Origin of the sequence: Holdemania sp. 1001095H_141210_F2, assembly GCF_015558105.1 — a bacterium.
Classification (GTDB): Bacteria; Bacillota_I; Bacilli_A; order Erysipelotrichales; family Erysipelotrichaceae; genus Holdemania.
In genome coordinates this window covers 57,210-114,408 of record NZ_JADNPO010000006.1, presented here as the reverse complement: position 1 = coordinate 114,408, position 57,199 = coordinate 57,210, and the positions used below count along the sequence as shown (strand labels likewise).

Here is a 57,199-nt window from a genome sequence, read left to right as displayed (position 1 = left end):
GCGCCGTAGAAGGCCGGCTCAGTAACACCGCACAGCGCCGTGACGCCGAAGGAAGCGATCATGCCCTTCTGCGCCTTGTTGTCTTTGATCGTCGTCGCGACTGCCAGGGCCGTGCCGCCGATGCAGATGTTGGAAACGAAGCCCATAATGCCGGTGACGGAGTTGTAGCCGAGGTTGGCGATCAGTTCGATGCCGATCGGAGACAGACCCTTATCCAAACCAAACATAACCATGTACGGATAGATCGCCGACAGGATCGGCTGAGCGATAAAGCCGAGCGTATTGGTCAGCCAGATGCAGAAGGCCGCAATGTAGCCGGACAGCTGGTTGCCGATCGGGCCTAAAACGATTAACGTAACCGGAACGACGACAATCATCGTGATCAGCGGCGTTAAGAAGAACGTCAGCGCTTCCGGAATGATCTTCTTCAGAACCTTCTGGACATAGTACATGAAGAAGACGCCCAGCACGATCGGAATGACGGTCGAGCTGTAAGAAACCTGCGGAATGCCGATGCCGAAGAAGTCGGTGACGGTTCCGGTCGCAAAGCGCGGAGCGATCAGCGTCGCGCCTAAGAAGGCGCCCATGATCGGCTGCATCTTTAATTGGGAAGCTAACGTATAGCCGACGTAAACCGGCAGGAAGGCAAAGCCGGCGTCAAAGATCATCAGCATCAGCTGTGCTGTGCCGCTGTCAACGCCCATGCCGAAGTAGTTGACCAACAGGTTCTTGATCGCCAGGATCATACCGCCGGTGATCATCGCCGGAACGACCGGCATGAAGATCGGAGCGACGAAGTTGCCGAACTTGTTCAGGTAGTACATCGCGTTCTTCGGTCCGGTTTCTTCCTCTTCCTCCGCGGCGACGGCGCCGCCTTCTCTCCATCCGGAGATTTCCAGGAATTCTTCGTAAGCGTCATGAACGCCCGGGCCGATGATGATCTGGATCTGCTTGTCTTTGTTGACGATGCCGGCGGATCCCGGAAGATCTTTCAAGCCTTCCTCATTGACGACGCTCTTGCGGGCGTAGCTGATCCGCAGACGTGTTGCGCAGTGCGTGACGTGCGTGATGTTCTCCACGCCGCCTAAAGCTTCCAGTGCTTTTCTGGATAACTCTTCATATTTCCCCATACTTGGTGATTTCTCCTTTCAAATCTTTTTTGGATTTGCTGGCTGAAACGGAGCTTGGAAGTTCTGACGGTCAGCCTGCCTCAGCACCTTCGCGAAAGACGCCTGGCAAAGCGTGAAACATTGTGGAAACAGGCCGTCTGATGCGCGGCTTCCTGGCCGCCCGGAATCGACTTTCGTCCTTTTTCCCTTCTGTTTCTTTCTGACCGGCACGTCCTCATTTCCAATGGAAAGTCCCGTCTTAAGCCGGTAATCTTCCCAGGCCAGCTGAGCCTGTTTGAAATGAACGTGCGCTGATAAAACTTCCAGTCCTTTTTCAAAACCTTTATTACACAGCCCGCTCGGATGAGGGCTGGCAATAACCTGTTATTCGGTCAGGCGGATCAGATGGATCATGATATACAGCTTTTCATCCGTACTGACCTCATAGCTGTACTGTTCCTTGATCCGCTGCGCGATCCGCTCGATACATGCGGTTTCGCGCGGATGCGTTTGTTCGAACACCTGATAGGTGCTCAGATTGTAGTCGGACTTGGTGCTGAGATATTCGTTATTGACAACGCGCTGGGCAAAGAAGCGGCAATGCGTGATAAAGCGGTCGCACTGGCCGTTTTCCGTATCGACGTGAAAATCCTCGCGCACGATGTTGAGGATATCCTCAATCACCGCTGTGATTTCATACATCTGCTGCATATTGGAATCCAGCTCGGCGTTGATGATATGCAGGGCGATGAAGCTTGCCTCTCCATCGTCGATGTCGATTTTCAATTTCTGCCGCAGCAGCTCCGTGACTTTCAAGCCCAGCCGGTATTCCTCTTTATACAGCGATTTGACGTTGAGCAGCAGCGTTGGATCAAAGACAATTCCCATCTTGACCCGTTCGATCATGTTGGCGATGTGGTCGGTCAGCGTGACGTAGATGGAATCGTTGATGCGTTTAGTTGACTGCGTCTTGATATAATCAATAATTTCTTCTGAAACCAGAATCGTTTTATACGGGACTTCCTGAACGAGCGTCTTGAATTTCTGGCCGACGTCGTCCTGAAGCTCAAATTTCTTTTCAATCCGGCCTTCCACGACTTTACTTCCGCGGGTCATGCCGAAGGCAATTCCCCGGCCGACCAGGATGATTTCGTCCCCCGCTTCATTCTCCGAGAGGATGACATTGTTATTGTAAATCTGTTTGATGATCACAGAGCCACCTCGCTTTCCGCGTTACGTTATGCTTCGATTTCAAATAAAGCTTCGCCCGGTTTTACATTTTCCTCACCTTTCAGCAGCTTTACTTTGCGGTTGATTGCCAGAATCGGAACGATCGTGTCGCAGCCTTTCTTCCGGATGTAATCCCAATCGACAAGCGTCAGAAGATCGCCCGGACGCACATGATCGCCGACCTGCACCTTTGTTTTAAATGGCGTTCCCCCCAACATGACGGTGTCGATGCCGATATGCAGCAGAATTTCAACATCCTTCTCCGTTTTAATGCCGATTGCGTGCTGGGTTTCATAAACCATCGTGATCTCGCCGGCGACCGGACTGTAAATTTCACTGGCTTCCGGTTCGACCGCAATTCCATCCCCCAGCATCCGCTGAGAAAACATTTCGTCCGCAACATGGTCCAGATTGACCGTTTTGCCCGCTAACGGGCTATAACAGATTTCCATCGCTAAACCTCCTTGGAAAAAAGAAAAAACCAATTTGCAGAGAAGACATAAAAGTCCTCTTGCAAATTGGTTTTGCTTGTTTTATTGAACAATAACAATCCAATTACACCGTCATTGTAAGCGATACCACGAGAAGTTGTCAATAAGAATTTTCCATTTTTTTACTTCGAAGAGACCGCGGTCTTTGCGCCGCTGCCGGTTTGAATGTAAGCTTAAACTGCACTTAATTATCACTTTATAAATCGTTAAACAGCCGCGGCCGGCGAGCTGGATTGATACCGGACTTTTCCGATCTGTCCCCAGCCTGTATTAAGGATATTCCTGACGTCAAGAGGGAAAACAGGCAAAGTCCATCTCCCCTCCTTTTTGATCCGGCTCAAAACTTTATGATATTAGCTTGAGATTTTTTATCATAAAGCAACATTTTCCCAGACTTTTTTTGAAGAAAAAAGCGGAAGAAAGAACGGAGGGACAGGATGATTTTCAGCCCTGGCCGTTCGCTTTGGATTCATTGGTGTTTTAGGCGCAGGAACAAAAACGGATCGACTCCTCTGAAAAGAAAAAGCAACACATTTCAGAGTTTTGAGGCTGTACAATTTTCAATCTTCGCTAATGATATAATAAAACAGGATTTCAGCCTCAGCCGTTCAAAGTTCAGATTTGCCTTATAATTCAGGCTTTTTGTTGCTTCACAGATTAGGCATTCCTGTTTTTTTAACAATTTATTATCAAATTAATCATAAAATAAAAATTGTTAAAAAAAATCTGTTATAATAAAGAAAACAAAGGAAATCGAACAATCCATTCCCTTATCCCGATCATGCATCGGCTTGCATGCGGATCGAAAGGAGCAATCGTTATGAAAATTGCGGTTATCGACGACTCAGCAGAAGATCGGAAGCTGCTGGCTGAAAAAATTCAAAATTTCTGCCTACGCGAATCGCTGATCTATGAGATCCGTTCATTTTCTTCAGGAAATGAATTTCTGTTGGCTTCACGTACGGACTGGGATATCATTTTCCTGGATATTTTCATGAACGAAATCGACGGCATGACCGTGGCCCGGACGCTGCGGGGAAACAACGTCAGTTCTTTAATCGTGTTCACCACCTCCAGCCGCGACTATGCGATTGAGAGCTATGATGTGCGGGCTTTTCATTATCTGGTCAAGCCCATCGAGCAGGACAAACTTGACGAAGTTCTGCGCTTGAGCGAAAAGTCGATTCGTTCCCGCAATCATTACATCGAAGTCAAGGAAGGCCGGATCATGTCGCGCATTTTAATCCGCGATATCATGTATACCGACTATTACAATCATTACATTCAAATCCATACGCCCGGCCGGATGATCAAAACCTATATGTCCTTCGCGGAATTTTCACCGCTGCTTTTGAAATACAAACAGTTTCTCAGTCCCTACCGCAACTGCATGATCAACATGGATTATGTGCAGCAGATGGACGATCATGACTTTTTGATGAAGGATCAGGTGCAGATCCCGATCAACCGTGCGCGCAAGAGTGAAATCCGGCAGGCGTATGCCGATTATTCGTTTAAACGCCTGAGCGAGGGGTAAGCCTATGTCGCTTCCGGATTACTTTTTAAGCTTGGGCACCCGGCTGGCGCCCTATTTGTTTTTGATCTTAATTCCGTTTCGGAATCATCTGCGCTGTTCCTTCCGTCAAAGTGTGCTGTATGCATTCCTGCTTTATCTGGGAACGACGCTGAGCGTTTATCTTTTAGGCGAAACGTATGGAATCGATTCGATCTGGATGTTTCCGTTTACCTGTTTCTTCCTTGGGGTCTGTCTCTTTCTGGCCTATCACATCCTGCGCACGTCGATGCGCAAGCTCCTGTTTCTGATCTTGTTGATTGAGAATTATTCCGATATTGTCTTAATGTTCTCGGAAATTCTGGAGATCCATTGCGGGCCGCTTTTTACCGGTTTATCGGCAGTGGGGCTGGTTTCGCTCTGCCGGATTCTCGTCTTTGCCCTCAGTGCTCCGTTAATGGCGCATTTTCTCTGCCATCAGGTCCTGCCGGTCTGGGAACATGAGGACACGCCGGAAATCTGGAGTATGTTATGGCTGATTCCCGCTTCGTTCTATCTTATTTACCGGCTGGGGTTTACCTCGTCGATCACCGTGCTGCACAGCGAGATCACATCCCCGCTGTTGTTGGCGATCGTCTGGACTGCGGGGACGTTTCTCTCCTATTACGCCACCCTCAGTATGATCAATTTCAACGAAGAAAAACGGCAGCTCCAGCAGCAGCTGCAGGTCCAGGAGTATCAGGTGCTGATCCGCAACAAGCAGGCGGAACGGCTGGCCGCCAGCATCGCCACTACACGGCAGACGCGGCATGATCTGCATCATTACCTGCTGACGCTGAAGACGTATATGGATCATGGGGAAACGGAAAAACTGCGGGATTCACTGAATCAGTTCATCAACAATTTTGAATCTTCGGTGAAAACGCCGGTCTGCGAGAATTTGTTGTTCAGCGCCATCGTGCGGTATTACATGGAGATGGCAGAGGAGAGTGGAATTGAATTTACTTCGTCGATCGTATTGCCGCCGGCATTGGCGATCAAGGATACGGATTTAACCGTGATTCTGGGCAACATGCTGGAAAATGCGATTGAGGCTTGTTTACGGCAAAAAGCGGGGGAAACACAGTTCATCGAGATCAAAAGCCGGATGCAGGGAAATAACGGACTGGTTCTGCAATGCCGCAACAGCTATAATGGTCAGATCCAGAAGCAGGATGAGACGTTCCTGTCGTCCAAGCGGGAAGGGGAAGGCATCGGTCTTTCTTCCATCCGCACATTATGCACAAAATATCACGGTGTTTTAAAAATCACGCCGAACGATGATACGTTTACCGTCAACCTGTTGTTGAATTTACCTGCCGCCGCCTGATTTTCTCTCCGGCAGAGGCGAATTCGGCAATTTCAAAAATTCTGTAAAAAAGTCCCGCGCTGTCTGGAAATCGGATGATTCCATTACAGCTCAGGACTTTTTGTTTCCCTTCGGCTACCGCGTCATTCAGGATTCCCGGATCAGCGGATAGCGCGAGGTCATTTCAATGACTTCCTGACGCAGCTTCGCTTTCAAAGCTTCGTCTTCCGGGTGCTTGAGCACCATCGTAATCCAGCGGGCAACCTGACGGAATTCCTCTTCCTGAAAGCCGCGCGTCGTCATCGCCGCACTGCCCAATCGGATACCGCTGGTCACAAACGGTTTTTCCTGATCGAAGGGAATCGTGTTTTTATTGCAGGTGATGTTGATTTCATCCAGCAGGGCTTCGGCTTGCTTGCCCGGGATGCCATAGGAAGATCTCACATCAGCCAGGATCAGATGGTTATCCGTACCACCGGTCACAATCCGCAAGCCTTCCTGCTGGAGCGTCTTGCAGAAAGCCTGACAGTTGGCCATGATCTGGCGGGCATAATCGGTGAATTCTGACTTCAGCGCCTCGCCGAAGCACACCGCTTTTCCAGCGATCACATGCATCAGCGGGCCGCCCTGAATGCCCGGGAAGACGTTGCGGTCGAGATCTCTGGCAAATTCCTGTTTGCACAGAATGATGCCGCCGCGCGGGCCGCGCAGGGTTTTATGGGTTGTGGACGTGACGAAATGGGCATAAGGCACCGGGCTCATGTGCAGCCCTGCCGCGACTAAACCGGCAATATGCGCCATATCGACCATCAGGTACGCGCCAGCTTCATCGGCAATTTCCCGGAATTTCTTAAAGTCAATCTCCCGCGGATAGGCGCTGGCGCCGGCCACAATCAGCTTCGGCTTCACCTCCAGAGCGATCCGGCGCAGTTCCTCATAATTAATTTGTTCGGTTTCTTTATCCACGCCGTAGCTGTGGAACTCGTACAGCCGACCGGAGAAATTCAGCTGATGCCCATGCGTCAGATGGCCGCCGGAGCTTAAATCCATGCCCAGCACTTTATCGCCCGGCTGTAAGATTGTCATATACACCGCCATGTTGGCCTGGGAGCCGGAATGCGGCTGGACGTTGGCATGTTCGGCATGGAATAATTCGCACAGCCGGTCGCGGGCCAGATTTTCAATGATATCGACGTCCACACAGCCGCCGTAATAGCGCCGTCCCGGATAACCTTCGGCGTATTTGTTGGTCAGGATGGAACCGACGGCTTCCAAAACATCCTGGGAGACATAGTTTTCAGAAGCGATTAATTCAATGTTATGGGTCTGGCGCTGAGTTTCCAGCTCAATCGCCTTGCGGACTGCGGCATCATGCATATCAAGATCCTCTCTTTCTCGTTCTTAATGTCTTGATTATACCACGCTTTGCGCTTTAGCGAAGCTAAACGCTTCGACAATGTATTCCGGTTTTAATTCCTGAATTTTTAATTGATCAATAACGTCGGAAAGGCTTGAATTCAACAGAGATTCTGAGTCGATGACACCTTTAAACAACGCTGATTTTCTTCATCGTCGGGCAGGCCGCTGATCAACAGACCAAATTCAGGCGTGCCGCGAAGACCGCCCATCGAAAGAAATAAATCGTTAACTCGCTTGATTTGCATTAAAAGTATGCCGCCGATGGTTAGAAATCCGCCTGTCAGAATATTCTTCATATTCTCCTCATCCCCTCAATGACTTGCCTGTTCATGCAGCAAACACATCTATCAATCTGAAAATCGAATCCTTCAGCTCGGATCGACGCAATTTGTTTTTCTCAATCACATTGAAAGTAATGAAACACAGTTTTTTCAAGTAGTTCCAGCTTTTCACTGTAATCGGAAGGCAGATTGGAAATTGAACTCAGATCCTGAGGATCAAAATGATAGAGAAGATGTTTTAACACTTGCCCATAAACAAAGACGATTTTAGAGGAAACTGCCTGATCACGTGGACGAAGCCGGGATAAAGAGGAAATACAGCTGCATAGTTCCAGAAATGCCGCTTCATGAAAATTATTTTCTTCATGGAAATAATAAAGGAAACTTCCGTCTTCCGCTTTCCAGTTCGCATTCAATATTTCCAGCGCATCCATGATTTTCTCTTCTTTCATAAGTTTTATTTTTCTTCATCTTATCACGCGAGACGACGATGGACAACGATATTTTTTCTCAGTCTGGATCATAAGTTTCCAATCTTCTTCCAGCAGAAAAGGAGTTCATGATATTTAAAATTTGTCGATCATTCCGTCAGATTGACAAGCCACTTCTCTTTCCGGACCAAATGATAAGCCAGTGTTAACTTTGCCAACTCGGTCATTTGTCCGATCAAATACATCTGCATGATATTCAATCCGGTAAAATACGTCAGCATCCCGATCAAGGGAAGATTCACCAGCCACATAAACCCAGAATCCACAAACAGAGTGGAGCGCGTATCCCCGCCGGCCCGTAAGATGAAATAACATTGCGTATTCGCGGTATAGGTCCAGAACATCACTGCCATGACCCGCAGCATTTGAGCTGCAATCTGTTTGACCTGCGCACTGACCTGATACCAGGACGGTACGACAAACGAAGTTCCAAACATCACAAAGGAAAAAAGAACCGCGAGAAAGACTGAAAAAGCCAGAAGCTGATAGGCCCGATCCCGCGCTTCTTCCATCCGATCCGCGCCCAGCGGCTTGGAAACCAGAATCGTGGTTGCCGTAGCCAATCCGCCAAACAAGACGAAGAACAGGTCACTGATCGTATTCGCAATCGAATATCCCGCCATGACCTCAGGTCCGCGTTGGGAATAGAATTTAAACAACGTTGCCATGCCCAGCGACCACATCAGTTCGTTCAAGGCCAGCGGCAGCGCTTTTTTAAAGATCGTCCACGCTAAAGAACGTGGTATCGCAAACAAGTCGCGCAAGCTGGTTTTAAACGCAAACGGCTTGTGCTTCAGGAAATAAAGATAAAGCGCGGCTTCCATCAATCGGGCAATCACTGTTGCCAGCGCCGCTCCCCGCACGCCCAGAGCAGGAAATCCAAAGTGGCCAAAGATCAGCCCATAGTTCAGCAGCGTGTTGATTAAAACCGCGCTGGCGCTGATCACTAACGGCAGGCGAGGTTCTCCGGCAGCCCGCATCGCGCTCGCTGCGGTTAATGAAAGCGCCGTTGGGGGCAAGGTCCACGCCGCCATCGCCATATACCGGCTTCCAGCCGCAACAACCTCCGGGACATTCGGAAAAAATCCCAGGATTAACGCGGGAGCCACGGCTTCCGCCAGCCAGAACGGAATCAGAATAAAACCAGCCGCAAGCAATGAAAACCGGAAGGTCTGCTTCATCCGTTCAGAATCCTCCGCACCCCAGAACTGCGCGATAAAAATTGCCGCAGCGGCTAATAATCCATTCACCGCGAAAATCGCAATCATCGTAAAACGGTTCACGGCCGCGACCCCGCTGAGCGCCTCGTTACCCAACTGCCCTACCATCAGATTATCCACCAGATTGACCGAGCTGGTGATCAGCTGCTGAAACATCAGCGGAATTCCCACCGCCAGCGCCGTCCTGTAAAACTGCCGGTCCCCAATCCACTGGCTCTTGCTTCTCTGCATTGACTTTTCCTCCTGTCCTCCGCCGCTTTGACGTCAAAACAAAGACAGCCAGGACGCTACGCCCCGGCTGCCGATGCCTTCAACCTTGCAAGAAAGCCTTACGCTTCGTTATGCGTGTTGAAATATTTTGTTTCTGAATGATACGACATATCCGCCAGATCAATGCCGTAATCTACCGCCAGCCGGTAAGCCAAAACCTGAACGACCGGGGAAAGCTCCAGGAAGATAAATTCCCCACCCGCCAGCTGAATCGGAAGATCGCTTCCGTCAATTGGATTTTCACCGATCAGATAGCCATAACCCAGCTCATTCTTCGCAAACGTCGCCAGCTGATGCGCGCGCACGTCTTCCCGGCCGCCGTCATGCAGGACAATGACGCAGTTGGATGGCGTATAGCCCATCGTCGGACCATGCATGCCATCGTCAAATTCATAGCCGACGCCAATCCGACGCTTCGAGATTTCCAGAATCTTTAACGCTCCTTCTAATGCGACACCCCACAGCGAATCCATGCCGTAAATAGTGAAGGTTTCCGCCGCCATCAGCTTTTCCTGATTCCGATCAAACCAGGCCATCGCTTCCTTGACAATCGCCGTATGGTGTCCGATACCGGCCTGCGCCTGATCAAGATAGACCGCTGCCTGATCGTCTGTCAGCACGCCGCGGGCTTTCCCGATGGCCATGCCCATCAACATCTGGGTTAAAACGCTGGAACAGTAACCAATCGTGCGCATCAGATATTCCTCAACCCCGTTGCGCTGATTGATAAAGACGTCGACCATCTTGGCGATCGGACTGTCCTCACCATCGGTTACCGCCGCTGTTAAATAGCCCAGCTTTGTAATCTTCTCCGCTGCCATGCAGGTCAGCGTCGAGGTACCAGAATGGGAAGTAAAGACATACAATGCGTTCGGATTATAAGCAAAACAGTTGTAAAGCAGCTCATTCGGCAGCACGCAGATCGTCTGCAGGCCCGAAGTTTTCTCGATAAACCGGCGGGCTGTGACGGCGCTGGTGTTGGACGTGCCGGAGCCGATCAGTAAGATCTGATTGATTTCCGGATGTGCTTTGACGGCTTGCGTCAGCGCTGCGAATGTTTCCTCACGATGGTTTAAAATATCGGTGCAGACCGCCGGGATCCGATTGATGACTTCAAGCATGGTAACCATAGAATAATTCCTCCTTGTTTATTTGTATTTTCGTACTTCCTTCACTTAGACCAGGCCGATAAACCGCCCCAGAATACTGAACGCGATGATGCCGAGAATGATCGTGATCGGCTTGACGTCTTTCTTGAGGAAATAGAAGCAGACGAAGACCAACGCCAGCGGTAAAGCTGAAGGCATGATCGAATCGATTAACGACTGAACGGACATTTCTACCTCATTCATCGTAAAGACATACGCAATGTTCAGACTAACCATCGAGCTGGTCATCGCTCCCACGGTCATCAGGCCGACAATCGTCGCGCACTTCGTCAAAAACTGCATTAAACCGGATTCTGAAACCTGACTTAAGAACTTGGAGCCCAGACCGAAGCCGAGGAACGGGCCATAGTAACGGCAGATATGCGCCGGAATATTGAAGATCACTAACATCAAGATTGGGCCGAGAACATTGCCCTGCAGGGCCAGTGACAAGCCGATGCCGGTTGCGACAATCCGCCAGGATCCCCAGAAGATGGAATCGCCGATGCCGGCGAACGGTCCCATTAACGAAGCCTTGACCGCGTTGATCGACTTCTTGTCCATCGTCGGATCTTCCGACGCCTGCTTTTCCATCGCCGCGGATAACCCGGTGATAAAGCCCGCGACCGTCGGCGTCGTATTGAACAGTTCCCAATGCCGCTTATACCCTTCGATCCGTTCTTCCTGTGTATGATAGTAACGATTGATGACCGGAATCATGACACGGACATACGCTAACGCCTGCATTTTTTCCATTTCCATAATGGAGCACAGCGACAACGTCCGGAATCCGATCTGTTTGCACATCTTGACGTCTTCGTCTGATAAATTCAGTCTTTCTTTAATCATTGAATAATTCCTCCTCCTCTGAAGCTTCCGGGGCTGCTTTATTCATTTTGAAATTGCCCTCAAAGTACAGGATAACGCACAGGATGACGCCGAAGAAGGCGACGGCCAGAATCGGCAGGTTGAGATAAGCGACTAATAAGAAGCCCAGGAAATAGTAAACGCACATTTTCTTGGACCACATCATCTTTAACAACATCGCGAAGCCAACCGCGACCATCATGCCTGCCGCAACGCCCAGGCCGCCGGTGACGAATTCCGGAATGATCGAAATCATTTTCTCGACCACCGTGGATCCCGCCATAATCGCAAATGTAACCAGAAGTGCTTTCGGAATATACAATGTCAGGGCAACGACGTAGAACATCCGTTCCAGACCTTTGTAATCCCCTTTGTTCATCATTTTTTCAATCGTCGGATGCCAGAATGTACGCAATGTCAGCCAGATAGAGCTGGTCATGGACACTAACAGAGCGACTGGAACCGCCAGCGCCAGCGCGACTTCGACATCGGCGTGCATCATGATCGCGAACGCCGTACCGACAGCGGTACCGACTAATGAATCCGGCGGCGTGGACGCGCCGATCTGAACAGCGCCCATGAAGACCAGTTCCAGGGAAGCACCGATCATAACGCCGGTCTTCAAATCCCCCAGAAAGAAGCCAATGACCGAACCGACAACCATCGGCCGGGAGCACATCGGAAATGACAGATATTCTTCAAGGAAACCTAAAACCAGATAGATCACCCCGACGATGACGCTTTGAACAATCAACATAAGTTTTTCCCTCCTCTTATTTCAGTAACTTCTCATAATCGACTTTAGGCTCATTGGGAATCATCCGGAATTCCAGATAATCCACTTTTTCATGCAGTTCCCTGAGATTCACCAGATCCTCCTCCGTTAAGAAGATACCGGAGCTGAATGAACGGCTGTTTTCACGCTTGCGGATTCCGCCGATATTCACACGGTGGATTTCCTCTGTCTGCCGGACTAACCGCACGGCGTCGGCCAGCGTCCTGACGATAACAAAGATCCGGATTTTCTGAGCGTGCGGATGATTCAGCAGCTTCGCTCCGTCGTCAATCGATTTGATCGCCAGCTTCACCCCATCAGGCTTTGCCATTTTGAAGGCCAGTTTGGCCATGTCGTTTTCCGCCGCTTCGTCATTGGCGATCAGAATGGCTTCCGGATGGACCTCGTTGACCCAGGTCAGCGCCACCTGTCCATGAAGCATTCGTTCGTCGATCCGCATCAGAATTACCATAATTCATCCTCCTTCATCTCTCTGATGGATCTGAAATTGAATCCGAGCATGTTTTCCTTCGTCGATTCCACGGCGTGCTTTACCGTTTCCTCAATCCCCGCCTGCGGACTGGCCAGCAGAATTTCCAGGACCATCGACAGGCACATCCCCGTTTGGACGTACACATTGGGACAGAGACAGAGCTGCATCATCTGATGATGAACGCTGCCGTTGTTGATATCGGTCAGAATGATAAATTCATCGTTAGGCTGTTCTTCCACCCTTTTCCGCACCCGTTCCAGAATCATATCCGGTTCGTCATAATGATCCAGGTCATACACTTCAAGATCAGCCTGACATCCCAGAATCATATTGACCGCGCTTTGCATGCCTTCTGCCAAATGACCATGGGAAGTCAGTATCACCTTCCGCATCCGCTTCACCTCGTTTCTTCACCCTCTTATCAGCAAAAAACGCGCCAAGCTCCGCTTTTGCGCGTTTTTTTATGCAACTTTCTTAAAATTCATTATTTTTTCTTCGCTTTTCCTTGTTTTTCTCCGGTTATTCGGTAAATCCGACGCTTTCCATCAGTTCCGATTTGGATTCTTCGACACATTCAACCTGTTTTTCGACAGATTTCCCCTGCACGATATAATTGTAAAGATAACCGATCTCCGCCGTGGGAATGACGACGTTATACGCCCGGCACACGCGGCCGAACACCTCCCGGATCATCGCGATGAAATCGCCGTGCTCGGCTTCAAATTTCTCCAGGTTGAGATAGTAAACGAAGCGCTTGTCGATGATCAGCCGCTCGATCAGACAGCTGATATGCAGATAAAGACCGATCAGGATGTTGTTGGACAACGTGAATTCCAGCCGTTTTTGTATCTGTTCGAGGATTTCCTCGACGTATACGATAATTTTCTCCGGATTGAGAATCGTCAGATAGTCGATCAGGTTATCCAGCGAGAAGTTGCGCACCATGTTCTGCGTAAATACCGTCAGCTCCTCGTCGTTCATCAACATTCCCAGCTTTTCTTTAAGCGCCCAGCTGTCGCTTTGATTGATGATATCTTCGATCGAGATAAACGGAATACCCTGCGGTTTCAGATTCAGCGTACCAAGAATCAGAATAACATTGTACTTATCAAAAATTCCTGACGCCTGACGGTGCTGAAGCGTATCGGCAGCGATCGGAATGACCGTCAGATCCATTTTTTTCGGGAAGCTGTTTTCCACCAGCGCGGCAATCTTGCCCGCGATCCCAATGCCTGAGGAACAAACTGTCAGAATCGCTTTCGGACGGACGCGGTTCTTAATGATCACGTAATTCGGCAGTGAGCGCTGCTTGGCCTGTTCAAGAATATTTTCCAGCGAATCCCCTTCCATGATCATCGCGCCGACGTCCAAAGCCAGCTTGGTCGTAACATTGTTGATGATGCCGATATCCAGATCGGCAGTCTGATCGATATATTTCTGAATGCCTTCCAGCGAGCCCATATCGACCATGACGATGATCTCATGACAATTCCGGATTTCGCTCAAATACTGTTTAAGCTTGTTAGTGATCGTTTCAAAATGACTTTCAACCGGCATGTCGATCGCCGTGAAGATATTCTGGTGCAGCAGCTGATTCGCCAGCTCCGCGATCCCGCTGGCAATGGAATAACCATGCGCCATGATGACGACCGGAATCGGCGCCGGCTGGTAGCCCCGGTTAAAGTAGAGAAAAAACAACGTCGTCGTGATTTCTTCAAACGCGCCCAATGGCAGATTCAGTCCCGTTTGCAGCAATGGCAGGATTTCGTTGGCAATCGAAACCAGCTTGGGATTGACCGTTTTTAACGTTTCCTGGAAATCGCTGATGCTGCGGCCGCGGCGGCGCAGCTCCACGGCGCTGATCGGCTCATTCTGAAGCAGATCGGTGAAGTAGCGGGCCAGGATCTTAATTTCATTGTTGGACAGCTCGGACATTCCGTATTTCTTGTTCAGCAGCCGGTTGATGTTCGCCAACAGGCTCTGGACGATCTCCTCCTGCGGCGAGCTGAAATTCTCATTGTTGAAAAACAGGAAATCGACGTATTGTTCCAGCTGCAGCGTCGTCGTGGCCAGAAACGTGTCAAGCGACAGCTCATGCTTCTGTAAGCGTTCGTAATTCTGCATCGCGGCCTGATAAAACAACAGGTACCGGCTTTCCCCGCCGCCCCGCGGCAGCAGCTCGCCGAGTGGAAGCAGCCGGCTCACGCTGCCCTGATCCATTAGCGGATTCTGCAGCGGATTGCGGACCAGTCCGGAAGGCAGATCGCTGATGTGCAGGTCGAGCGTCGGACTGGCGTTTTTAATCGCCTTCATGTACGCACCGGCCATGCCGACCTGAATATCGTTTTTCAGCTCGCCGATGTTGTGGCGGAATTCATGCTGCTCCAACAGGCGATAGGCTGATTCGCTGATCCGCACCGGCATTTTAAACTTGGTCTGTTCGGTTTCAAGAATATGGCGGATCAGTTCGCGCTTTTCCGTCAGCGGCCGTTCTTTCAGTGAAGGAATCTGAATCACGATCGGAATTCGGCGGAACAGCGTTTTCAACAACGCCTGATCCGGGTTTTCCGTCGTCGCAAACACGAAGCGCACCGTGCTGGCAAGCCATTTCTGGTTATCGCCGACCCGGTGATAAACACCCTTATCCATAAACAAAAACAACTTTTCCTGGCATTCCGGCGTCAGGCTGTGGATTTCATCCAGAAATAACATCCCTTTGTCTGCCAGTGCCAGAAGTCCCTCGCTGTCCTTTTCCGCCCCGGTGTACGCACCTTTAACATAGCCGAACAAGCTGGTCAGGAAAAAATCCGGATTGTCCGAATATTCCGCGCAGTTAACCGTGATCAGCCGTCCTTCGCTGCCGATCAGCCCGCGCTGTACGCAATAGTCGTACAGCTTCGCGGCCAGTAGGCTCTTGCCGCTGCCGGTCGGCCCATGAAGCAAAACTGCCAGTCCGCTGCCGGGATAATTCATCGCCGCCTTGCATTGCTCGATTGCGTAGTGCAGGCTGCCGTTGCCGCCGATCAGATCGGAGAATACCGAGCGTTTCTCCTGCAGCTGATCCACCTGATTCCATAAATCTTCGGCGTTGTCATAGACGCTGGCAAAACCATCGTTCTCCAATGCACTGCGCGCTAAAAAACAGGTGGGGTGCGCCCCGATTTTAATCAGCTTCCCCTCATAAAACAATTCGTTAAGGTATTGGGACGCAAGATTGCGGGAGATGTCCAGCTTCTCCGCTAAGCTTCGGGCACAGAACAGTTCAAGATCGAGTCCGCGGACAGACCGGCCCGTCATCTGCGCTTCGATCCTTTCATAGAGCTGACGCTTTGTTTTATTTTCCATGACTCTGCTCCTCTTCCAGTCCATTGTAAATTCAATCAATAATTTTTACAATTCCTTTATTTTCAAGGGTTTGTCAATTTTCCGCATTGTTAATGAAAGCGGTTGCCAGAATTTGCAGATTAGACTACACTGAAAGCAGGAGAAGCATCGTATGAAAAACAAGCAAAGTCTGCGCCTGCATCAGGCCCAGCGGCAGCGTCAGGCCTTCTCGCCTGCCCGCGGTCGTTTTATCGAAATCCTAACAAAAAACCGACAGGAGCTGGCCGCCGAGCTGCGCTCGCTGATCGCCGTCAATCCGTTTCTGCACACCGTCGCGGATGAAGTGCTGTTTGCTCAGGCCCAGCCGGAGTCTGATCTGCGCGCGGACCTGCTGACTCAGCTGCATACCGGCCGCTGGCGCTGCCGCATCGACGCCGCGGAGTACATCATCGAAGCGCTGGATGATCATGGTTTCTACGATCCCGCCCAGCCGGCGCCCGGTTTTCCGATGGAGGACATCGCGGCGGCACTGGAAGTGATTCAACAGCTGGAACCGTTCGGTGTCGGCTGCCGCGACAGTCTTGATTTTATTCGCTGCCAGTTAAAATCCCGGAATGAAACGACAGCTTTACGCGTGTTGAACGAAGGAGCAGCAGAACTGAGCACACACCGCACAAACGCGCTCTGCCGAAAATTGAATATCACGGAAGCGGAACTGAATCGCCAGCTTGAAATCATCCGCACCTGCCAACTTTATCCCTGCCAGCTGGGTCAGACTGAAAATTCCTGCGTGCAGGCCGACGTCCTGCTTACTCTTGCCGACGATGAGTTCACGATCACCCCGCTGACGCCGCAGGTCAGCCTCGACATTCCCGCCGGACCGCTCAGTCCCCCGCTTAAGCAATACTTAAAAGAAGCCCGGCTGACATTGGATCTGATCGACCAGCGCAATCTCACGATGCAGCTGGTCTTTCATAGTCTTGTCCGCCGCCAGCGAAATCATTTAATGAGCGAGGCGCCGCTGGCGGTCTGCCGGCTGAAAGAGGTGGCGGAAGAAACCGGACTCCATGTGTCTACCGTGTCCCGCGCCTGCGCCCATAAATACTACGAATATCACGGATTGATCCGGCCTTTTTCCGATCTGCTGTGCAAGCCGCTGCACAACGTCAGCCGCAGTGAAATCGCAGCGCAGCTGAAACGATGGATTGAAGAAGAAAACCCGGATTCACCGCTGGATGACGAACAGCTGGCGCAGCGTTTTCAAAATGAAGGTCTGATCCTTTCCCGCAGGCGGATCGCCGATGTCCGCAAACGGCTCAACATTCCCAATTCCTATCGCCGCAAAGCTTTAAAAAAAGCACCCTGAAATTCAGAATGCTTTCTCTTATTCTTGCTTAAATCCGGTACAACCGGTCGATGTACTCCGCTTCCAGCGCTTCGTTGAATTCGCGGCCGCCGTCGATATTCTGCGATTTGTAGATCGGCGGGGTGATCCCCTTTTCGATCAGGATTTCCGCAGCGCGATAGGTTACCGCCTGCACCAGAACCGAGGTAGTGATCATCGACATGCCGCAGATCTTGCCGTCAAAGCCTTCCAGATCAATGCAGGAATCCCCTTCCGGCGTGCAGTTGTCCAGCACAACGTCGGAAATTTCATACAGGTTTTTCCCGCAGGAATGCTTTGGAGTCAGATGAGAAGAAGCCTCCAGCGCGGTGATCGCGATCAGCTTCGCCCCCTTTTTCTTGCAGCCCAGCGCGATATCCATGCACAGCGGGTTGCGGCCTGAATTCGAGATGATAAACACGACGTCGCCCGGCCGCACGTCGACTTTTTTCATAAAGATTTCACCGGCTCTTTCCACCGTCTCATACGCATTGTTGGATGGCTCCACAATTTTCTTGGTCGGAATGAATCCACCGGCGCGATGCGCGACTTCCATTGCACCGGCCATTGAATGGCCGCCGCCCCAGGCCTGAATAATACCGCCGTCCATGATGCACTTTGCAACCATCTGCGCGGCAGCTTCGATGTTTTCCTGCTGCGTTTCTTCGACTTGGTCAACCAGATGACGAACCGTTGGGAATACTTTGTTGGTCATTTTCAATTCCTCCACTTTCTGCTCTCATTGTAAACTTTTTATTCATATTTTACAATATTTTATGTATAATTTATTCCAGTTTTTATTCTGCCCCTTTTTCCTGCGTTTTGAAACGGTCGATCGCCTGAGTAAACGTTCGCGTGATGCAATGGGGACGGGTAATCGCGCTGCCGACGGTGACCGTCCACGCGCCGAGTTTTAAAGCCCGGACAACCTGTTCCGGCTGATAAAAACGACCTTCGGCATTGATGGGCAGCGGCGTCGTTTCGATCAGTTCTTCTATCAGTCGGTAATCCGGCTCCTCCAGATGGCGTGAATAAGGCGTATATCCGGCGATGGTCGTTGATAAAATATCCGCGCCGCCCGCCGCGGCAATTCGGCCTTCCTCCGCAGTGCTGATTTCCGCCATGATCAGCACATCCAGCCCGGCTTTATATTCCTCCAATAACGCCTGGATCGCTTCCGGCGTGCGCCCCTGGCGCAGCGTGCAGTCGACGGCCACAATATCCGCGCCGGCTTCCACGACAGCCCGGGCTGATGCCAGCGTCGGCGTAATGATCACATCGTGCAGCTTATCATAGACCTTGGGCATGATTTTGTTGATCCCGAAAATCGGCAGATCCACTTCCTTTTTGATTGCACGAATGTTTTCCGGCCAGCTTGCCCGGATGGCAGCCGCGCCGCCCAGCTTGGCGGAAACCGCCATTTTCACCATCATTTCTGCGCCGTAAAAGGGTTCGTAATCAAACGCCTGGCAGGAAACGACCAATCCGCCGCGCAGTTGTTCAATCAGTTCCTTTCGCATAATCACTCACGCCAGGATACCGAAGAACCGGCCAATCAGGGCCATCGCAAAGATCAGAACGAAAACCCTTCCCATTTTCCAATGCTTTTTCTCCATCAAAGCCCAGGCCCCCAATGTCAAGAGCAGCGGAAGCAGCCCCGGCAGAATTCCATCCAGCACGCTCTGAATACTCATCGTCATCTCGCCGGAGACATACGTCCAGCCGATTTTCACGCTGACATATTGCGCGCTGATGCAGCCGACGATGATCAGTCCGACAATGTTGGCAAAGCGGACCGCGACGTCCTTCATTCCGCTTTCAAACAGCGTGTGGATGGCGGTGATGCCCGATCGGTAGCCAAACCGGAAGGTCAGCCAGGTAAACGGAAGCATGATCCCCAGCCAGGCGACGATATAAAACAACGGTCCCGCCAGACTGCCCTGCTCTCCCACCAAGCCCAAACCGATACTCAGCAAAATGGGAATCAAAGTCCCGATAAACAAGGAATCGCCGACGCCCGCAAAGGGTCCCATCAAGGCTGTCTTCGTGGATGAAATCAATTCATCCGGCACATTTTCCCCACCGGCCCGCTGTTCCTCCATCCCCAGCGCAATGCCGTTGATCATCACGCCGACCATCGGCTGACTGTTGTAGAACTGCGTATGCCGCAGCATCAGGGCCTTCTGTTCTTCAGGATCGTCATACAGCTTGTCCGCGACCTTGCCCATCATTCCGGCAAACGCCGGTGCTTCCATGCGTTCCATATTCTGTGCGGCCAGCGCGAACATCATCCAGTATGCGTAGGCATGAAATAAATCACGCTTTGTTAGTTTTTTCAAAGGGTTACTCATCGACTTCCACCTCCAGTTCGTTCGTTTTCTTCGCCATGTAACGGATATCCAGATAAGCCAGGAAACAAGCGATCATCGTCGCGGCCACAATCGGCATTTTCAGCACGGCGATCATGATAAAGCCGACGAAGAAATAAGCCAGTTCCACATTCTTGTTCAGCACAAACCGCAGCAGCATCGCGAAGCCGACCGCCGGCAGCATCTTGCCGAAGATCACAAACGTATCGCCCAGCCACGCCGGAATTGCTTCAACCACGGAAATAATGAAATCCTGCCCGAAATAACAGGCCAGAAAAATCGGAACAAAACGGGCGATAAACTGGGATATCGAGGCATAAACCGGGGCATTCGCCGCTTTTTTAATCTTTCCCTGTTCAATCCATTGTTCCTGTTTGCGCACCCAGCAGACGTTGACCGAAGCCACGACATAGACTAAGGAAACACCAAGAAAGCTTAGCGGCACCGACAGGCTCAATGCATATTCCGTCGATGCGCCCGCCGCCATCGCCAGCGGGATTCCCATATATGCCGCAAAATTCAGATCCGCCGGCATCGACAATCCGGGTGTGACCAAACCGATATACAACGTCTGAACAGCCGCACCCATCAGGATTCCTGTCCGTACGTCCCCTAAAATAATGCCGATGATCAAGCCGGAAACCAGCGGACGCCCCATTGTATACCAGCCGCCCAGCTGGCCGAAACACCAGGGTGAATAATTGGAAGAAAGATAGCCGAATAAGGCGATCAACAGAGCTTGAAATAAGGTCATAAAACGCTCCTCCTTGCGATCTTTCGCATCAATTCTTATTCCATCACCTTGCGCAAGAAACAGGAATGAATCTAACCAGATCATAGAAGAAAACGTTGTTTTTTGTCAACAAAATTAAGTCATTAATTTTAAAATAAATTATTTTGTTATGACTTGCCAAGTCATTTGCGAAATTTTGAATTGTTATTTTTTTCCAGGTTATGTATAATAGATTTATACAACCGAGGTGATTTCATGTATCAGGAAAAATTAAAACAAGTTCGGAATGAATTAACGCAGACCGAAAAAATCATTGCGGATTTCTTTCAGAATCATTCGCTGGAAGCCCGCAGTTTTACGTCGTATCAGCTTGCGGACAGGCTGAATATCGGCCAGTCCACGATCATCCGGTTTTCTAAAAAATTAGGCTACCGCAGTTTTCGGGAATTGTTGGAAGACCTGTCGACTTCACTCACGGAAGAAAAAGTGAAAGAGGAAATTGTCGTCAACGAGGGAACTTCGTCGACCAATCAGAAGATCATCCAGCAGTATCAGAAAATGGCGCAGCTGACTCTTGAATTCAACCCGCCGCAAGTCATTGATCAGACGGTTTCCGCATTAAGAAAAGCGCGAAAAATCATTGTTTTCGGGTTTGGCAACTCGAATTTATTCGCCGAGTACATTTCCAATCAGTGGCTGAAAATGGGTCTGGATTCTTTTTGCAGCGCCAATTCGCATATCATTTTTTCGATGCTGAGTCAATTTGGGCCGCAGGATGTTTTGTTTTTGATCTCGGAATCAGGAGAAACGCCGGAGATTTTAAAAGCTGCGCGGATTGCCGGCCATCAGAACGTGACAGTGATTTCAATGACGCGAATCCAGAAGAACCGGCTTCATGGTTACTCGGATATCGTGTTGAAAACGGTGAATTATGAAACGAATACCCGCCTTAACGCAATGACGCTGCGGTGTTCCCAACTTTGTCTTTTAGATATGATCTACTTAAATTTGTATAAGACGGATTTCGAGCATTATGAAAAAATCATCACTCAATCCGAAAAATTATTGGATTATAAATATAACGGCTGAACGTGCTAACCCGGCTCTTCTCGATCAGAGAGAAAGTCCCGGACTTCCCGTCTGCCATCCATAAAGAAATGAATAACAAAAAAATGAAGCTTGCGGCTTGCGGAAAGCTTCATTTTTTTAACAGTTGAACGTAAGATCTATCCGCAGTCTGACTTATGTTTGCAGCGCAGTCAGACTTTATACTTTAATTCTTTCAGTTTTATCTGACTTCCGCTTGTTTCAAACTCATTTTTTCTTTCCGCCCCAGCCAGAGAAAATAAAGGACGCACAGGATGATCTGAACAAAGGTGGAACACGGCGTGGCCAGACCGATCTTGAACAAGGTGACCGGAACCAGTTTACTTGCCAGATAGGAAACGGGAATTCGCACGCAGAACGCGCCGATCAATCCCTGAAACATGACGAAGGTCGTCTTGCCGCAGCCGTTGAAATAACCGACGAAGCAGAACATAAACGACACCAGCAGCGTGTCGATCGCATAGGCTTTTAAATAATCCGCAGCCGCCAGAATAACCTGCGGATCACGGGCAAATAATCCGGAAAGCAGATTGCCGTGGAAAAACGCAAAATAACTCATGAAGACACCGAATAACAATGAAGTAGCGATTCCGTAAACCATTCCCCGTTTTGCCCGCTGCGGCTGGTTCGCGCCGATGTTCTGCGCGACATAAGCGGAAATGGATTGCGCATAAGCCGAAGGCACCAACAGGATAAATGTGCAGACCTTCTCCGCGACGCCGACCCCGGCCGAAGCAATGACGCCCAGCTGATTCACAATCGCCGTGATCGCCAAAAAAGAAATGCTGACTAACAGATCCTGCAGCGCGACCGGTGCGCCCAGCTTGACGATTTCTTTAACAGTTTCTCCATGAAACCGGATCCGCCGCCATGAAAACGGAAACGGCAGACCCTGACGTGCAACCACAGCGAGCGACAAAACCACACTGGCCGCCTGTGCCATCACCGTTGCCAGCGCCGCACCGGCCGCTCCCATTTTAAAGCCCGCGACGAACAACAGATCGAGCACGATATTCGCAGCACAGGCAATCGCCACCGCTAACAACGGCGTGCGTGCATCGCCCAAACCGCGGAAGATACTGCCCAGCGTATTGTAGGCGGCAATAAACAGAATTCCTCCGGAACAGATCAGAACATATTGATTCGTAAACGCGACCGCTTCAGCCGGCGCCTGCATTAACGTAACCAATACCGGCGTCGCGGCCAACATGACAGCGGTCAGGATGATCGCCAGACAGCCGAACAGAAAGACGCCGCTTTCCACTGTCTGCCCTACTTTTTCCGGTTCACCCCGGCCGAACTGCTGACCGATCAGCACGGTGATGCCCATTGCCAGTCCGGTGATGATCACCATCATCGAGTGCATGACCTGACTGCCTGTCGCGACGGCCGAGACCGCCTCCGGCGAAGCGAACTGGCCGACGACTAACAAGTCGACCGCGCCATAGAGCGCCTGCAGGATCAGCGCGATCATGATCGGTACGGTAAATTTCATCAACGGCGCTAAAATTTTGCCGCTCGTAAATTCTGCTCTCATCCTAAAACCTCCCATCAATCAAAAAAGGATAAGACACTGACGTTTCAGTCAGCCATCTTATCCAGCAAACCACATTTGTGATTTCCCCTCCGATGAACAGTGTCATTATAGTCGAACTCCGCGCTTTATGTCAACGTTTCCTGAATAAGAATGTGAAAAAGGATTCCGAAACACGGATGATTTTTTCTTTTCCACCTTTTTTGTCAATAAACTGATCGGTAAGGGGATAAAACGACAAAAACAAGCTTAACGGCAGTGGAGGACGCGGAGAATCGGGTTTTCCCCCGCTGTCACAGGGGCATATCTGACATCCGATGCGAAGACAGCCTGCTCCATAAAATTTGGAGCATAGACTGAACCACTCTGAACCCGCTTCTTTTCCAAACTCAGTCAAGATAAAAAGGCAGGGAGTACAAAGCTTTCTGATATGAACCCTCTTAAGCAGACAAGGTAAATAACCAAATCACTCTGGGAGGTATCATTTCTTTCCATAACACTTTATACCGCCTGCTTCTTTGTATAAAAATGCCAAGCCAGCCCCAGACACTGAATAAGAGTCTTAAAGCTGCGGACAATATTTTTAATTTGCTTTCCTGAGAGTTAAAGGGGAGTCCCCACAATCTTAGCTTCCAAGCGGCAGCCGGGACTGTGGCAAGCACCCGCTGATGCTCAAGCTGAAGATCCGGACAAAACCGGGGATCGGTCTGAAAACAAATACGCATAATGGTTCCCTCCCCGCGTTAAATCCAGCCGCACTGACTGAAACAGAAAATCCACAGAAAGATCGTCGGGATGCAGAACACGGTACTTAACAATAAGCCCTGACTCGCCAGTTCGCTGTCGCTGCCCATTCCTTCGGCCATCGAATAGGAAGACACCGCATTGGGCGAGGCAAAAATCGCCAGCAGACTGACTAACGCCACTCCGCGAATCCCCAGCAGCACCGCGCAGCCCAGCGCCGCCAGCGGCGTCCAGATCAGCCGGGCGGAAACCGAGGCGATCAGTTCTTTCTGATTGTCAGCGACGTGTTCCGGCTGGAAGCCCGCTCCCAGAATAATCAACGCCAGCGGCGTGGATACCTTGCCCATATCACCGATCACCGACGCGATCGGCTTCCACAGATGAACCCCGGAAAACAAGCAAAGTAACCCCAGCGCTGACGCGATGATCAGCGGATTGGTCACAATCCCTCCAACCAGTCTGGATAAGCGCGCTTTCCCCCCACGGAAGGATTCCAATACAATCACTGACAGAATATTAAATAAAGGGACAATCACTGCGATCAACATCGACATGACGCCTAACTGCGAATCCCCATAGATCAGCTGCACGATCGGCATGCCGAACAACACGGCATTACTCCGGTACGTATTCATGATCATGACGCCCTGTTTGCGCGGATCGGCTGTAATCCGCGGCATGACCAGCCAGCCCGCACCGCAGGCGATCAAGACGCAGACCGCCGCATACATCAATAACTGCGGCTGCAGCACCGTTTTCAAATCTGTCGATAAGATATTATTAAACAAGGTACAGGGCAGAAATAATTTAAAAACCAGCTGATTCATTTGTTTTAACGTCCGTTCATCGCACAATTTCAACCGCCGCACACCCTGCCCCACCAAGATCAGAAATAACAACGGCAGCACGACGTTGAGGGACAAAATTAAACTCTCCATGGAAAAACCCCCGCTCTCTACCCCCTCATTGTAAAACAACCGAACCTTTTGTCCAGACAGAAATTTTCAAAGGGAGAAAATATGGCAAATTTGCCGCTGTTTTCCTTGCTTTTAAGCCCGCAACTTAAAGTTGCCCGCAAACGCAAACACAACTTGGTAGATTTCCTGTTCATTTTCGAATACAATGAAGGCAACAATGTAAGGTTGGTGAGCACGCATGAATTTTGCGCAAAAACTTCAAAAAAGAAGAAAAGAAGTTGGTTTTTCTCAGGAACAGCTGGCTTTTGAACTCAACGTTTCCCGTCAGGCGGTGTCCAAATGGGAAAGCGGACAAGGCTATCCGGAAGTCGAGAAGCTGATCCAGCTCAGCGACCTGCTGGGGATTTCTCTGGATGAACTGATGAAGGAAACCCGGCAACAGCCGGCGTCTTTTAAACCGCTGGAAGAAGAAGAACAGGCTTGGATGGAAGAAACCCGTTCCACGGTCACGCTGCCGGACGATATCCATGAAGAGGATTCCCTGATCGGACGCTTCGCCTACACCACAGACCGCGACACGGTAGAACGCTATCTGGATCTCAACCAGCGCTTTTCCCGCTGGATCAGCGTCGGCGTCGGTTTTATCCTGTGCGGAGTCATGCCGGTAATCGCGATTGACAATGATCTGGGCGTGGCGATCATGATGTTCTTTATCGCGATCGGCGTCGGGCTGCTGGTCAAAAACGGAATGGATTATCAGGAGATTGAAAAGATCGAAAAGCAGAACTTCCATTTAAGCGGGGAGCTGATCTGCGATCTTCAGGCGGATTACGAGCGGTATCAGAAAACGTTCACGCGAAAAATTGTGGTAGGCGTTTCGTTGATCATCTTCGGCGTCAGTCTGATGCTCATGCTGAACGGCCTGTATGGCGAATATGACGTCAACTGCGTCGTTTTGTTTCCCTTCATCGCAATCAGCGTCGGCAATTTCATCGACGCCGGCATGACCTCCGGAGCTTATCGCAAACTGTTAAATATCAAAGATTAATTCTCATTCTTCAACAGGAAGCGCGGCTTCCTTTTTTATTTTCAAGCCCTGCCTGACTAAAAGAACGCTGATAAAAAAAGCGGTCGTTTGAGAAAACCGCTCTTTTTCATTCTTTGACTATTCGGATATCCGGCCGGGATCCTGATATTCCTCTGGCCCCTCGCTTAAGCCTCAGCCGATACCCCGGTCAATAAATCCTGCATCGAACTCTCATACAGACAATACTGCCGGCGGCCGCGGCGTTTTGCGGCGTACAGCGCCTGATCGGCATGATGGAACAACGTCAGATAATCCAGTCCGTCCTGCGGAAAACAGGCGACGCCCATACTGACCGTAATATCATAGCCCTGATAGCTCCCATTGAGCGCCTGAAAGATCCGTTCAATCATCTGTTCCAGATGATCCTTGTATTCCATAAAGATCAGAAACTCATCTCCGCCGATCCGGGCAGAAATATCCGATTTGCGCACGTTCGCCTGTATCCGGCGGGCGATGTTGGCCAGCACCTGATCACCGAACAGGTGGCCGTATTCATCATTCGCGCTCTTGAAAAAGTCGATATCGAAGACCAGCAGCGCAAAATTCTGACTCGCATGGCCCCCGGTGTTCAAGATCGTATCCAGTGCCCGCTTCGCGTAAGCCCGGTTGTACAACCCCGTCAGGGAATCAATTTTTGCCATCTGCTTCAGCTGATCCAGTTCTATCTGTTCATCATGCACGTCAATGAATTTACCGATCACCCCGGTGAGCTCTGAAGATTCCTCCATCACCCATAATGGCCGCGCAACAACCTTAAACCACCGTGAAACACCCTTAATGTTTAACGGATAAGTGCCGCTGAGAATGGGATTCTCCGGCTCTGCCGTGCGAATCTTTGTCAGGAAATCATTAAAATCTGCGCTGTCGAACAAATTGAGAATCTGCGAATCCTTCAGCGGATGCATGATCACTTCGTTGATGCCCAACTGGGCTGAACCCCATTCGGAGATGCTTAACAAATCGGAGTGGAAATTATATTCAAATTGAATTTCCTTGGACATCGAAGCAAAGAACTGATATTTCGTCCGTTCCTGTTCCAGCAATGCCAGAGTTCGGTTGGAGGCGTTGCCGCTTTGAATCAGATTCCGCGCCATATCCTGCAGCTCAATCCGGGAGGCGCCGGAAAGCGAGCGAATTTTCAGCTCCTTCTTTAATGTCGGGCCGGCTTCCTTCAGACATTCCAGCAACAAAGGATTAAAGGTGCCGCATTCCCCGTTGAAAATCATCTGCATCGCTTCTTCATGCGTATAAGCCGCTTTGTATACACGGACGCTGACCAGAGCGTCGTAGACATCCGCCAGGGAAACAACCTGAGCAGAAATCGGAATTTCTTCCCCCTTCAGTCCGTCCGGATAACCGCGGCCGTCATACCGTTCATGATGCCACCGGCAAATATCCCGGGCCACCTGCACAAGCTTTTCCGTTTCAAAATAGTGGATTTTTTCCAGCATTTCCGCACCGATCGCACTGTGGGTTTTGATTACAGCGTATTCCTGAGGCGTCAGTTTCCCCGGTTTGTTCAGGATTGACTCGGGAATTGAAATTTTCCCGATGTCGTGCAATGCGGAAGCATTGGAGATCATCGCAATCTGTTCCGTGGTAAGGTTGTAGCGTTCCGTCATCCGACACAGCTGTTTCAGCAGTGCTTCCGTAATGACGCGGATATGCATGACGTGCAGTCCGCTTTCGCCATTTCGAAACTCGACGATATGACTTAATATTTCAACCATCACCAGATTGTTTTTTTCTTTTTCCAGCAGCTGCTCAGTAACCATGTTTTCCAGATACTTCTGTTTGGCATACAGCATTATAGTATTCTTCACACGCCGCTTGACCGTTTTCTCGTCAAACGGCCGGCTGATATATTCCGCCGCTCCCAGATCGTAGGCATGATCAATATAAGCGGAGGAGGTTTCCGCAGAAATCATAATCACCGGGATATGATCAATATACCCGGCCTTATTCATGGAAGCCAGCACCTCGAAGCCATCCATCATCGGCATCACGATGTCTAACAAGACCAATGAAATTTCATTGTATTGCTGACTCATGATCGTGACGGCTTCCAATCCGTTCGCCGCTTCCAACAACTCGTAATCCTGCGCCAGCATATCGGCCAGCAGCGACCGGTTGATATCAGAATCATCAACGATCAATACTTTATCGCGAGCTTTCATCATTATTCATTCTTTCCCAACAGCGCTTCAATCCCCATCGTCAGTTCCGCGTAGGCAGCCTTCGCTTTTTCAAACAGCGGTCCGATCTGGTCATTCGCCTGCTGCGGACGCAGAACCTCCGTTAATTCGCTGATCACCTTGGCCTGGGACGTCAGGCTTAAATTCAGCAGCACTCCCTTCAGAGTATGCGCCGCACGGAAGGCCGTCCCATAGTCTTCCTTTTCCAGCGCCGTTTTCAGCTGTTCAAACGAGTTGTCCCGCAAAAGCATACCCAGAAATTTTATCACCCGTTCGTCCGTTCCCATCCGCCGAGTAATATCCGCGTAATCGCCGCCGAGCTGAGTATAGCATTGTTCGACAGTCATCATGAGATGATTTCCTCCTTCTTTTTTGAAGCTTCCACGTTTCACCGCTCATCACAACGGTCAAAACGCCCGGCCCCAGCGTGCCGGATCTTGGAAAACATGCTGGAATCTGCCTTGGAATCAGATCCTCTTCTGATCAAGACTATCGTTGTTTTCCTCTGTATTTGTTAATAAACCGGCCTGTTTCCATGCGGCCGGCGGGTTATAAAAACATTGTTATTATACCATTGTTGGAGCGGCGTACACAACGGGCACAGTCGACCAGAATTGGTAAAAACGGCGCAAAAAAAGCAGCGCTGAATTCGGCGCTGCTTCCTTGCGTTTAAAAAGTGCTTATTTCGTAGCCGGTGTCAAACCTTCAAACGAATAGGTCGCTTCCAGAACGATTTCCGCGTTGTCCGTCGTATATGGAGCAAACTTGGAATCTGTGAACTGGCCCATGCCGCCGACATTGTAGATCTTGCTCATGTCGTAGCCTAAGGAATTCATCAGCTTCATCATCTGTGCGACACGTCCGCCGGACTGGCACATTAAGAAGATTGTCTTATCCTTCGGGAACATGGCTTCTAACAGCGCTGCGGATTCTTCATACGTAGCGACTGGTTCTTCCAGCGTTCCGCCATACAGCTGCGGCTTGCCTTCCGTGCCTGCGGCTTCGTCAAAAATCAGCGCAAAGTACGGAATAACTTCAAAGTTTCTCAGATGCTTTTTCGCATAGTCGTTGTAATCGCGCAGGTCGATGTACAGAACATCGTCGCGGTTCAGGTATTCCGTCAGATTGTCAACGTTGATGCTGGAGCAGCCGGTAGCCCAGACTTCCGCAGTGCAGGCTTCATCCGCCGCATCCTTGGAAGGCTTGTAGGTCTTCGTCGTATCGCGTGGTTCAGGCAGCGGTGCCGGAGCAGCCGTCGTTGGTTCAGCCGCGTCCGGAGTTGCGCATGGCGGGCATTCCTGCGGTGCGGAAGCGCAGCCGGCCAGAAGCAGAACAGACAGAGCGATCGCAAATAACTTTTTCATTGGATTTTTCCTCTTTCCCTTTTTTATTCAGCGCTGAAATAATCGTCAGTGCCGTGATATTCCATCAGCGCGTTCAGCATTCTGATGATGTTGTTGGATGAAACCGAAGACCCGGTAAACGTATCCAGCGTCAGCCCTTCGCGGCCTTCGCCGGCAGTGTAATCTTCCGCTGCGATATCGTCGACCGTGCTCAGCGTCTTAATGTAAGCATAGTCCTTGTCGATGAAATACGGGATGTATTCCGCCTTGAACATGTCGTAAGTCGCTCCCGCCGGGGTCGGATTGCTGTCGCCCCAGAAACCCGCCGTGTACTTATCGGCGCTGTCGCGGTCAAACGACAGGAAACGAACCTGCGCGTCGTCCAGCTTCTTGCTTTCCGGCAATGTCAGTTCAACATACGCTGTCATCCAGTAATTGACATCCGCCGAGCGGCAGGTGCAGGACAAATACGTGATCTGATACTTGATGTAATTTCTCGCCTTATACTTGAAATTGACGAAGGCATAGAAATCGGTTTCTTCACGCGGACCATTGATATGGCTGATCGGTACGACCGCAACGACGTTTGCCATCGAACCTTCGCCCATGTCGGCGCTTGTGTTCAGATACTCGTTAATGCTGTCAAGCGTGATTTCACCCTCCGCTGTACATGGGGTGGATGAACCGCCCTCAGTTCCCTGAGTTGGCTTCTGCGTTCCGCTGCCGCTGTTGCCGCAAGCTGTTAACGTCAGCACCATCAGAGAGGACAGAAGAATTGCCCAAACTTTTTTCATGAATTCCCTCCTTGTTTTATAAACTCCCTGAAACAGTATTAAAGCGTCCTGACGATGTTCCCGGCACCGTGCACAGACGAAAAGCAGTCCTGGATGAACGCTGCTTTTTCACTTTGGATAATCACTGTGCGTAAGACACTTTAATATGCTATTATTATAACAACTCGGCCTGTGGAAAACAACTGGGGAAGTTGTTACATCCTTTCACAGAGCTCCGGTCAAGGAGGTTCAAATCTTGAATTTTTTTCAGAAATTACTTTCTTTTTCAATAATTTTCCTTTGTTTAAGCCTGTTTTCAGGGTGTCAGAAAGACGTTTCCGTTGAAAACGCCGAAGAAAAAACTTTCACAAATTATTTTGACGTTTTAACGGACAGCGAGGGAAATCTCGTTCTTCCGCTCAATACGACAATCCAGCTGACCATGACAGATCCGAAAACGCTAAAGGAAGCGACGGCGATCGTCGAAGCTCAATTACCCCAATGGCACAAACTGGCAGACTCCCATCACAGCTATCTCGACGATCAGGGAAATCTGCTGCACAACGTCGCTTATATCAATGACCATCCCGGCGAAACGATTCCGATCGAACCTGAACTTGCCGCAATGCTCACAAGCGCAATCGAATTATCGCAGCTGAGCGACGGTTTGTTCCATCCCCTGCTGGGAGCGCTGAGCGAATTGTGGGAACCCAAATTCGCGCCGTTTCCCACCGAGAATACCGATCCGAATCCCGAAGCACTCAGCGCAATCGTCGGCTGTCTGCCTGAAGCTGGCAAACTGAGTGAAGTGATTCAGCTGGATTTTCAGGCGATGACCGTCCGCTTTGAACCGGGGGCGTGCTCAGAAGCGCTTGAAATCAGTCTGGGGGCGATGGCCAAGGGCTACATTCTTGATCAGCTGGCCGCCGCTCTGAAGCCGTTGAACACCCCCTTTCTGCTGGACGCCGGAAGCAGTTCCATCATCGCCTGGTCACCGGAAGATGCGCCATACGCCTGGAAGATCGGCGTGCGCGATCCCTCCGGTCAGGCTTCGCTGCTCTATGCCTTCACCTTGCGTCAGGGCGTCGTTTCAACGTCAGCCGACGACCAGAATTATTTTCTGATCCAAAACGGCGATCAACAGATTCGCCGCCATCACATTCTCAATCCCCGCACCGGATACAGCGAAAACTGGCTGCGCAGCGTAACGTTGAGCGCTGCTGATCAGGCGGGAACGCTGGATGTTTTGAGCACTGTCCTTTATAATATAGAAGACCCCCTCCAGCGCCGCGCGATGATCCGCCGGTTTGAAGACAAAGCGCAGCTTGGCATTGATTATGCCTGGTGTGAGCCGGCCGAAGAGCATTTAAAGCTCACCGTCAGCGAAGGCATGGAACAACGCCGCCTGACGTCCCTTCCGCTTCCGGAAACTGTCGAATTTGAAATTCAACGAGGTGAATAAAATGAAATATAAAATTTTACTTGCAGGACTCTGTCTTTTATGGATAAGCGGATGCGCCGCAAAACCGCAAACGCCGCCCGTGCCGTCAGAGACGCCCACGCCCTCCGCACTGCCCGAAAAATCCAATCCTCAAAGTGCGCTGATGAGCGATTCGCCGATCAGCCCCACCAATTTGGACGACTACCTGTTTCTTGATGACGTGCTCTACTTTGACTTGCGTTCCCCAGCGCAGCTGGCTGAGGAAGGCTCTGTCGCCGGGTTTGTCAACATTCCGTTTTACGGCGTACTGGTTGATTATCAGCGCGAGGACAACGTCTTATATCGGATGACGAAAGTTCGGGATGACAGCGGCAAGGTGATTGCGCAGATGGGTGACGTCGGCAGCTTCTTCCCTAATTATGAAGAATCGGAAAGTCTTGTCCGCGACCTGTTTCCTCAGGATCAGCCGATCGTCTTCATCTCCACCGCCGGGGTGGAAGCGGCGTACACGATCTGCCTGTTAGAGCAGTTGGGCTATGATGGATCGCAGCTGTATAATGCCGGCACGTTCTCCAACGGCATGGGCAATATCATTGCTTACAAGGATTATCCGGATGCGAAATATCATGTGCCGGGAACAAACGTCTATACTGTTGCCAGTCAGTTTGTCTGGAATGAATCGCTGACGCCGATCTTAGACGAGTAAGCTGGATAAATACCTTTTTGATAAAAAAGCATCAGGAACGCCGATGCTTTTTTATTCTTGTAAAAATCCCATGATGCCTGGAAATCATGGGATTGAAATTGATTGATTTCAAAGAAAAAACACTAACGAGATACGTTTTCTACAAAAGCCTGAATGTGCCGGGCGTCCAATCCGTAATAGTCAAGCAGAGCCGCAGGTGTTCCGCTGCGTCCAAAAACATCCTGCATTCCCAAACGATAATGCCGGCAAGGAAGTCCCAGCGGCGAAAGCACCTCGGCTACGGCGCTGCCCAACCCGCCGATGACGCTGTGCTCCTCAACCGTTACGATCACTTCATGTGACCTTGCGGTTTCGATAATCAACGCTTCATCTATCGGTTTAATCGTAGGCAGATTGATTACCGTCGGCGTGATCTCAGTCATCTTCGAGACAGCTTTCAGACTTTCCTGAACCATCAGTCCGCTGCAAAGAATTGCCGTCTTCACACCTTTTCTCAATACGATGCCCTTCCCATATTCAAATTGATAGCTGTCGTCGTAAACATCTTCGACCGCCAGCCTGCCCAGCCGCACATAACAAGGACCATCAAGATGATAAACAGCTTTGATCACAGCTTCGGTTTCACGGGCGTCGCAAGGCTGGAAAACCTTCATGTTCGGCAAAGCACGCATCAAGGCCAGATCTTCAATCGCCTGATGCGAAGCGCCGTCTTCGCCGACACTGATGCCTGCATGCGTGGCGCAGATTTTTACATTCAGATTCGGATAACAAATACTGTTGCGAATTTGTTCAAAAGCCCTGCCTGCCGCAAACATGGCAAAACTGGAAGCATAGACAACCTTGCGGCTGGCCGCCAGACCGGCCGCGACCGACATCATGTTTCCTTCCGCAATGCCCATATTAAAATGCCGCTGAGGACACGCTTTCTTCGCCTCAATCGTCTTTGTCGATTTCGTTAAATCCGCATCCAGCACCACGATATCCTTTTTTTCAACAATCAGTTCTGCGAGCGCACGGCCATAAGCTTCCCGGGTTGCGGTATTCATTCTGTTTTACCTCCTAATTCCTGCATTGCCTGACTGTATTGCGCGGCATCAGGCGCGGTCCCATGCCAGGCCGCTTTCTTTTCCATAAACGAAACACCTTTGCCTTTTACAGTATGAGCGATAATGACCGTTGGTTTGCCTTTCAAGGTTTTCGCTTTGTCCAACGCTGTCAGAATTTCCGTCATGCAATGCCCGTTGATCTCCAGTGTATGAAATCCAAAAGCCGCAAACTTGGGTTGAAATGGTTCCGGACTGATGACTTCTTGAAGATCACCGTCAATCTGAAGATGGTTATAGTCTAAAATCACGCATAAATTATCCAGCTGATAATGCGCGGCAGCCATGCAGGCTTCCCAGACCTGACCTTCTTCCGATTCACCGTCACCGATCAGAACATAAATACGATGTTCGTTCTGATCCAGTTTATTCGCCAGCGCCATGCCCACAGCACAGGATATCCCCTGACCCAGCGAACCGGTCGACATATCCACCCCGGGTACATAGTTCATATTCGGATGTCCCTGCAATTTGGAATTCAAGGTGCGGAAACCGTTTAATTCCGCATCATCAATCAATCCTTTTTCCGCCAGAACCGCATAAAGCAGCGGCGAGGCATGGCCCTTGCTCAGGACAAACCGGTCGCGGTCTATCGAATTCACATTCTGTTCGTTGATATCCATCACTTTGAAATACAGCGCGGTCAGAAGATCAGCGCTGCTCAGGCTGCCGCCCGGATGTCCGCTTTTTGCGAAATACACCTGCCTTACGATATTCTGACGAATATGTTTGGCATGATTGATTAACTCGTCCATAATTCCTCCTTTGAATTTAATAGTTTTTTGATCAGATACTGACTGACGCCATTTTCATTATGGGATAGCGTAACTTCATCAGCGCTTTGCTTTACCAGAGAATCACTGTTGCCCATCGCCACACTGTGTCCGCTGATTTCAAACATGGCGATATCGTTGAAATTATCGCCGATGCTCAAAACATCGCAAAGTTCGATCTTCAGCGCTCCGGCAATGCTTTTCAGCGCTTGCCCCTTGCTTGTTCCTGCCGCCGTTATCGTATACAACGAATCTTCCGACCGCTTAAAAGCAATCTTCGGACATTTTTCTGTTACTTCCCGGACCAGATTTTCAATAAGTGGATATCCCGCCGAATCCAGTGTCAATTTATAAATATCCCCATCCGCAAACACCGCGTTTTCTCTGACCTGTTTCAGTTTTAACCGTCCTGAAAATAAACCGCGGATTTCATTCAGCTTTTTTGAACTGGAAAAGCTGTAACCGCATTGCTGATCAAAAAAAGTAAACGGAATCCCTTCTTCCATCAGCCGCGTGAGGATCCACTCTGAATCCTTTTTTTGTAGGCTTTCACTTTGCAATAACCGATGGCGGCAATATAGATTGGCGCCGTTATCCGCAGCATAAGGAATTTCAATGCCCAGCTGATCGACATAATCCCTGACAATCGCTTCATTCCTGCCGGTGGCCAAAGTAAAAAGAATATGCTTCTTTCGCAAAGCGTCCAGCACTTCAAGAATCTGACTGTCCAGCTGTTTCCTGTCGTTAAGAAGTGTACCGTCCAGATCACAGACAATCAATTTAATCATGGAACACTTCATCCAGCTGACGGCGCAGAAAACACGCGGCTTGCCGGCAAATTTCCGGATAATCAGGATTTTGCGCGGTATGCCAGAATTCGCCTGTGAACATCCGGACCCCAAGCTCTTTCAGTTTCCGCAGATCTTCCGGGTAGTTCGTATGTCCGGTCCCAAAAGGTACTTCCCGATAAACTCCCGGACGGGTCTCTTTCAGGTGCGCCGCAAACAAATGTCCTTTTCCTTTTTCAATATCCTTCCAGACGGGAACATGATACAGCAGGGAAGCATTGGTCAAATTTCCTATATCAGGATAGATTCCCAGATAAGGGCTGTCGATAAGCTGAACATAGTCCATGGCTTTTTCCACTGTATCCATAAACGGTGTTTCCATAGTTTCAAAGCCTAGGATTACGCCTTTTTTCGCCGCCATGCCGACCGCCGTGCGCAGATTCCTGATAAATTCGCGGCGAGTTTGATCAGAGCCTTCCTCATAATAAACGTCATAGCCTGCCAGCTGGATCAGCCGGATACCCAAGTCGGAAGCAAGGTCGATTGCTTTTTCCATAATTTCCAGCGAACGCCGATGATCTTTTGGATTCAGCGAGCCTAACGGGTATTTGCGATGGCCTGACAAGCACATTGTAGAAATCGGAACACCGCACGCCTGCATCGTTTTGATCAACGCCTGACGCTCGCCTGGCGTCCAATCCAAACGGCTTAATTTCGCCTCTGTTTCATCAATGCTGATCTCAAGCCAGTCAAAACCAAAAGCCCGGCAGTTTTCCAGTTTTTCTTTCCAGGACAGATCTGCCGGCATACTCTTTTCGTACATTCCCAACAGATACGGTTTATTTCTGTCCATAATAAGCTCCTGGTCCATGCTTGCGCAGATAATGTTTGTCAAGAAGCGTCTGCTGCATCGAAGAAACCTCGGAATTAATCAGCCGGGTTTTCCAAGCCATCTCTGCCAGTTCTTCCAGAACCACTGCGTTATGAACAGCGTCGCCCGGACTTTCTCCCCAGGTAAACGGGCCATGGCTTTGAACAAGAACGCCCGGCATCTGTGCAGCGTCAAGCTGCTGCGTTTCAAAAGTTTCCACAATCACTTTTCCAGTATTCAGCTCATAATCCGAACGGATTTCCGCCTCGCTCATCAGGCGGGTGCATGGAATCGGCCCATAGAAATAATCACCATGCGTTGTCCCCAGCGCGGGGATTGCTTTCCCCGCCTGACACCACGCCGTCGCATTCTGCGAATGAGTATGCACAACGCCGCCGATCGTCGTGAAGTGCCGATATAATTCAAGATGCGTCATCAGATCGCTGCTCGGTTTGTATCGGCCTTCGACCACCTTACCCTGCCAATCGCAGACGACCATATCCTCCGCCTGCATCGACTGATAGTCGACGCCGCTGGGTTTGATCACAATCAACCCGCGTTCTCTGTCAATGCCGCTGACGTTTCCCCAGGTAAAGGTAATCAGCTGATATTTCGGCAAAAGCAAATTTGCTTCATAAACTTCCTTTTTTAATTGTTCCAGCATTTCTTTTCTCCTATTCCACTACCTTATAGATTGCAGCTTCATTTTTTGTATGATTTGCGGAGAGGATATAGTCAATCCCCTCTTTATGAATCACTGCCACGTTTGCCGGACCAACGCCGTCTTCAACAAAAGTCACCTCATAATTTCCATTCTGAAAGCGGATGACAAAGAGTTCTGCGTTCACCCGCCGGACGCCGCCTACAAAACAAGGTTTTCCATTTAATTGAGCGCCCACCAGCGTATGCGCAAAATCCACTTCTGTCGGATAGACAAAATCACATTCATAGCGTCCTTCTTTTAATTTATAAATTTTCATGGAATTTCCATGGAAAGGTTCAATGGTCATCATTTCTTCCAAGCCGTCGCCGTCGATATCGGCAAAGGCGATCTCGCCAACCTGACCCTCAAGAATCTTTTCAACCCGCCATTCTCCGTCAGGACTATCCGGCGGCATCACCCGCAGCACGCCTTGATCGCTGGAAAAATAACCGCAGACACGTCCTTCATAAGTTCCCCGGCAGTAGCCATGATTGCGGTAACATCCGTCGACCAGCAGAGTTAACGCAACGCCCTGGGAACAATCCGATCCTAAAACACCGACGTAGATCTGCCCCGGTTCGCTCCAGTCTTCTTTATTCTGTTTATTTCTGGCAATCGTCGCGCAGATCAGATAATCAATTCCATCGACATGATACAGATCAAACCGATGCAGATAAGGCAGTGAGAAGACATCCTCGATCTCCCAGCCATTTTCTGTTTTTCGGCCATGAACAATTTTTGCCAGGCTTGGAGTCACTTTCAGATAGAATTCGTTGACCGCCAGAAACTCGCCTTCTCTTGTCTGAAATGGAACGATCGACATACAGCCACCGCGATCATTCCAGACAACCTCACGGTTTTCAAAATTTTTGCCGGAATAGGAATAACATACGCTTTCCGGATTTTCACTGGCAAACAAAGCGTACACTTCTTTGCCGATCGTGATGGAACTCGCACAATAACAGCGTGTGATGTCATCTAAATGAATCTTCTCAAATTTCATTATTTACCTCCCGTCAGTCGTGAAGAAAGAAGAGCTATCGGTCAGGATAGCTCTCTTCTACTTCTTTGAATTTAAGAAATGTATCCCGCCGCTTTCAGAGCAGCAATAATTTCATCTTGAGAAAGCGGATTTTTCAGCGGATAAACATTGACGCCCGCAGCTTTGGCAGAATCAAACATTTTGATGAAAGCCGGAGAGGTCAGCACGAGATCATAGTTTCGTGCAGATGATTTTCCCTCGGCAATCGGGCAATGCTTGACATTGGCCTCCACGCCTGCGCTTTTACAGGCTTTCTGAGCGGTGATCGCCATCAGCTGGCTGGTCCCCGATCCGCTCGCGCAGCAAATTAAGATTTTAATCATAAAGCAGCCGCCTCTTTCTTTTTCATGTGTTCTTTATAAGCTTCATAATCGCTGACACACAGGAAGTATCCTTCCGGATCTTTTTTGTACTGCAGCTGAGGAATCATGACCAGTACCAGAATAACGATCGCAACGCCGATATACGACAGGTACTTCATGATGAAGGTGAAGATCGGCCAGATTACCGCCCAGTCAAACATTGCCATGTATCCGCCGAATTCAACCACGCCGATACCGTTATAAGTGAAGGCCATCGCCGCAATGACAGAGCAGACAACCTGCAGAATACCGGAGAAGAAGGTTGTGACCATCGCCGCTTTTGCGCCTGCTTTCGCATTGACATAAATCGCGATCGTCGCATTATCGAAGAAGACAGGGACGAATCCCGCAATCGCCAGAACCGGCGATTTAAAGAGAATCAGACCGATGATAGCCAGGAACTGACCTAACGCACCGAACATAAAGCCAAAGGTCACTGCATTTTCAGAACCGAAGCCATAGCCCGCGGCGCAGTCGACGCCGACGATAGCGCCCGGCAGCAATTTGCTTTGAATGCCCTGGAAGGACGCCGTCAGTTCACCGACGAAGGTTCTGACGCCGAGTTTCAGGATTGACAGGTAAACCGCAAAGGCCAGTGAGGTATCCAGAATATAGAACAGGAAGCTCTTGCCTTCGCCCAGCATACCGGCGCTGACCAGATAATCTTTACCCAGTACCAGCAGAATTACCGCAAAGAAGAGCGTCATCAGTAAAGCTGTGGAAACCATATCTTCATTAAAAATAGACAGCCAGCCCGGCAGTTCGTAATCTTCAAGACGCTTAACTTTTCCATCTTTTCCCTTGAAGAACTTATAGCCAATCGCCGACCAGATCGCAATGCCGAACATCTGTTGATGGGCAACGCAGAACCCCGCGCCATCCGTCAGATTCTGAGCTACTTCAACCGTTAAGTTTGATCCGACCGCCCAATACAGTCCCAGCAGAACCGACATGATCAACATCAGCGGCCAGTCGCCCAGCTGCGGGAAGCAGGTGAAGATAAACCAGAAAGCGATGGTCGCCTGCTGCGTCTGAATATGACCGGTCGTAAAGACGGCACGCATCTTCGTATATTTCTGGAACTTAACCAGCAGCAAGTTAAAGACAAAGGCAAACAATAACAGAAGCATCGCCTGGGAGAAGGACTTCCCGGCAGCTTCCAACGCGGACTGCGCTGCCGCCTGGCCCATATATGTATCCAGAACGATAGCGCTCAGATTAAACTTATCCTGCAGCGCCGCAATAATCGGCTTGAAGGTGCTGCTTAATCCGCCTGAACCCACCGTCAGAATTTTGTAACCTACAACCGCTTTAATAAATCCGGCGCAGGATTCGTGGAAAGGTTTTTTCATCAACATGTAGCCGATGATGACCAGTAAACCGATGAAATATGCTGGCTGAGTCAAGAAATTGTTAACAAAATACGCCCAAATCAATTCGAGAAATCCCATAATACCCTCCTTATTAGTAATTATTCAGAATATTTGCAGTGTGCTTTCATCAAGTCATCGGCATTTTTTGCTTTTAATAAGTCTTCAATGGCCCCCTCTTTAAGTAAAAATTCAGCTAATGCAACCATATTGCTCATATGTTTTTCATTATCGGTAGCTGCTAAAGTAAAGAACAAACGAGCATTTTTAGTTGGATCGTTTGGATCAAAAACCACTGGTTTTTCTGTTTTCATGAAGCTGATGCACGTATCATGCACTCCAGCTCCGCCTAACGTTGAATGCGGCATGGCTACTTCGGGGGCAATTATAATGTACGGTCCATATTCTTTAACATTTTCAATGATGGCGTCAACATACGTGTTTTCAATAATCCCCTCGGCAAGCAGCGGAGCTGCCGCTGCCTTGATCGCCTCTGTCCAGTCGGAAAAACCTTCGCAAAAAATGTAATGCTTTGAATCAACGATATCCTTAAGAATTTCCAAGCCCTCCTTTCCCGCTTAAGCTGATTAAAGTGTAACACGCCAAGAAACCGCTTTCAATTAATTATATGAATCATTGTTCATATTTAAGATTTTTATCTCTTTATTCCCAATAATCAGCCAAGTTTTGATAACATTTAATGATTATTTAATCATTTTTATGTTCTATTTTAAGTCTGACAAGATTATTGTTATCTCCTACTGTCCGTAGTTCAGCCAACCCGCAGACTCTTTTGCAATCTCGTCTTCAGAAAGTTCAGGAACCGCCCCCATGATCCGCGCCATGCAATAGGTCTTCGCCGCTTCCTCAAGATAAACCGCAGAATACAGCGCTTCTTCAAGATCTTTGCCATAGGCGATTACGCCATGATGCTTCATAATCAATGCGGTCGCATCATTGGCATATTTCACAGCCAGCTGCCCCATGCCGACATTCGAGGAAGGCGTAAACGGCGCAACGGGAATCCGTGCATGCGCCGCGTCAATTAACGTTACCATACAAGCGGGCAAAGAGTCGTTATTAAACCCTATCGCCGTGGCATAAGGCTGGTGAGTATGAATGATCGCTTTTACCGGCAGATGATCAAAGATATAAATTAAAGCTGAAGCATCGGAAGAAGGTTTGCGCTTTCCTTCTATAACCTGACAATTATGATCGATCAGAACAATATCCTCAATCGTCATCTTTTCATACAACATGCCTGACGGTGTTACTAAATATCGGTTTTCGTCCACCGCCATGGAAACGTTGCCTCCAGTCAGCGATATCAGATGATATTCCTTCATTTTTAAGCAGGCATCCAAAATGGCCCGTTTCTCATTTTCGTACATCGTTTTTCCTCCTATATTTTTTCAAAACGACGAATACTTTCAAGTGGGTTATCACAATTCCAAACAGCTCTTCCCATAATCATAGCATCCGCGCCAGCCTCGTTTAATTGGTAAATATTTCCTTCGTTTATTCCTCCATCCGCCCAAATTTCAACATTATGCGGCAAATACTCGCGGGCTTCTTTCACTTTTTCCAGCATGCTTGATTGGAATTTTTCTTCTTCGCCATCCGGCTCCGCAGTCATGATCAGAAGATACTCTATCTGGGACAAAAAGGGAGTTAATTCTCTGATTCCCGTTTTAAAATTCAACGCAATGCCCGGCTTAGCTCCCATTTTTCTGATCAGATTGATTTCCCGAAGTGGATAAGCCGAAGCTTCGAAATGAAAACAGATATGGGAAAAATGACAGTCGCTGATCTGCTGCAGAAATTCGTATGGACGTGTCGTCAACAGATGCAGATCATAAACAAAATCCGGATCCTGCATCAGTTTTCTGACCGTTTTCTGACCGAATGTGATATTCGGCAGAAAATTACCGTCTTCGATATCCACATGGACTCGTGGATGTCCTCTGATCTTGTCAAGCTCCTCTGCGATTCGTAACGGATCGGCAGAGGCTATTGATGGATAAATCTTCATGGTATCCCCTCCTTTGATTCTGTTTTCATTCTATATTCTTTTAAGCACATTCTGCTATATCATTCTTATTTTTATTCTTAAAACGTTCACACCGTTCATATAAAAGGCTATTCATCCTAAAAACTGGCATGTATAATGAAAACATAAATTAAAGGAGGTCATAAAATGCCTAACGTAAACGACGTAACACGCGAAAAATGGGTCCTCGGCACCTTCCCGGAATGGGGAACCTGGCTCAATGAAGAAATTGCCGAAACCACAGTAAAAAAAGGAACTTTTGCCATGTGGTGGCTGGGCTGCACCGGTTTATGGATTAAAACTGAAAACAACACAAATATAGCGATGGATTATTGGTGCGGTTCAGGAAAACGTTCCCACTATGATGATCAGGGAAAGCGAAAGATGATGGATCCGGATCATCAGATGGCCAGAATGTCCGGAGCCCGTCAGCTCCAGCCAAACCTGCGGGCCGTTCCAGCCGTTCTTGATCCGTTTGCGGTTACTGAAATCGACGCTGTTTTCGCTTCCCATACCCATACCGATCATATCGACATCAATCTTGCCGCCGCGGTTTTAAACAACGTCAAGAAGAAAACAATCATCAACGGTGAAGAACGGGATGTCCCATTCATCGGTTCCAAATTTGCCACGGATTTATGGCGCAGCTGGGGCGTGCCGGAAGAAAGGCTGATTACCGTCCGTCCAGGCGACGTCATCAAAATTAAAGACATTGAAGTTACTGCCGTTGAATCCGTTGACCGGACGATTTTAATTACCGCTCCGCCGCATGGCGACATCAAGGGACTGCCCTGTGACGACATGGATGATCGCGCAGTCAGCTATGTCGTAAAAACGCCGGGCGGAACAATTTACCACAGCGGCGATTCCCACTTCGGCAATATGTATGCCAAGCACGGAAATCAATTTGACATCGACGTTGCTTTCGGTTCTTTCGGCGAAAATCCTCGCGGAATTACTGATAAGATGACGGCCAGCGATATTTTAAGAATGGGCGAAGACTTGAATACGAAAGTCATGATTCCTTACCATCATGATTTGTGGACAAATTTCAAAGCGGATACCAACGAAATTCTCGTTCTGTGGTATATGCGGAAGAATCGCCTGCAATATAAATTCAAGCCGTTTATTTGGGAAGTTGGCGGAAAATTCGTTTATCCGGATGATAAAGATAAGATTTCATATAACTATCCAAGAGGGTTTGACGATATCTTTACACACGATATAAATCTGCCATTCCCAAGTTTCCTCTAAACTTTGTCAGGAACAACTTTCGGGTTGTTCCTTCTTTTGTCATGACAGATTTAGAACGCATTCCTCTTGGAATTTATGAAAAAGGAATCCCCCTGGCTCTATCCTGGCGCGATAAATTCGTCATTGCCAAAAAGGCCGGTTTTGATTATATCGAACTGAGCATCGACGGCAAAGATCCAAGAATCAAACGACTGGATTGGACGGATGAGATGATCGCGGAATTGAGAAAACTTGCCGATCATTTTGAGATGCCGTTTAGGACAATGGCACTCAGCGCCAACCGCTTCTATCCCTTAGGCGATCCAAAGCGCTTTGACGCGGGCATTGAAATTGTAAAAAAAGCGATCATCCTCGCTGCAAAATTAAAGATTCCGATCATTCAGTTAGCGCCTTATGACGTCTATCAAAAAGAAAGCACCGCGGACACCAGAATCCGTTTTGCTTCCTCATTATTTGAAATTCTGGAATTGATTCAGGCTTATCCGGTCACGCTGGCCATGGAGGTCCTGGAAGATGTGCCTCATTTTTCCACAATTACTCAATGCGCGGCGTTTGTCAGGAAGGTGAATCATCCTCAGTTTAAGCTTTATGCCGATACTGGAAATGTCGCTTATAACGGATTCGACGTCGTGAGCGACCTCGCCGGCGGTCAGGGTGAAATTGTGGCCTGTCATCTCAAGGACGCTATTTCAAAAGACGAACACAATATTCCCTATGGAACGGGATTAGTCGATTTCAACAGCGTCCTGAGACACTTTAAAAATACTGATTTCCAAGGGACTTTTACAGCAGAAGTCTGGTGTGAAGAAGAACTTGGTTTTATTCGCCAGCTTCCAAGTATTCAACGTTTTTTAAGAAATAAAATAAAGGAGGAGAACAAAGAATGAAAATCCCTACAGTGCAGCTTGCTTTAGACTGTTCCAGCACCGAAGAAGCGATCCGCGATTGCCAGACCGGTGTTGTCGACGAAGTTGATATTCTGGAATGTGGTTATTCCCTGATCGCTGCGGAAGGTGCCCGCGTCGTAAAAATTTTCCGGGAGATGTACCCGAACAAGCCTTTGCTTGCCGATCTGAAAATTGTGGATGCTGGAAGCAAAATTGGCGGAATGCTTTTGGATGGCCGGCCGGATTTCACGACGATTTTATGCGCCTGCGAGCCAGGCACGATTACTTCTGTTCAGGCAGAAGCGAAAAAGCGCGGATTAAACACAAAGCTGCAAATCGAATTGTATGGCCATTGGAGCTTTGAGGACGTTAAACTGTGGAAAGAATTAGGCATCTCCCAGCTGACGCTGCAGCATTCCGGCGATAAACCCGGCGGTTGGGATGAAGAAGAAATCGCCACTTTAAAAAAATTATGCGACATGGGTATCGACGTTGCGGCTACCGGCAGTATCGGCTATGACGATCTGGAGAAATTCCGAGGGATCCCGGTATCCTGTTTCATCTTTGGACGGGCAATCCGCAAAGCTGCGGATCCAGCTAAAGAAGCTCGCCGAATGAAAGAAAAAATCAAAGAAATCTGGTCATAATCGAAAAAAGCAATGAAATCCACTCAAAGATTTCATTGCTTTTTCATTATGGAGATCCGGTTTTGTTTCTTTTTCTATTCTGAGACTTTCTGTATTGAAAATGAGCTTTTCATGGAGATCAGGCTGCCGCTTACCGACACCGCGCTCATTTTTCATACAGCTCAATTTTATATTTTCCATCCGCCTTTTAGCGGTTCCACTTTGATGACGTTAATTCCGGTATTCTCTTTTACTTTTTCGATCACTTCGTCATCTGCTTTCACATCCGTTATCAGATAATCAAAGCCTTTCAAACTGGAATAGAAGAATGAATAACTGACGCCGATCTTCGTACTGTCGCATAAAACGAAGCGTTGGCCGCTTGTCCGCTTGATCATGGTCTGATTGATTAACATCTCTTTCATTAAACCTGTTGAGATTCCATTCTCAGTCAAACCGCTGCAGCCTACAAAACACTTGGTCGCCGTAATATTATTCAGGGCCGCCACCGCAAAATCTCCAGTCATTGAATTTTTAGGGAAGCGCACCTCCCCGCCGGTGAATATGATGAGAACCTTGGGATCCGGCGTATAATTAATCGCTCTGGCATTATTGGTAATAATCGTTACGTGTTTGTCCTTAATATAATCGACGATCATTAAAGCTGTTGTACTGGAATTAATAAAGATAACGTCGTCTTCCTCAATATATAAAGCTGCCCTCTTGGCGATTGCTTTTTGAAAGGTCGTTCTTTCATATTCTTCATCTTCAACAAATTCCTGGATTAACGATGCTCCTCCATAATTCCGGATAATCGCTCCCTTGTCTTCCCAATACTGGAGATCGCGGCGAATCGTGATTGGAGAAACATGATATTTTTCGACAAGCTCATCCACGCTGACTGAACGTTTTTCCTCAATCAGACGCATAATTTTAACCCGCCGGTCATTGACTATCGCTTTGCTTACTTTCATGGATTTGCAACTCCTTTTAATTGCGCTATTCTGCGCTGATACTCCGCACGTTCCTCACCTGCGGTGAGTTCTGCCAACTGACTGTAAATAAAGAGGATTTCCTTGGGATTCATTTTTGAACCGTCCACCTGTTTGAAATAGTCGCAGGCTTTCTTTTTATTTCCCAATGCCAGTTCATGCAATCCGTCCAACTCATGATAATTGATGATATTCGGTCTTTTTTTCATTTTCCGAATTACCTGAGCGTCGCTGTAAACTTCATTTACTTTTTTAGCATTTCCCAACAACAGATAAGCTCTGATTTGATAATAATACATAATGATTAACAATTCAACATTGCTTCTAAATCTCTTTTCATTTTTTTTAATCAATTCCAGTGCTTTAACAGGGTCGTTTTTCTCGATTGAAATCATTACCTCAAAAATCCCTGTATTTTTTTCATAATTATGGGTGATATCGAGTTTGCATAAATTTTTATATTTCTCCTCTGCGGATTGCGGATTTAGTAAAAAGTTTAAAGTATACAGAGCATCGTTATATAAATACTTTAAATACTCATAATAGAGCGCGCACGCAAAGATACCGAGACAGATCAGCAGCATTGCCCAATCCAGTCCTGTTTTCTTTGATTCAAAAAACATTGAAAGCGTTAATCCCAGAAAGCCTAAAAAAATCGCCGCGTTTACCATAGTAACAATCCGTTGTTTCATTGAATATTTTTTCATCTTCTGTTCCTCCGCTTCCATTATAACACTTATGATTGATTTTTTATGAATGTTTTCTATTATTTTTCCTATTTTTTTCGTTTATAGACAAATTTTATGATTTATGAACAATTAATTCGTTATATGATTGATCATTATTGATCACTAGAAACATAAAATTGGTTGCACTATAATGGGGTTGTTCAAGGAGGATTGATTAATTATGAACAACTGGCTAGAAGAATTATTTGGTGTAAAAAAACCGATCATCGCGATGTGCCACCTGCAGCCGCTTCCTGGAGACCCTTATTACGATAAGCAGGGGGGAATGGCTAAGGTTCTGGACTGCGCCAGAAGAGACCTTCACGCTTTGCAGAACGGCGGCGTCGATGCCATCATGTTTTCCAATGAATTTTCGCTGCCCTATCTGACGAAAGTTGAGCCGGTAACGATCGCGGCCATGGCTCATGTTATCGGTGAATTAAAGAAAGAAATTACCGTTCCTTATGGCGTGAACTGCCTTTGGGATCCTATTGCTTCCTTAGACCTGGCGGTTGCGGTTGACGCCAAATTTATCCGTGAAATCATTTCCGGCGTTTATGCCTCTGATTTTGGCTTATGGAATACAAACGTTGGGAAAACGGTACGTCACAAAATGGCAATCGGCGCACAGGACGTTAAAATGTTATTCAACATTGTCCCGGAAGCCGCAAAATATCTGGCAGATAGAAATATCGCGGAAATCGCGAAATCCACGGAATTTAACAATCGTCCTGACGCCTTATGTGTTTCCGGCTTGACTGCCGGCAGCGAAACCGATACGCAGGTTCTCTCTGTTGTCAAAAACTCAGTGAAGCGTACGCCAATTCTTTGCAATACAGGCTGCAATAAAGATAATATCACACGGCAGTTATCCGTCGCTGACGGTGCGGTCTGCGCGACAACCTTCAAAATTGACGGTATTTTCGAAAACGCGGTTGATGAACAGCGGGTTAAAGAATTCATGGATATCGTTAAAGAATTCAGAAAAACATTATAAAAAGACGAATACCGGGTTACTCCTGACCATAAAAATAAAATCCACATGAGCCGTACTCCCAAGCTCTGTGGATTTTATTTTATATTCTTCTAAAGCGAATGAAATATTTTAACCCGCTTTCCCAGCGGAACCATAGACTCCGATCATCTCCATCATCTTCGTCTTGGCTGCTTCATAGATCACCGCGCTGAGATCATAGGCATGATTGCCTTCAAGATCGGCGGTTTTCGCCGCCTTGGCCGCGGCCTGACATAGATCGTTGGCGATATTCACTTTATTAATCCCCATCCGGCAGGCCTTCCGCAGCGTTTCATTATCGGTGCCGGAGGAACCGTGCATCACCAATGGGAAATGACCGGTCTTTTCCTTGATCGCCGCGAGCCGTTCAAAATCCAGCTTCGGCTTCATGCCCTTGGGATAAGCGCCGTGCGCTGTGCCGACAGCCACCGCCAGACAATCCACGCCGGTCAACCGGATGAATTCCGCCGCAGTTTCCGGATCCGTCAGCGCTGCGCCGCCGTCGGTTTCATATTGATCCGCCATGCCGACATGGCCCAGTTCGGCTTCCACGGAAATATTCAGCGCATGCGCCAGCTCGACAATTTCCCTGACCTCCCGCACATTCTGGTCAAACGGGCACGCCGACCGGTCGATCATGACGGACGTAAATCCGGCTCTGAACGCTTCCAGCACTTCTTTCTTCGCGCCGCCGTGATCGAGGTTAATCGCGACCGGAATGGCTGAGCGCTGAGCGAAATACCGCGCGATCTGACAAAGCAGAAACAGATCCGGATTGGCCGGATAGGCGATATCCAGGATTAACGGCGCCCGCAGCTCTTCCGCCGCGTCGATCACCGCCCGGGCGTCCAGCTCCGTCCACAGATTCGGGGCCGCCACCGCGTAATTGCCGGCGCTGGCCTTGTCGAGAATTTCTTTCATCGTTACCAACATGAATTTCACTCCTCCCCCATCCACTCCCGGATGGCTGGTTTGAACGATACACTTTTCTGACTCGCTTCTCTGCCCTCATTATCGCACACGTCCCAGACCGGCGCACGCCTAAACTGCACCAATCACAAAGAAAACCTGAACTGGGCCGAAATGGAGGAAAAAGGAGACGGGTTCGGCCGTCTCCCTGATCGTTTATCCGTTCATCGCGCGGATTTCTTCAGCGATCAAACCGCAGAGATCCTCCGCCTGCACAACGGTTCCCAGCAGATCGAGGAAGCCATGATCACAACCGCAGTAACGCACCGACTTCACGTTAACGCCCACCTCCTGCAGCAGGCTGGCAAAATAATCGCTGCCAACACGCAGGTAATCATATTCCGCGCTGACGATCACCATCGGCGGGAATTGCGCCATTCTTTCCGCCGGGGCGTAAATTACGGAAACCAGCGGATTCTCATAGCTGGTCTTTCCCTGCAGATACAGACTTTCCGCCTCGCTTACGTCGGCGCTGTTTTTAATCCGGTCGATCCGGCTGAAGGCTTCTTCCCGCTGTTCTTCAAGAATCGGATACGCGTCATAGGACCAGAGATACCGCGTTTGACTGCGGTAATCCGTGCTGTCCACGGCCGGATAGATTTCAAATGCTTTTTTGATCAGACCATTCTCATCCTTTAATAAACAAGCGTTTGTCAGCGCGCCGCCCGCACTGTCGCCGGCCACCATCAGGCGGTTCAGATCGACGTTCAGCTCGTCGGCATGTTCCGCAACCCACTGCACCGTTCCCCAGGCGTCGTCAATCGACGCGGGATACGGACATTCCGGGGCCAGCCGGTATTCCGGAAACACCACCACGGCATGAGCCAGTTCAGCGATCAACCGCATCTGATTGGCAAACAGCCGCATATCCCCGGCCGTCATGCCGCCGCCATGGAGATAGACTAGCACTGGCAGGCAGCCTTGATCGGATTGACGCCGATAGAGGTAAATGTCAATTTTATGATCGTGACCGATATCAATCAGCCGCTCATCCACGTCGATTTCCACAGTACACAGATCCTCAGTCACTTTATCCGGACGATAACGCTCCTGTGAAAGCCGGTAACCCTTCTGTGCCCGCCGGGCAAACATTTTCCGTTTCATCCGGATCACTTCCAGCAGCCGCGGATCCAGCACATGCGCCCGGTCGTCGTCCGGCACCGGTTTCATCAAGACAGGAACGCCGTCTACGGTTTCAACATGTTCCTTCGCGTGGATTTGATCCAACAGCTGTTTCGCATATTTCCGCATTCCGATTCCTCCGTTTCTCTATGCCGCGGCGATCAGCTGCTGCTGCTGATCATCGGCATGAACCTGAGCGTAAGCCGCGCTGTTTAACAGAATGACGATAATCGAATCGTCCATTTGTTTCGCTGCGAAGGCTTCACGGTCGATCCTGGCGATCGGCTGATGCCGTTTGACGGTCTGGCCGATCTGCACAAGTGTTTCAATTTCATGCTCTTCCAACTTCATCGAGTCGATGCCGATATGCACCATCACCTCGGCCCCGCCGGCCGCCTTGATCGTGATGGCGTGCCGGGTCGGAGCGATGGAATTGATCACGCCGTCCACCGGTGCGAAAACATCGTCAGTTTCCGGGCGGATGCCGAAGCAGGCGCCGAGCGTACCGGCCGCGAAGACCGGATCGGCAATGTTTTCCTGCGCGATATACGCGCCCTGTGCCGGTGCGGACAGCTCGACGGACGTCAGAGCCACTGCTGCGTTTTCAGTTTCGTCCGCTTCCTCGTTATAGACGCTGTCGTCCCACTTTGTCATCAACACGAAGACAAACGAGCAGACCGCCATGATGCCGACGCCGATTAACGCTTTAATGAAGTTTGTCGTATCGCCGTTTTCGCCCAGATAAAGCAGGATATTCGTCAGTGAATAGCCGCCGAAGCCAAAGCATTTCAGATGCACGATGCCCGCGTACAGCCCGGTGATCAGCGAAGTCGCAATGCTGCAGAAGTAAACCTTCGGCATTTTATAGGAGATACCATAGGTCGTTGGCTCGGAAATGCCGCCGAACAGTGCTGAGATCGAAGCCGGGAACGCAATTTCCTTTAACCGGCGGTTCTTGGTTTTTAACGCCACGGCCAGCGCGATGAAGCCCGGCGTGATCGTGCAGCAGAAGAACCAGATATTGATGAAATCGTCGTAGCCGACTGTGGCCAGACTGGTCGTCGCGATCGGAATCAGCGCCAGATGGAAGCCCGGGCATAACAGACCGATCGTGCTGGCAAAGATGATGATCGCCGGCACCGCCGCCCAGCTGGCATAATTGCGGATCCAGGCGATGAACATCGCGATATAATTCGTGACTAACCCGCCTAACGGACCGGTCAGCGTCAGCGTGATGATTGACGTGATCAGAATCAGCAGGAACGGCTTTAAGAAATGTCGGACTGACAGCGGCAGCGCTTTTTTCAGCAGCTGGTCGATTTTGGACATCACCCAAACCGACAGAATGATCTGCAGGACCGCGCCGTTATACGTTGTCAACAGCGCCGGGATGCCGAAATAGCTCGTATAGCCGCCGGCTGCCGCCATGGCGACCCAATCCGGGTACAGCAGCCAGCACGCCAGCAGCATCGCCAGCACCGGTTCCGTGTCAAATTTCTTTGCGGAGGTGTAAGCGACGAAGACCGGCAGGAAGTAGAAGACGGATTGTGCCAGGTTATTCAGAATGACATAGGTGGAATTGGTCGATTCCAGCCCGAAGACCAGATTCAGAAGCAATAACAGACAGGTCAGAAAGCCGGCGGCGATCAGGGACGGAATGACCGGACTCATGATCCCCGCCATCAGCTGCAGGAAATTGGAGAAGATTGCGACAAGCTTCTTTTCCTGCGGCTTCTCCGCTCCCCCAGCGCTGGACTTCCCGACGCGTTTTTCCACTTCGAGAAACAGATCCTCGATGATCTGCCCGACGATGACCTGAACCTGATTCTCGCGGACCTCGACGCCCATCACGCCATCGATCTTCTTCAGCGCCGCGGCGTCAACCTTGGATGGATCGCGGACAACCACGCGCAGCCGGGTCGCGCAGTGATTGACGTTGGTGAGGTTTTCCTGAGTGCCCAGCTGCGTAATGATCGCGGCGGCCATGTCGGCGTAATTCAATTTTTTTGCCATGGTTTTTCTCTCCTCTTTTTTCTTCGGATTCCATCGGTTCGATGGCCGGCAGCTGGATTAGAGCTTGTGAACGTGCATGCGGTGAAGTCCTTGAGCGATCTGGCCGGCGCTCACTTCATCATGGGTCATCGCGACGCTGCTTCCTGCCGCCCCGGCCCAGGCCAGTGCTTCCGCTTTGGACCGACCTTCGGATAACCGGCCGACAAACGCCGCCAGCATCGCGTCGCCGGAACCGACCTGATTGATCGCCGCGACAGGCTCCTGGCTCAGTCGGTAAATCCCGTCAGAGGCTGCCAACAGAGCGCCCTCTGCCCCCAACGAAACAAGAATGTTGCCGACGCCGCTTTCGCGCAGCTTCGCGGCCGCTTGCGGCAGTTCGTCAAGCGTCAGGTCAGGCTGTCCGGTCAGCAGTTTGAACTCGTAGAAGTTGGGTTTGATCAAATCCGGCCGGCACCGTTGGATTAACTGGGGGGACAACGCTTCCATGTCGATGACCAGTCTGGCCTGCCGCTGATGCACTTTCGCGCACAGCCCAGTCAGAAAATCCGCATCCAACCCGCGCATCATATTGCCGCACACCAGCACCCAGTCGTCCGGTCCTGCCGCTTCCAGCAAGTCTAAGAGCGTCTGCCGGACAGAAGCTCCGGCTTCCGGCCCGCGGGCGTTGACGCACAGCGTGCCTGGCCCATGATACAGCTTGACGTTGATCCGGTTCATGCCCTCGACCGGCACCCGCGTCAGATTGATCCGCGGATACGACCGCAGTGCCTGTTCAATATAATCGCCGGTGAAGCCGCCGAGCAGCGCGATTGCCCGCGACGGGATTTGCAGCTTATCCAGCATCATCGAAACATTCAAACCCTTGCCGCCAACCTTCAGCTGTTCACCAGTCGTGCGGTTCACCTCGATGTCCAGCAGCGGTTCGTTCACCGTCAGCGTGTAGTCGATCGAAGGATTCAGCGTGAGTGTAATAATCATCGTAGTATACCTCCCTGCGTTTTCAATGTAAGCGATATCAGCGCTGATTTCAAGCATATTTTGATCGTTTTTGAAAACAATCACTGCCATTTGCAGAATCAATCATTATTTTTGATTGAATCATGAATTATTTCGATCAAATTTGATCATGGAACACGAATGAATGTTATAATGATTCCGGAGGCGAAAACGATGATAAAACAACAACGCTGGGCGGCCATCATCGACCTGTGCCGCGAAAACACCGCGATCAGCGTCGGTGAGCTGGTTTCGCTGCTGCGTGTTTCCGAGGCGACGGTGCGCCGTGATCTGCAGCAGATGGAGGATCTCAACATGGTCAGCCGGTATCATGGCGGCGTCCGGCTCAACGACGGCCAGTCCGAAGAACCGCCGATGCTGATCAAATCCGAAACCAATATTTCAAGCAAGAATCAGGTCGCGCGTCTGGCCGCAAGCATGATTAAAGACAATCAGATGATCTACGTCGACGCCGGCAGTTCCACCTATGAAATGTTGAATTATGTGCGCGCGAAAAACATCACGGTCGTCACGATCGGTTTGCCGCATATCGCGAAGCTCAAGCGCAGCTTGACGCACACGATCTTATTGGGCGGCACGATCCGCTGGACGACCGAAGCGGTGACCGGCAATCTCACGCTGCGCCAGCTGGACGATCTGTTTTTTGACATCGCGTTCCTCGGTGTTAACGGCATCCATGAGAAGGTCGGCTTCACGACGACCAATGAACAGGAGGCGGACGTCAAGGCGAAAGTCATCGCCCATTCCAGCTCGACGTTCGTTCTGGCAGACGGCTCCAAGTTCAATAAGCTCTATCCGGTGAAATTCTCCCGGCTGGATCAGGCCGTGATCCTCAGCGATGAGATTCCGGACTTCGACCGCTCACAAATCCGCTACCAGCTGACAAATGGCGAAAGTAAGCTGGATTAGTCCGACAAGACAAAAAAAGACGGTCTCTCTCTGGCCTTTCCGGCAATCGCCGCCGAAATCTCAGAAAGACAGCCGTCTTTTTCTATTCTTGAATTGAAGCTGGATAATAAATTGCCGCGCCCTGATGACGATATTCCTGAATATCGCCCGCAAAACGCTCGGCCGGCACCCCGTGAATCTCACCGCGTTCCACCCATTCGCACAGCGCGATCAACTCATTGATCCTCGTTGGCGGGACCTCCACTGGTCCATGTGAGCCGTAGATCACATCGAGCTGGCCCGCGATGGCCGCCAATTTCCGCAGGCTGCATAAATACGCCGGCAGACTCCGGCCCTCGCCAAACAGAAACGTCGTCGCATTCGTCACGCTGTCGCCGCTGATCAAAAACCGTTTTTCTTTTTCCCACAAGGCGATGCTGCCGGGCGTATGGCCAGGAATCAGCACGACCTCAAAATGATACGGCTCAAAATCAAGCGAATCCCCCTCCTGTACGGCGGCAAACCGGTTCTGAATTTTCTGTTTCCGCGCCAGCCGGGCCATTTCGGCAGGATGAAGCAGGATTTCTTCAAACTCGCCGCAGGCCGCCGTGTGATCAGGATCACTGTGCGTCAACAGAAACGTCAGCTTCTGAGATGTCTGCTTTTCCACAAATTTTCGCAGACCTGTTTCCACCCCGCCGTCGATCACCAGCGCTCCTGTTTCTCCTTCAATCAGAAAACAACGGACATATCCTTCTTCTACACTCATCAGATGATCTTGTATGTGCTTGATTTCCATAGACATTTCCTCCGAATTCTTCGATATCCACACTTCGTTCTGGATTAACTTTAGTTTCTGCCAGATTGGGGAAATTTTCAAGCTTTTCCTGACTGGACTTTCCATCAAATTTACTTTTAAAAGAAAAACAGAAAAAACCTGCCGAGGGGAGCGGCAGGTGCTTTCGAAAGGCCGGAGGGGAAGCCGGCCTTCCAATTTGTTTTTATAGTTTAAGAGGGGGGAAAATTATTTTATGAAAAGGGAACTTATTTTTTATGCTTTCTCAGCTGATTATTCGTCTGGATACCTCCTTCCTTGTATGCTTGTATTATAAACAAACATTATGGGATTCGTATCAAAAACGGGTGAAGGTTCCGTGAACTTCCTGAAGACTTTCTTAAGCTGACGAATTTGTTTCACATTTCGTAATGATTCTGCCTCGGATCCCAATTCAATTTCAATCCTGAGCTTCAAGTGATCACGCCGTCTGACGATTCTTTTCCTTCATTCCCAAAGGACAAAAAAGAAAACGGAAGATGTCTCCCGTTCTCCTGGTTGGTTATCAGATTTCAGGCTTAATAGACGGTGAAACCGCCGTCGGCGACGACGATCGAACCGGTGATGTGACGCGCTTCATCGGAAGCGAAGTACAGGATCGTCGACGCCTGTTCTTCCGAAGTCGCGTTGCGGCCCTGCAGGGTCTGGGTCTTGCCGGCGATCATGGAATTCTTCATGAATTCGGAAGGATCAATGCCCTGCGCCTTCAATTCGGCGATCTTGGCATAGATCTTTTCCTTGGCCGCTTCAGTCAGCGGCGTATCGGTGCCGGCCGGGCAGACCGCGTTGCAGATGATGTTGTTTTTGGCATAGTCCATCGCTGTGGATTTCGTCAGACCGACGACGCCGTGCTTGCTTGCGACATAAGCCGGTCCCGCCGGGGTTGCGCGGATTCCTGCGACAGAAGCCGTGTTGACGATCGCGCCGCCATTTTCATTTTTCAGCATATATTTGATTTCTTCCCGGATGCAATAGAACATCGCGTTCAGATTGGCATTGACCACGCTGAACCAGTCGTCATCCGTCAGATCTTCGATCTTCTTGGAATCGCCGACGATGCCCGCGTTGTTGATCGCGATATCCAGCCGTCCGTAAATTTCAACGGTCCTGGCATACAGATTGATAATATCCTCTTTTCTGGTAACGTCGCATTGAATGAATACCGCCTCGCCGCCCGCTTCGCGGATTTCCTTTTCAATCGCTTCGCCGCGCGCCTGATTTCGTCCGGCGATGACGACCTTCGCGCCTTCCGCGCCCGCTCTTAAACATACGGCTTTGCCGATTCCCGAGGTACCGCCGGTTACGACCATGACCTTGCCGGCAAATCGATCTTGAATCATCATGAATTGTTCCTCCTTTTAACTACATCTATTATACCTCGGCAGGATTTGAAAGGCCATAATTTTGTTACTTTTTTCACATTTCAAGCTGGCGGTGCTTTATTCGTTGTAATATTGAACAATCTTTGCTCCGCATTCCCGGTTCTCAGACCCCTGCCGCCTCCGCCTCCGGCGGCAGCCGATGCAGCTGCCCATCTTCCAGCAGCACCCGCTCATCGCTGAAACGGGAAACGGTTTCCGAGTGCGTAACGACGATGACGGTCTTGCCGAAGTCTTCCGCCAGAAGGCGGAAGATCCGGATGATTTCCTGTTCGGTCGCTGTGTCGAGATTGCCGGTCGGTTCATCCGCAAAGATCAGATCGACATTGGCTGCCAGCGCCCGCGCGATCGCAATCCGCTGCTGCTCGCCGCCGGACAGTTTGGAAATCGGACGCTCCGCCTTGGAGCGTACAATTCCCACCTTTTCAAGCAGCGCGTAAGCAATTTCCCGGCGGTTTTCGGGCACGGCGTTATCCGTTTCCGTCATGGCCAGCTCGACGTTTTCAATACCGGTCAGGTAGTTGATCAGATTGTACTGCTGGAACACGATGCCAATCTGATTGCGGCGGTAATGATAGAGCCGATTGGGAGTGATCTGTTCATCCTTGTACCAGATCTCGCCGCTTTCAGCGCTGTCTAAGCCGGCCAGGATCGAAAGCAGCGTCGTCTTGCCGCTGCCGGAAGGTCCCAGAATAGTGTAAAACCGTCCTTCCTCAAACGTATACGAGCAATCCCGCAGGATGCTGCGGCGATTCGCGCCGTCGGTGTAGCCATAATTTAAGTTTACTAATTTTAACATGCGGTTGTCCTTTCTAATTCTGACTCATCAGGATCTTCTTCGGATTGAAACGGAGCACCATCATCGACGGTATCAGGGTACTGATGAAGACCACGCCAACGCCTAAAACAAAGATCTGAATCAAAATGCCTGCATCCACACCGGCGTGATAGCTGGCCGTCACCTCTTCCTGGCTGACTTCGTTAAACAAGGAATCCGAAGATGAATACGTGAAGACGCCCGGCTCGCTTGTCTGGTTTTCCTGCACCTGCATCGCCAGCGCTTTCTCGCCGACGCTTCCGGCAAGCATCGACCCCGTCGCGGAGGCCAGCGCAAAGCCGATCATCGCCGTGATCAACAGCTCCGTAAACAGCTGCCCGACAATCTTGACTTTGGACACGCCGAGGGAAAGCAAGACCCCGATCTCCGTTTCCCGCGTCTTCAACGTCAATGCGCTGACTAGGGAAATAATCACCACCGCGTTGATCAGAACGACCGCCACGATCAGATCGGAGAACACCGTCAAGGTGTCAAGCGGCTTCGACAAACGCTGGTACATCTCATCGTTGGCATCCATGATCAGATATTCGTCAAGATTCTGATTATACTGGTCGCGGAAGGCATCGACCTCCAGCGGATCGTTCAGCACAAACACGGCGCTGGACGGGTTATAGTCTTCCAGCCTGGCTTCGGCCACTTTCGGGTTGGCTTGATGGAACAGCGCCATCAGCGCGATGTCGTGCTGTGCGTACAATGGCAGCGGCATCAGCACCTGATTGGCCGGATGGGAATATTCGCTGGCCCATTGCAGCTCCTCGCTGCTCAGCTCCTCCGCGCTGTCCAAAATCCCGACGATCTCCAGTTCGAGGACGTTGTCGTTGGCAGTATCGGCCACAGCGTTGATCTCGTCGTCAGAATACAGCTTGATCCGGATGAAATCGCCGACCGACAGATTATTCGCTTCCGCCAGCCGCTTGTCGATCACGGCGACCGGACTTCCGTTATCTATTTCTTCCTGCGTAATCATCCGGCCCTGGGCCAGTTTCCACGTTTCGTCCGCCAGCTTGTTCAGCTGCGGCGAAAGCAGTCCCAGCAGCGTCATGTTGGGCTGTTGGTTCGTCGCCTGCCCGCTGCCGGACATCGTTTCCGAAACGACGACTGAGGTGGAAAACATCCCGTCGTCCTCCTCGTCCTCCGTCTTCTGCGGCCGCTGGATCTCCACCGGCGCAAACCCGTCCGCATAGCCCAACGTGGAGCGCGTCCAGTCCGCGGATTTAACGCGGGAATCGGCTAACATTCTTCTCACCAGCTCCGGATCCGGT

General features: G+C 49.8%; 57 protein-coding genes (2 of these 57 only partly in view). 12 read left to right on the top strand and 45 right to left on the bottom strand.

Features of this window, described 5'->3' with window-relative positions:
• The 3 genes from I2G61_RS05900 to I2G61_RS05890 all read right to left on the bottom strand — a co-directional run.
• A protein-coding gene (locus tag I2G61_RS05900; protein ID WP_072683239.1) for a PTS transporter subunit EIIC crosses the window boundary here: on the bottom strand, positions 1-1,130 show its 5' portion. 259 nt of this gene lie to the left of the window's left edge; 1,130 of the gene's 1,389 nt are visible here — the first part of the coding sequence; the start codon lies at positions 1,128-1,130; its stop codon lies beyond the left edge, outside the window.
• A 363-nt stretch (positions 1,131-1,493) separates the two neighbouring features.
• Positions 1,494-2,321 (bottom strand): PRD domain-containing protein, encoded by an 828-nt coding sequence (locus I2G61_RS16750; protein ID WP_072683238.1) that lies wholly within the window; start codon positions 2,319-2,321, stop codon positions 1,494-1,496.
• 26 nt (positions 2,322-2,347) lie between these two features.
• Entirely contained in the window at positions 2,348-2,791 is a 444-nt protein-coding gene (locus tag I2G61_RS05890) for a PTS glucose transporter subunit IIA (protein WP_072683237.1), read from the bottom strand.
• Between the two features lie 859 nt (positions 2,792-3,650).
• On the opposite strand from I2G61_RS05890, the gene I2G61_RS05885 reads away from it, so the two are divergent.
• The gene (locus I2G61_RS05885) at positions 3,651-4,367 is read left to right on the top strand and encodes a LytTR family DNA-binding domain-containing protein (RefSeq protein ID WP_072683236.1); all 717 of its coding nucleotides are present in this window, start codon (positions 3,651-3,653) and stop codon (positions 4,365-4,367) included.
• A gap of 4 nt (positions 4,368-4,371) precedes the next feature.
• Positions 4,372-5,712, top strand: coding sequence for an ATP-binding protein (locus tag I2G61_RS05880; RefSeq protein WP_072683235.1), 1,341 nt, complete (start codon positions 4,372-4,374; stop codon positions 5,710-5,712).
• Between the two features lie 126 nt (positions 5,713-5,838).
• On the opposite strand, the gene glyA is transcribed toward I2G61_RS05880, so the two are convergent.
• From glyA to I2G61_RS05830, 10 genes are all read right to left on the bottom strand, one after another.
• Complete coding sequence (glyA, locus tag I2G61_RS05875; RefSeq protein WP_195548039.1) at positions 5,839-7,068, bottom strand: serine hydroxymethyltransferase; 1,230 nt, start codon at positions 7,066-7,068, stop codon at positions 5,839-5,841.
• Positions 7,069-7,208: 140 nt separating this feature from the next.
• A complete protein-coding gene (locus tag I2G61_RS05870) occupies positions 7,209-7,406 on the bottom strand; it encodes a hypothetical protein (RefSeq protein ID WP_195548038.1) in 198 nt (65 codons plus the stop codon).
• Positions 7,407-7,507: 101 nt separating this feature from the next.
• The gene (locus tag I2G61_RS05865) at positions 7,508-7,843 is read right to left on the bottom strand and encodes an Imm41 family immunity protein (RefSeq protein WP_195548037.1); all 336 of its coding nucleotides are present in this window, start codon (positions 7,841-7,843) and stop codon (positions 7,508-7,510) included.
• A gap of 128 nt (positions 7,844-7,971) precedes the next feature.
• Positions 7,972-9,333, bottom strand: a complete 1,362-nt coding sequence (locus tag I2G61_RS05860) for an MATE family efflux transporter (protein WP_195548036.1) — start codon at positions 9,331-9,333, stop codon at positions 7,972-7,974.
• Positions 9,334-9,431: 98 nt separating this feature from the next.
• On the bottom strand, positions 9,432-10,502 hold the full coding sequence (locus I2G61_RS05855) for an SIS domain-containing protein (RefSeq protein ID WP_195548035.1): 1,071 nt from the start codon (positions 10,500-10,502) through the stop codon (positions 9,432-9,434).
• A 45-nt stretch (positions 10,503-10,547) separates the two neighbouring features.
• Complete coding sequence (locus I2G61_RS05850; RefSeq protein WP_006058014.1) at positions 10,548-11,369, bottom strand: PTS system mannose/fructose/sorbose family transporter subunit IID; 822 nt, start codon at positions 11,367-11,369, stop codon at positions 10,548-10,550.
• The gene (locus tag I2G61_RS05845; protein ID WP_072683230.1) at positions 11,362-12,144 is read right to left on the bottom strand and encodes a PTS sugar transporter subunit IIC; all 783 of its coding nucleotides are present in this window, start codon (positions 12,142-12,144) and stop codon (positions 11,362-11,364) included. The genes I2G61_RS05850 and I2G61_RS05845 overlap by 8 nt, the downstream gene beginning before the upstream one ends.
• Before the next feature lie 16 nt (positions 12,145-12,160).
• Entirely contained in the window at positions 12,161-12,634 is a 474-nt protein-coding gene (locus I2G61_RS05840; protein ID WP_195395218.1) for a PTS sugar transporter subunit IIB, read from the bottom strand.
• Positions 12,628-13,047 (bottom strand): PTS sugar transporter subunit IIA, encoded by a 420-nt coding sequence (locus I2G61_RS05835; RefSeq protein ID WP_006058017.1) that lies wholly within the window; start codon positions 13,045-13,047, stop codon positions 12,628-12,630. The genes I2G61_RS05840 and I2G61_RS05835 overlap by 7 nt, the downstream gene beginning before the upstream one ends.
• Before the next feature lie 127 nt (positions 13,048-13,174).
• Positions 13,175-16,000, bottom strand: a complete 2,826-nt coding sequence (locus tag I2G61_RS05830) for a sigma 54-interacting transcriptional regulator (protein WP_195395217.1) — start codon at positions 15,998-16,000, stop codon at positions 13,175-13,177.
• A gap of 151 nt (positions 16,001-16,151) precedes the next feature.
• On the opposite strand from I2G61_RS05830, the gene I2G61_RS05825 reads away from it, so the two are divergent.
• Positions 16,152-17,345 (top strand): hypothetical protein, encoded by a 1,194-nt coding sequence (locus tag I2G61_RS05825; protein WP_195395216.1) that lies wholly within the window; start codon positions 16,152-16,154, stop codon positions 17,343-17,345.
• A 28-nt stretch (positions 17,346-17,373) separates the two neighbouring features.
• Here the strand turns inward: I2G61_RS05825 and I2G61_RS05820 are convergent, their stop codons facing one another.
• The 4 genes from I2G61_RS05820 to I2G61_RS05805 form a co-directional block, all read right to left on the bottom strand.
• Positions 17,374-18,078 carry a sugar isomerase domain-containing protein gene (locus tag I2G61_RS05820; RefSeq protein ID WP_072683226.1) on the bottom strand — a complete coding sequence of 235 codons (705 nt, stop codon included), beginning with the start codon at positions 18,076-18,078 and terminating at the stop codon, positions 17,374-17,376.
• An 82-nt stretch (positions 18,079-18,160) separates the two neighbouring features.
• Entirely contained in the window at positions 18,161-18,883 is a 723-nt protein-coding gene (locus I2G61_RS05815; protein WP_195395215.1) for an N-acetylmannosamine-6-phosphate 2-epimerase, read from the bottom strand.
• Between the two features lie 6 nt (positions 18,884-18,889).
• A complete protein-coding gene (locus I2G61_RS05810; RefSeq protein WP_072683225.1) occupies positions 18,890-19,714 on the bottom strand; it encodes a PTS system mannose/fructose/sorbose family transporter subunit IID in 825 nt (274 codons plus the stop codon).
• Positions 19,707-20,486: a PTS sugar transporter subunit IIC gene (locus tag I2G61_RS05805; RefSeq protein WP_195548034.1), complete on the bottom strand. Its 780-nt coding sequence runs from the start codon at positions 20,484-20,486 to the stop codon at positions 19,707-19,709. Before I2G61_RS05805 ends, I2G61_RS05810 begins: the two co-directional genes overlap by 8 nt.
• A gap of 234 nt (positions 20,487-20,720) precedes the next feature.
• Here I2G61_RS05805 and I2G61_RS05800 point away from each other — a divergent pair, with 234 nt between their 5' ends.
• Positions 20,721-21,554 carry a MurR/RpiR family transcriptional regulator gene (locus tag I2G61_RS05800; protein ID WP_072683223.1) on the top strand — a complete coding sequence of 278 codons (834 nt, stop codon included), beginning with the start codon at positions 20,721-20,723 and terminating at the stop codon, positions 21,552-21,554.
• 199 nt (positions 21,555-21,753) lie between these two features.
• On the opposite strand, the gene I2G61_RS05795 is transcribed toward I2G61_RS05800, so the two are convergent.
• The 3 genes from I2G61_RS05795 to I2G61_RS05785 all read right to left on the bottom strand — a co-directional run bounded on the left by I2G61_RS05795 (position 21,754) and on the right by I2G61_RS05785 (position 24,788).
• Positions 21,754-23,109: an MATE family efflux transporter gene (locus tag I2G61_RS05795; RefSeq protein ID WP_072683222.1), complete on the bottom strand. Its 1,356-nt coding sequence runs from the start codon at positions 23,107-23,109 to the stop codon at positions 21,754-21,756.
• 437 nt (positions 23,110-23,546) lie between these two features.
• Positions 23,547-23,831 carry a hypothetical protein gene (locus I2G61_RS05790; RefSeq protein ID WP_072683221.1) on the bottom strand — a complete coding sequence of 95 codons (285 nt, stop codon included), beginning with the start codon at positions 23,829-23,831 and terminating at the stop codon, positions 23,547-23,549.
• A gap of 18 nt (positions 23,832-23,849) precedes the next feature.
• Complete coding sequence (locus tag I2G61_RS05785; RefSeq protein WP_072683220.1) at positions 23,850-24,788, bottom strand: AEC family transporter; 939 nt, start codon at positions 24,786-24,788, stop codon at positions 23,850-23,852.
• 217 nt (positions 24,789-25,005) lie between these two features.
• Between I2G61_RS05785 and I2G61_RS05780 the strand changes: the two genes are divergently transcribed.
• A complete protein-coding gene (locus I2G61_RS05780; protein ID WP_072683219.1) occupies positions 25,006-25,815 on the top strand; it encodes a helix-turn-helix domain-containing protein in 810 nt (269 codons plus the stop codon).
• Positions 25,816-25,979: 164 nt separating this feature from the next.
• Here the strand turns inward: I2G61_RS05780 and I2G61_RS05775 are convergent, their stop codons facing one another.
• The 4 genes from I2G61_RS05775 to I2G61_RS05760 all read right to left on the bottom strand — a co-directional run bounded on the left by I2G61_RS05775 (position 25,980) and on the right by I2G61_RS05760 (position 30,186).
• Positions 25,980-28,034 carry a diguanylate cyclase gene (locus I2G61_RS05775; protein WP_229100690.1) on the bottom strand — a complete coding sequence of 685 codons (2,055 nt, stop codon included), beginning with the start codon at positions 28,032-28,034 and terminating at the stop codon, positions 25,980-25,982.
• A complete protein-coding gene (locus I2G61_RS05770; protein ID WP_200798746.1) occupies positions 28,034-28,399 on the bottom strand; it encodes an Hpt domain-containing protein in 366 nt (121 codons plus the stop codon). The genes I2G61_RS05775 and I2G61_RS05770 overlap by 1 nt, the downstream gene beginning before the upstream one ends.
• Before the next feature lie 330 nt (positions 28,400-28,729).
• Entirely contained in the window at positions 28,730-29,413 is a 684-nt protein-coding gene (locus I2G61_RS05765) for a rhodanese-like domain-containing protein (protein WP_072683218.1), read from the bottom strand.
• A gap of 23 nt (positions 29,414-29,436) precedes the next feature.
• Positions 29,437-30,186, bottom strand: a complete 750-nt coding sequence (locus I2G61_RS05760; protein ID WP_072683217.1) for a lipoprotein — start codon at positions 30,184-30,186, stop codon at positions 29,437-29,439.
• 235 nt (positions 30,187-30,421) lie between these two features.
• On the opposite strand from I2G61_RS05760, the gene I2G61_RS05755 reads away from it, so the two are divergent.
• Both I2G61_RS05755 and I2G61_RS05750 read left to right on the top strand, forming a co-directional pair.
• A complete protein-coding gene (locus tag I2G61_RS05755) occupies positions 30,422-31,627 on the top strand; it encodes an FAD:protein FMN transferase (RefSeq protein WP_072683216.1) in 1,206 nt (401 codons plus the stop codon).
• A 1-nt stretch (position 31,628) separates the two neighbouring features.
• Positions 31,629-32,312, top strand: a complete 684-nt coding sequence (locus tag I2G61_RS05750; protein WP_072683215.1) for a hypothetical protein — start codon at positions 31,629-31,631, stop codon at positions 32,310-32,312.
• Between the two features lie 122 nt (positions 32,313-32,434).
• On the opposite strand, the gene I2G61_RS05745 is transcribed toward I2G61_RS05750, so the two are convergent.
• The 11 genes from I2G61_RS05745 to I2G61_RS05695 all read right to left on the bottom strand — a co-directional run bounded on the left by I2G61_RS05745 (position 32,435) and on the right by I2G61_RS05695 (position 41,356).
• Complete coding sequence (locus I2G61_RS05745) at positions 32,435-33,358, bottom strand: transketolase family protein (protein WP_072683214.1); 924 nt, start codon at positions 33,356-33,358, stop codon at positions 32,435-32,437.
• A complete protein-coding gene (locus tag I2G61_RS05740; protein WP_072683213.1) occupies positions 33,355-34,170 on the bottom strand; it encodes a transketolase in 816 nt (271 codons plus the stop codon). The genes I2G61_RS05745 and I2G61_RS05740 overlap by 4 nt, the downstream gene beginning before the upstream one ends.
• Positions 34,158-34,976 (bottom strand): HAD family hydrolase, encoded by an 819-nt coding sequence (locus I2G61_RS05735; RefSeq protein ID WP_072683212.1) that lies wholly within the window; start codon positions 34,974-34,976, stop codon positions 34,158-34,160. The genes I2G61_RS05740 and I2G61_RS05735 overlap by 13 nt, the downstream gene beginning before the upstream one ends.
• Positions 34,969-35,829, bottom strand: a complete 861-nt coding sequence (locus I2G61_RS05730) for an L-ribulose-5-phosphate 3-epimerase (protein WP_229100689.1) — start codon at positions 35,827-35,829, stop codon at positions 34,969-34,971. Before I2G61_RS05730 ends, I2G61_RS05735 begins: the two co-directional genes overlap by 8 nt.
• On the bottom strand, positions 35,816-36,511 hold the full coding sequence (gene araD / locus I2G61_RS05725) for an L-ribulose-5-phosphate 4-epimerase (protein ID WP_072683210.1): 696 nt from the start codon (positions 36,509-36,511) through the stop codon (positions 35,816-35,818). The genes I2G61_RS05730 and araD overlap by 14 nt, the downstream gene beginning before the upstream one ends.
• Before the next feature lie 10 nt (positions 36,512-36,521).
• A complete protein-coding gene (locus I2G61_RS05720) occupies positions 36,522-37,553 on the bottom strand; it encodes a hypothetical protein (RefSeq protein WP_072683209.1) in 1,032 nt (343 codons plus the stop codon).
• A 71-nt stretch (positions 37,554-37,624) separates the two neighbouring features.
• On the bottom strand, positions 37,625-37,915 hold the full coding sequence (locus I2G61_RS05715) for a PTS sugar transporter subunit IIB (protein ID WP_006058193.1): 291 nt from the start codon (positions 37,913-37,915) through the stop codon (positions 37,625-37,627).
• Positions 37,912-39,405: a PTS ascorbate transporter subunit IIC gene (locus I2G61_RS05710; RefSeq protein ID WP_006058194.1), complete on the bottom strand. Its 1,494-nt coding sequence runs from the start codon at positions 39,403-39,405 to the stop codon at positions 37,912-37,914. The genes I2G61_RS05715 and I2G61_RS05710 overlap by 4 nt, the downstream gene beginning before the upstream one ends.
• 20 nt (positions 39,406-39,425) lie before the next feature.
• A complete protein-coding gene (locus tag I2G61_RS05705; protein ID WP_200798745.1) occupies positions 39,426-39,887 on the bottom strand; it encodes a PTS sugar transporter subunit IIA in 462 nt (153 codons plus the stop codon).
• 195 nt (positions 39,888-40,082) lie between these two features.
• Positions 40,083-40,715 (bottom strand): class II aldolase/adducin family protein, encoded by a 633-nt coding sequence (locus tag I2G61_RS05700; protein ID WP_072683208.1) that lies wholly within the window; start codon positions 40,713-40,715, stop codon positions 40,083-40,085.
• An 11-nt stretch (positions 40,716-40,726) separates the two neighbouring features.
• Complete coding sequence (locus tag I2G61_RS05695; protein WP_072683207.1) at positions 40,727-41,356, bottom strand: ribulose-phosphate 3-epimerase; 630 nt, start codon at positions 41,354-41,356, stop codon at positions 40,727-40,729.
• Positions 41,357-41,521: 165 nt separating this feature from the next.
• Between I2G61_RS05695 and ulaG the strand changes: the two genes are divergently transcribed.
• From ulaG to I2G61_RS05680, 3 genes are read left to right on the top strand one after another with little or no spacing between them, the layout of a single operon-like run.
• A complete protein-coding gene (ulaG, locus tag I2G61_RS05690; RefSeq protein ID WP_072683206.1) occupies positions 41,522-42,628 on the top strand; it encodes an L-ascorbate 6-phosphate lactonase in 1,107 nt (368 codons plus the stop codon).
• A gap of 41 nt (positions 42,629-42,669) precedes the next feature.
• On the top strand, positions 42,670-43,515 hold the full coding sequence (locus I2G61_RS05685) for an L-ribulose-5-phosphate 3-epimerase (RefSeq protein ID WP_072683205.1): 846 nt from the start codon (positions 42,670-42,672) through the stop codon (positions 43,513-43,515).
• Complete coding sequence (locus tag I2G61_RS05680; protein ID WP_006058200.1) at positions 43,512-44,162, top strand: orotidine 5'-phosphate decarboxylase / HUMPS family protein; 651 nt, start codon at positions 43,512-43,514, stop codon at positions 44,160-44,162. The genes I2G61_RS05685 and I2G61_RS05680 overlap by 4 nt, the downstream gene beginning before the upstream one ends.
• Positions 44,163-44,329: 167 nt before the next feature.
• On the opposite strand, the gene I2G61_RS05675 is transcribed toward I2G61_RS05680, so the two are convergent.
• Both I2G61_RS05675 and I2G61_RS05670 read right to left on the bottom strand, forming a co-directional pair.
• On the bottom strand, positions 44,330-45,115 hold the full coding sequence (locus I2G61_RS05675) for a DeoR/GlpR family DNA-binding transcription regulator (RefSeq protein ID WP_006058201.1): 786 nt from the start codon (positions 45,113-45,115) through the stop codon (positions 44,330-44,332).
• Positions 45,112-45,840 (bottom strand): hypothetical protein, encoded by a 729-nt coding sequence (locus tag I2G61_RS05670; protein ID WP_139248535.1) that lies wholly within the window; start codon positions 45,838-45,840, stop codon positions 45,112-45,114. The genes I2G61_RS05675 and I2G61_RS05670 overlap by 4 nt, the downstream gene beginning before the upstream one ends.
• A gap of 202 nt (positions 45,841-46,042) precedes the next feature.
• On the opposite strand from I2G61_RS05670, the gene I2G61_RS05665 reads away from it, so the two are divergent.
• A complete protein-coding gene (locus I2G61_RS05665) occupies positions 46,043-46,858 on the top strand; it encodes a BtpA/SgcQ family protein (RefSeq protein WP_006058203.1) in 816 nt (271 codons plus the stop codon).
• A 108-nt stretch (positions 46,859-46,966) separates the two neighbouring features.
• Here I2G61_RS05665 and I2G61_RS05660 read toward each other — a convergent pair whose 3' ends face one another.
• The 4 genes from I2G61_RS05660 to I2G61_RS05645 all read right to left on the bottom strand — a co-directional run bounded on the left by I2G61_RS05660 (position 46,967) and on the right by I2G61_RS05645 (position 51,958).
• Entirely contained in the window at positions 46,967-47,809 is an 843-nt protein-coding gene (locus I2G61_RS05660) for a class II fructose-bisphosphate aldolase (protein WP_195548033.1), read from the bottom strand.
• A gap of 192 nt (positions 47,810-48,001) precedes the next feature.
• Positions 48,002-49,096 (bottom strand): alpha/beta hydrolase, encoded by a 1,095-nt coding sequence (locus tag I2G61_RS05655; RefSeq protein WP_072683201.1) that lies wholly within the window; start codon positions 49,094-49,096, stop codon positions 48,002-48,004.
• 18 nt (positions 49,097-49,114) lie between these two features.
• On the bottom strand, positions 49,115-50,980 hold the full coding sequence (locus I2G61_RS05650; protein WP_072683200.1) for a PTS glucose transporter subunit IIA: 1,866 nt from the start codon (positions 50,978-50,980) through the stop codon (positions 49,115-49,117).
• Between the two features lie 57 nt (positions 50,981-51,037).
• Positions 51,038-51,958 (bottom strand): 1-phosphofructokinase family hexose kinase, encoded by a 921-nt coding sequence (locus I2G61_RS05645; RefSeq protein ID WP_072683199.1) that lies wholly within the window; start codon positions 51,956-51,958, stop codon positions 51,038-51,040.
• Between the two features lie 192 nt (positions 51,959-52,150).
• On the opposite strand from I2G61_RS05645, the gene I2G61_RS05640 reads away from it, so the two are divergent.
• A complete protein-coding gene (locus tag I2G61_RS05640; protein ID WP_072683289.1) occupies positions 52,151-52,906 on the top strand; it encodes a DeoR/GlpR family DNA-binding transcription regulator in 756 nt (251 codons plus the stop codon).
• Between the two features lie 82 nt (positions 52,907-52,988).
• On the opposite strand, the gene I2G61_RS05635 is transcribed toward I2G61_RS05640, so the two are convergent.
• The 4 genes from I2G61_RS05635 to I2G61_RS05620 form a co-directional block, all read right to left on the bottom strand.
• On the bottom strand, positions 52,989-53,684 hold the full coding sequence (locus I2G61_RS05635; RefSeq protein WP_072683198.1) for an MBL fold metallo-hydrolase: 696 nt from the start codon (positions 53,682-53,684) through the stop codon (positions 52,989-52,991).
• 554 nt (positions 53,685-54,238) lie between these two features.
• The gene (locus I2G61_RS05630) at positions 54,239-55,063 is read right to left on the bottom strand and encodes an SDR family NAD(P)-dependent oxidoreductase (protein WP_229100688.1); all 825 of its coding nucleotides are present in this window, start codon (positions 55,061-55,063) and stop codon (positions 54,239-54,241) included.
• Between the two features lie 142 nt (positions 55,064-55,205).
• Positions 55,206-55,898 carry an ABC transporter ATP-binding protein gene (locus tag I2G61_RS05625; protein ID WP_072683197.1) on the bottom strand — a complete coding sequence of 231 codons (693 nt, stop codon included), beginning with the start codon at positions 55,896-55,898 and terminating at the stop codon, positions 55,206-55,208.
• 13 nt (positions 55,899-55,911) lie between these two features.
• Positions 55,912-57,199, bottom strand: the 3' portion of a protein-coding gene (locus tag I2G61_RS05620; protein ID WP_072683196.1) for an ABC transporter permease. Its footprint extends 254 nt past the window's final position; the window shows 1,288 of its 1,542 coding nt (coding positions 255-1,542); its start codon lies beyond the right edge, outside the window; it ends in the stop codon at positions 55,912-55,914.

Excerpts from the sequence above, each read along its gene's own strand:
- I2G61_RS05890 (WP_072683237.1), bottom strand. The coding sequence starts at position 2,791 with ATGGAAATCTGTTATAGCCCGTTAGCGGGCAAAACGGTCAATCTGGAC.
- I2G61_RS05885 (WP_072683236.1), top strand. The coding sequence starts at position 3,651 with ATGAAAATTGCGGTTATCGACGACTCAGCAGAAGATCGGAAGCTGCTG.
- I2G61_RS05880 (WP_072683235.1), top strand. The coding sequence starts at position 4,372 with ATGTCGCTTCCGGATTACTTTTTAAGCTTGGGCACCCGGCTGGCGCCC.
- glyA (WP_195548039.1), bottom strand. The coding sequence starts at position 7,068 with ATGCATGATGCCGCAGTCCGCAAGGCGATTGAGCTGGAAACTCAGCGC.
- I2G61_RS05870 (WP_195548038.1), bottom strand. The coding sequence starts at position 7,406 with ATGAAGAATATTCTGACAGGCGGATTTCTAACCATCGGCGGCATACTT.
- I2G61_RS05865 (WP_195548037.1), bottom strand. The coding sequence starts at position 7,843 with ATGAAAGAAGAGAAAATCATGGATGCGCTGGAAATATTGAATGCGAAC.
- I2G61_RS05860 (WP_195548036.1), bottom strand. The coding sequence starts at position 9,333 with ATGCAGAGAAGCAAGAGCCAGTGGATTGGGGACCGGCAGTTTTACAGG.
- I2G61_RS05855 (WP_195548035.1), bottom strand. The coding sequence starts at position 10,502 with ATGGTTACCATGCTTGAAGTCATCAATCGGATCCCGGCGGTCTGCACC.
- I2G61_RS05850 (WP_006058014.1), bottom strand. The coding sequence starts at position 11,369 with ATGATTAAAGAAAGACTGAATTTATCAGACGAAGACGTCAAGATGTGC.
- I2G61_RS05845 (WP_072683230.1), bottom strand. The coding sequence starts at position 12,144 with ATGTTGATTGTTCAAAGCGTCATCGTCGGGGTGATCTATCTGGTTTTA.
- I2G61_RS05840 (WP_195395218.1), bottom strand. The coding sequence starts at position 12,634 with ATGGTAATTCTGATGCGGATCGACGAACGAATGCTTCATGGACAGGTG.
- I2G61_RS05835 (WP_006058017.1), bottom strand. The coding sequence starts at position 13,047 with ATGCGGAAGGTGATACTGACTTCCCATGGTCATTTGGCAGAAGGCATG.
- I2G61_RS05830 (WP_195395217.1), bottom strand. The coding sequence starts at position 16,000 with ATGGAAAATAAAACAAAGCGTCAGCTCTATGAAAGGATCGAAGCGCAG.
- I2G61_RS05825 (WP_195395216.1), top strand. The coding sequence starts at position 16,152 with ATGAAAAACAAGCAAAGTCTGCGCCTGCATCAGGCCCAGCGGCAGCGT.
- I2G61_RS05820 (WP_072683226.1), bottom strand. The coding sequence starts at position 18,078 with ATGACCAACAAAGTATTCCCAACGGTTCGTCATCTGGTTGACCAAGTC.
- I2G61_RS05815 (WP_195395215.1), bottom strand. The coding sequence starts at position 18,883 with ATGCGAAAGGAACTGATTGAACAACTGCGCGGCGGATTGGTCGTTTCC.
- I2G61_RS05810 (WP_072683225.1), bottom strand. The coding sequence starts at position 19,714 with ATGAGTAACCCTTTGAAAAAACTAACAAAGCGTGATTTATTTCATGCC.
- I2G61_RS05805 (WP_195548034.1), bottom strand. The coding sequence starts at position 20,486 with ATGACCTTATTTCAAGCTCTGTTGATCGCCTTATTCGGCTATCTTTCT.
- I2G61_RS05800 (WP_072683223.1), top strand. The coding sequence starts at position 20,721 with ATGTATCAGGAAAAATTAAAACAAGTTCGGAATGAATTAACGCAGACC.
- I2G61_RS05795 (WP_072683222.1), bottom strand. The coding sequence starts at position 23,109 with ATGAGAGCAGAATTTACGAGCGGCAAAATTTTAGCGCCGTTGATGAAA.
- I2G61_RS05790 (WP_072683221.1), bottom strand. The coding sequence starts at position 23,831 with ATGCGTATTTGTTTTCAGACCGATCCCCGGTTTTGTCCGGATCTTCAG.
- I2G61_RS05785 (WP_072683220.1), bottom strand. The coding sequence starts at position 24,788 with ATGGAGAGTTTAATTTTGTCCCTCAACGTCGTGCTGCCGTTGTTATTT.
- I2G61_RS05780 (WP_072683219.1), top strand. The coding sequence starts at position 25,006 with ATGAATTTTGCGCAAAAACTTCAAAAAAGAAGAAAAGAAGTTGGTTTT.
- I2G61_RS05775 (WP_229100690.1), bottom strand. The coding sequence starts at position 28,034 with ATGATGAAAGCTCGCGATAAAGTATTGATCGTTGATGATTCTGATATC.
- I2G61_RS05770 (WP_200798746.1), bottom strand. The coding sequence starts at position 28,399 with ATGATGACTGTCGAACAATGCTATACTCAGCTCGGCGGCGATTACGCG.
- I2G61_RS05765 (WP_072683218.1), bottom strand. The coding sequence starts at position 29,413 with ATGAAAAAGTTATTTGCGATCGCTCTGTCTGTTCTGCTTCTGGCCGGC.
- I2G61_RS05760 (WP_072683217.1), bottom strand. The coding sequence starts at position 30,186 with ATGAAAAAAGTTTGGGCAATTCTTCTGTCCTCTCTGATGGTGCTGACG.
- I2G61_RS05750 (WP_072683215.1), top strand. The coding sequence starts at position 31,629 with ATGAAATATAAAATTTTACTTGCAGGACTCTGTCTTTTATGGATAAGC.
- I2G61_RS05745 (WP_072683214.1), bottom strand. The coding sequence starts at position 33,358 with ATGAATACCGCAACCCGGGAAGCTTATGGCCGTGCGCTCGCAGAACTG.
- I2G61_RS05740 (WP_072683213.1), bottom strand. The coding sequence starts at position 34,170 with ATGGACGAGTTAATCAATCATGCCAAACATATTCGTCAGAATATCGTA.
- I2G61_RS05735 (WP_072683212.1), bottom strand. The coding sequence starts at position 34,976 with ATGATTAAATTGATTGTCTGTGATCTGGACGGTACACTTCTTAACGAC.
- I2G61_RS05730 (WP_229100689.1), bottom strand. The coding sequence starts at position 35,829 with ATGGACAGAAATAAACCGTATCTGTTGGGAATGTACGAAAAGAGTATG.
- araD (WP_072683210.1), bottom strand. The coding sequence starts at position 36,511 with ATGCTGGAACAATTAAAAAAGGAAGTTTATGAAGCAAATTTGCTTTTG.
- I2G61_RS05720 (WP_072683209.1), bottom strand. The coding sequence starts at position 37,553 with ATGAAATTTGAGAAGATTCATTTAGATGACATCACACGCTGTTATTGT.
- I2G61_RS05715 (WP_006058193.1), bottom strand. The coding sequence starts at position 37,915 with ATGATTAAAATCTTAATTTGCTGCGCGAGCGGATCGGGGACCAGCCAG.
- I2G61_RS05710 (WP_006058194.1), bottom strand. The coding sequence starts at position 39,405 with ATGGGATTTCTCGAATTGATTTGGGCGTATTTTGTTAACAATTTCTTG.
- I2G61_RS05700 (WP_072683208.1), bottom strand. The coding sequence starts at position 40,715 with ATGTACGAAAATGAGAAACGGGCCATTTTGGATGCCTGCTTAAAAATG.
- I2G61_RS05695 (WP_072683207.1), bottom strand. The coding sequence starts at position 41,356 with ATGAAGATTTATCCATCAATAGCCTCTGCCGATCCGTTACGAATCGCA.
- ulaG (WP_072683206.1), top strand. The coding sequence starts at position 41,522 with ATGCCTAACGTAAACGACGTAACACGCGAAAAATGGGTCCTCGGCACC.
- I2G61_RS05685 (WP_072683205.1), top strand. The coding sequence starts at position 42,670 with ATGACAGATTTAGAACGCATTCCTCTTGGAATTTATGAAAAAGGAATC.
- I2G61_RS05680 (WP_006058200.1), top strand. The coding sequence starts at position 43,512 with ATGAAAATCCCTACAGTGCAGCTTGCTTTAGACTGTTCCAGCACCGAA.
- I2G61_RS05675 (WP_006058201.1), bottom strand. The coding sequence starts at position 45,115 with ATGAAAGTAAGCAAAGCGATAGTCAATGACCGGCGGGTTAAAATTATG.
- I2G61_RS05670 (WP_139248535.1), bottom strand. The coding sequence starts at position 45,840 with ATGAAAAAATATTCAATGAAACAACGGATTGTTACTATGGTAAACGCG.
- I2G61_RS05665 (WP_006058203.1), top strand. The coding sequence starts at position 46,043 with ATGAACAACTGGCTAGAAGAATTATTTGGTGTAAAAAAACCGATCATC.
- I2G61_RS05660 (WP_195548033.1), bottom strand. The coding sequence starts at position 47,809 with ATGTTGGTAACGATGAAAGAAATTCTCGACAAGGCCAGCGCCGGCAAT.
- I2G61_RS05655 (WP_072683201.1), bottom strand. The coding sequence starts at position 49,096 with ATGCGGAAATATGCGAAACAGCTGTTGGATCAAATCCACGCGAAGGAA.
- I2G61_RS05650 (WP_072683200.1), bottom strand. The coding sequence starts at position 50,980 with ATGGCAAAAAAATTGAATTACGCCGACATGGCCGCCGCGATCATTACG.
- I2G61_RS05645 (WP_072683199.1), bottom strand. The coding sequence starts at position 51,958 with ATGATTATTACACTCACGCTGAATCCTTCGATCGACTACACGCTGACG.
- I2G61_RS05640 (WP_072683289.1), top strand. The coding sequence starts at position 52,151 with ATGATAAAACAACAACGCTGGGCGGCCATCATCGACCTGTGCCGCGAA.
- I2G61_RS05635 (WP_072683198.1), bottom strand. The coding sequence starts at position 53,684 with ATGGAAATCAAGCACATACAAGATCATCTGATGAGTGTAGAAGAAGGA.
- I2G61_RS05630 (WP_229100688.1), bottom strand. The coding sequence starts at position 55,063 with ATGATGATTCAAGATCGATTTGCCGGCAAGGTCATGGTCGTAACCGGC.
- I2G61_RS05625 (WP_072683197.1), bottom strand. The coding sequence starts at position 55,898 with ATGTTAAAATTAGTAAACTTAAATTATGGCTACACCGACGGCGCGAAT.